This is a genomic window from Cellulomonas sp. zg-ZUI22 (genome assembly GCF_017353535.1).
Lineage (GTDB): Bacteria > Actinomycetota > Actinomycetes > Actinomycetales > Cellulomonadaceae > Cellulomonas > Cellulomonas wangleii.
This window is the reverse complement of record NZ_JAFMUZ010000006.1, coordinates 1-57,671: the sequence shown is the minus strand read 5'-3', so window position 1 is coordinate 57,671 and position 57,671 is coordinate 1. Positions and strand designations below refer to the sequence as shown.

The window sequence follows — 57,671 nt, the reverse complement described above, 5'->3', positions numbered from 1 at the left end:
TCGGCGCCCACGGCCGCGTACGCGTCCACCGAGTACCGCAGCATCGCCAGGCGGGCCCCACGGTCGCCGCAGCGGTCGAGGTGCAGCAGTGCGTCGGGCTCGACCACGACGACGGCGCGCGCACCCGCCAGGCCCGCCGCGACGGCGTCGACCCACGCGCGGTACTCCGCAGGCGTGGCGATGCCCCCGCCCGAGTGGCTGCCGCAGTCGCGGTCGGGGATCGCGTAGGTCACGACGACCGGCGTCGTGCCCGCCGCGACGGCGGCCTGGGCGTACGCACGGACGCGCGCCGTGCCGTCGGCGGGGCCCAGCCAGCGTGCGGTGCTCTGCGCCGCCACCTTCTCGAGGAGCTGTGCGTCGCCCGGGCGCCCCTCCGCCCGGGCCGTGCGGGCCGCCGTCGCGGCGTCGGACGCGGGGTCGACGTAGGCCGGGCGCACCTGCAGGACGGTGTGGTGGGCCTGCGAGCGTTCGACGGTGGCCGGCACCGCGGCGGGGCCGCCGGTCGCGCTCGCGGGCAGGGGCAGCAGGACGCACACGGTCGCCAGGACGGCGCCGGCGGCGGTGACGGCACGCGGGAGCCGGCGGACGGTGGCAGGGGTGGTGGCGGGGGCGGGGGCGGTGGTGGGGGAGGCGGTGGCAGGCACAGGCATGAGGGGCTCCTCGTCGGGGTCCCCTCTCCATCGGTTCGCGCACGGCGGGTCCTCGCGGCCCGGTGCGGGTGACCGATCCCCGGGCGTTCCGTGCCAAGCGTGGCGTTCCCGGCGACGGCGGACGGTGACGGTGCTCACACCGCGGTGCGTCCGCGCGTCCACATCCTGTGTCGTTCGGCCCGGCCGTCGGCACGTGGCTCGTCGCGGCGCTCGTGCTCGGCAGCGGGATCGTGCCGGTGGCCTCTGCGTCCTTCGTGGGCCTCGCGGTCGTCACCGTGCTCGTCGCCCTGGCCGCCGCACGGGCGCTGCGGGGGCACCCCGGCCCCGCCCCCGCGACCGAGGGCAGCGCGTCGGGCGGGGGCCGTCCCCAGGCCCGCCGCGGACGGCGCCGAGGGGCGTCGCACGCCCGGCGACGCACGGGTGAGCGAGGGTCGACGGGCGCCTGACGGTTCGTCGACGTCTGTCCGGTGTGAGCGGTCTCACCGCGGCCGGCGACCGGTTCGCCGCTAACGTCGGACCATGACCGGACTCGATCTCGCCCAGCAGAAGATGCGTGACGCCGGCGTCCCCGCCGCCGCCGTCGACGTGTTCACCCGGTTCTACGGACTCCTGGAGTCGGGGAGCACGGGGATCGTCCGCGAGTCGGACGTCGACCCCCTCGCCGACGTCCCGCACCTCGACGACCTCGAGGTCGACGACGCGGCGGCCGCGGACGCCCTCGCACGCACCGCCGTCATCAAGCTCAACGGCGGGCTCGGCACGTCGATGGGCATGGACCGCGCCAAGTCGCTGCTGCCCGTGCGCGGCAGCCGCACGTTCCTCGACGTGACCGCCGACCAGGTGCTCGCGGCGCGCGAGGCGACGGGTGCGCGGCTCCCGCTGGTGCTGATGAACTCGTTCCGCACCCGGGACGACAGCCTGGCGGCGCTGGCGGCGTACCCGCAGCTCGCCGTCGACGGCGTCCCGCTGGACTTCCTGCAGAACCGTGAGCCCAAGCTGCTGGTCGACGGCCTGACGCCCGTGGCGTGGGACGCCGACCCGACGCTGGAGTGGTGCCCGCCCGGGCACGGCGACCTCTACCCGGCGCTGTACGCGTCCGGCGTGCTGGACGCCCTGCTCGCCGCCGGCTTCCGGTACGCGTCCGTCTCCAACTCCGACAACCTCGGGGCGACGCCCGACGCCCGGGTCGCCGGCTGGTTCGCCGCGTCGGGTGCTCCGTTCGCGGCCGAGGTCGCGCGGCGTACGCCCGCGGACCGCAAGGGGGGTCACCTGGTGGTGCGCCGCTCCGACGGGCGGATCGTGCTGCGGGAGTCCGCGCAGACCGCGCCGGAGGACGCCGACGCCGCGGCCGACATCGCGACGCACGCCTACTTCAACACGAACAACCTGTGGCTCGACCTCGAGGCGCTGTCCGCGGAGCTGGAGCGCACCGGCGGCGTCCTGGACCTGCCGCTGATCCGCAACGAGAAGCACGTCGACCCCACCGACCGCACGTCCCCGAAGGTCGTGCAGGTGGAGTCCGCGATGGGGGCGGCCATCGAGGTCTTCGACGGCGCCGCCGTCCTGGAGGTCGGCCGTGAGCGCTTCCTGCCGGTGAAGACGACGAACGACCTGCTCGTCCTGCGCTCCGACGTCTACGCGGAGGACGACGCCCATCGCCTGGTCGCCGTCGTCGACGCACCGTTCGTCGACCTGGACCCGGCGCACTACGCGCTCGTGGGCGAGTTCGACACCCGCGTGCCGCACGTGCCGTCGCTGCGGGGTGCCACGTCCCTGCGGGTCCGGGGGGACTGGTCCCTGGGCCGCGGCGTGGCGGTCGTCGGTGACGCGGAGCTGACGGGCGAGGGCGGCACGGTCCCCGACGGCGCCACGCTGGTCGCGGGCGTCTCCGCGGACGCGGTCCGCGCCTGACCGGCACGGGGACCCTGCGCGCACACCCTGCACGCACGAGGGCCGGCACCCGGCGTCCTGCGCCGTGGGTGCCGGCCCTCGCGTCCGTGCTGGTCGGCCGCTGGTCAGCGGCGCTTGCCGGCCCAGCTCGCGTAGATGATGACGAAGACCGCCGCGAGCACGACCTGCAGCAGGATCTCGATCCAGTCGATGCCATCGGTGACCTCGACGCCGATGACCTGCGCGAGCCACGTGCCGATGAGCGCGGCCACGATCCCGATGATGATCGTCACCAGGATCGAGATGTTCTGCTTGCCGCGCACCACGAGGCGGCCGAGCGCGCCGATGATGGCGCCGACGACGATGGCGCTGATGATTCCGCTGATGCCCATGTCCACTCCTCGGTGTGTCAGGACCGTTGCCCGGTCTGCGAGGAACCTAGGGCAACCGGGACGAATCCGCCTCCCGAACGGGCGTTCCGTCGCGCCGGGTCCGCCCGGTCCGGTCGCATCCGGCGCGAAACGGGCACCGACGCCGTCGTGACGGGTAGGTTCGAGCGGGGGTCCCGTCCGCCGTCCCGGAGGAGTGCCGTGTCCGACCCGATCACGGTGGTGCCCGCACCGCTCGTCGTCCGGCCCTCTGCCCGCCGGCCGTACGTCATCACGGGTTCCACGACCGTCGTCGTCGACGCCGACGAGCAGCTGGTGCCCGTCGCCGTGCTGACCGCGGACCTGCTGGGCCGCGTCAGCGGCCGGGCCGTGGAGATCCGCCACGCCGGGCCCGACGCGCCGGGGGTCGTGCGCATGCGGCTCGTGACGGACCTGCCGCCGGGGCCGGAGACCTACCGCGTCGTCGTGGGTGACGGGCGGGTGCGGCTGGAGGCGCGGACCACCGACGGCCTCGTGCACGCGGTGGTGACGCTGCGCCAGCTGCTGCGCGAGCGTCCCGACGGGGGTGTCGAGGTCGGGGCCGTCCACATCGAGGACGCGCCGCGCTACCCGTGGCGCGGCCTGTCGTTGGACGTGGCGCGGCACTTCGTGAGCGTGGCGGACCTCAAGGTCGTCATGGGGCTCATGGGCCACTACAAGCTCAACGTGCTGCACCTGCACCTGACCGACGACCAGGCGTGGCGCCTGGACATGCCGTCGCGACCCGAGCTGGTCCGGCGCTCCAGCGCGCACTCGGTGGGCGGCGACCCGGGCGGTCACTACTCGGCGGCGGACTGGGACGAGATCCTGGCGTACGCCCGGGCGCGTGCCATCCGCGTGGTCCCCGAGATCGACGTGCCCGGTCACGTCAACGCCGCGCTGCACGCGTACGGCGAGCTCAACCCGGACGGGCAGCCCGCCGCGGAGTACCTGGGCACCGACGTCGGCTTCTCCCGGCTGCACGACGACCTGCCGGCCACGCACGAGTTCCTCGTCGACGTCTTCGGTGACCTGGCGGAGATGACCCCCGGCAGCCACGTGCACATCGGCGGCGACGAGGTCCTGACGATGGAACCGGACGAGTACGCGCGCCTGGTGCGCGCGGCGTCCGCGGCGGTGACCGCCCACGGCAAGCGCGTGGTCGGGTGGCAGGAGGTGGCGCACGTGCCGGACCTGCCGGCCGGGACGGTCGTGCAGTACTGGGACACCCGGGGTGACGCCGAGCCGTTCGTCGCGGCCGCGCGTGCCGGGGCGCGGATCCTGCTCTCACCGGCGCCGCGGGTCTACCTGGACATGCGGTACGGGCCCGGGTTCCCGCTCGGTCAGGAGTGGGCCGGGTTCGTCGAGCTGCGTGACGCCTACGAGTGGGAGCCCGCGGAGCTGGTGGAAGGGCTGCCGCCCGAGGCGGTGGTCGGCGTCGAGGCCGCGCTCTGGACCGAGACGCTGCGGACCCTGGACGACCTGACGACGATGCTGCTGCCGCGGCTCGCTGCCGTCGCCGAGGTCGCGTGGAGCGCGCCCGAGCACCGCGACCACGACGACCTGGTGCGGCGGCTGCGGGCGCACGGCCGGCACTGGGACCGCACCGGCCTGGCGTGGCACCGCACCCCGCAGGGCACCTGGGACGACTGACGCCCGTCAGATCCAGGTGGGCAGCCACATCCGCATGTGCCACTGCTCCCACGGGATGACCCAGGCCGACCAGACCGGGTAGAAGAAGAGCCCGACGCCCACGACCACCGCGACGAACACCCCGACGGCGGCGATCGTCCAGCGCCGTGCGCGGACCTCCCGCGCGCTGCCGTCGGGCTCGACCTGAGGGCCGACCAGGAGCCCCAGGACGTACACGAGCGTGAGCACCACCCACGGCACGAACGCGACGCTGTAGAACGTGAAGATCGTGCGGTGCATGTAGGCGAACCACGGCAGCCAGCCGGCGACCAGCCCGGACAGCACCGCCCCGGCGCGCCAGTCGCGGTAGCGCACCAGCCAGAACAGCGCGACGAGGACCGCGGCCGCCCCGGCCCACCAGATGACCGGGTTGCCGACGGACACGATCGCCTGCGAGCAGGTCGCCGCACCGCACGCCTGCTCCGCGGCCTCACCGGTCAGGCCGGACACCTCGGTGGGGTACCAGAACGACGTGGGCCGCCACTGCACGATCCAGCCCAGCGGTCCGGCCGCGTAGCCGTGGGGGGTCTCCAGGGTGGTGTGGTACCGCCACATGTCCTGGTGGTAGGCGAGCAGCGAGCGCAGCGCCGGGGGCAGCCACTGCACCCCCTGGCCCGGGTTCGCCTCCGCCCAGTGGCGGTTCCACCCGTTGTCGGTGGCGAACCAGCCCGCCCACGACGCGAGGTACGTCGCGGCGGCCGTGGGGACCATGACGAGGAACGCGACGACGGCGTCCTTGACCAGCGTCGCGCGCACCCAGGGCCGCACCCCCGCGCTGCGGCGTGCCGTGGCGTCCCACAGGACGGTGAGCAGGCCGAACACGGCGAGGAAGTACAGCCCGGACCACTTGGTGCCGATCGCCAGGCCCAGCAGCACGCCGGCCGCCAGGCGCCACCAGCGCCAGCCGAGACCGGGTCCCCAGCGCAGCGGGCCGCCGCCGTCGAGGATCGCGGCCGTGCGCACGGCCAGGCGCCGACGGGCCTGCTCCCGGTCCAGCAGCAGGCAGCCGAACGCGGCGAGCGCGAAGAACATGAGGAACGGGTCCAGCAGGCTGATGCGTGACTGGACGATCGCCTGGCCGTCGAGCGCGAGGAAGAGGCCGGCGACCGTGCCCAGCGCGGTCGACGCGAACAGGCGCCGCGCGATGCGGGCGATCATCAGCACCGCGAGCGTCCCGCAGACCGCCGCCGCCAGCCGCCATGCCACGGAGCTCTCGACGCCGCCGCCCAGCTGGATGCCGAGCGCGATCATCCACTTGCCGACGGGCGGGTGGACGACGTACGCCGGGTCGGCGTTGAGCACGCTCGTGTCGCCGGCCTCGAACTGCGGGTTGGAGTCCGCGACCCACGTGGCCTCGTAGCCGTGGACGAGCAGCGAGTACGCGTCCTTGACGTAGTACGTCTCGTCGAAGACGAGGCGGTGGGGGCGGCCCAGGTCCCACAGCCGCAGGAAGCCGGCGAGGGCGGTGACGCCCAGCGCCCACAGCCAGCCGTGCAGGCGCGCACGGGGAGTCGCGTCCAGGGCGAGCGTGTCCGCCCCGAGCAGGCGACGCAGCAGCCGCGGCTCGTTCGGCTCGACGTCCGCGGGCGCCGCCGTCCCGGGGTCGTCGCCCGTGGGGTCGGTACCGGTCGGGTCGGGGACGGTCGCGGGCTCGGCCGCGGTCGTCGTCCCCGGCTCGTGCCCGGTGGTCGGTGCGGGTGTGCCGTCCGGCGCGTCGGGGTCCGGGTCGGTCACCGACGCGGGGGGCAGCGTGTCCGCGGCGGCGGCGTGCGGGGCCGCTGCCCGGGCCCGGGGCGCGCGTGCGGTGTCGTCGTCGTCGGTCGGCACCGGGCCATCGTAGAGGTACCCGGACCGGGGCGTTCCGGGCGTCCCCCGGCCGTGGTGGCAGGCTGGTCCGGTGACCCCGTCGCCCGCCGCCGCACCCACGCCCCACCCCGCCGCCGCGGACGAGCCGACCGCGGACGAGCCGACCGCGGACGAGCCGACCACCGACGGCCCGCCCGTCGCCCCCGCCCGCTCGCTGCGACCCGGGCAGGGCGCGCTCGTCCTCGCGGCCACGCCCATCGGGGACGCCGAGGACGCGTCGGTGCGGCTGCGGCGCCTGCTGGCCGAGGCCGACGTCGTGGCCGCGGAGGACACGCGCCGCACCCGTGCGCTGGCCGCGCGCCTCGGGGTGAGCATCGGCGGGCGGGTCGTCAGCCACCACGAGCACAACGAGTCGGGGCGGTCCGACGAGCTGCTCGACGTCGTCGCGGCGGGCGGCACCGTCCTGGTCGTCACGGACGCGGGCATGCCGACGGTGTCGGACCCGGGCTTCCGGGCCGTGCAGGCCGCGGTCGCCGCCGGGCTGCCGGTCACGGTGGCCCCCGGGCCCAGCGCCGTCCTCGCGGCGCTCGCGCTGTCCGGCCTGCCGACCGACCGGTTCTGCTTCGAGGGCTTCCTGCCGCGTCGCGCCGGGGACAGGGCGCGCGCCCTGGCGGCCCTGGCCGGCGAGCGCCGCACGATCGTGCTCTTCGAGGCGCCCCACCGGGTCGCCGAGGCGCTCGACGCGCTGGTCGAGGCGTTCGGTCCCGAGCGGCCGGGCGCCGTGTGCCGCGAGCTGACCAAGACGTACGAGGAGGTGCGCCGCGGTCCGCTGGCCGAGCTCGCGGCCTGGGCGCACGCCGGCGACGTGCGCGGCGAGGTCGTGCTGGTCGTCGGGGGCGCGCCGCAGGGGGGTCCGCATGGCGTCGAGGAGCTGGTGCCGGAGGTGCTGGCGCGCGTGGACGGCGGGGAGCGGCTCAAGACCGTCGTCGCGGAGGTCGCCGAGGCGACGGGCGTGCCCAAGCGGGACCTCTACGCGGCGGCACTCGCCTCCCGGACCCCCTGACGCGGGATCCGGGCGCGCGAGCGCGACGCCGGACCCCGGTGCCGCGGCCCGCCGACGTCAGAGGAGGCCGGACTCCACGAGCTCGGCACCCGCGGCCGCCATCGCCGCGCGCGCGGCCGCACCCTGCTCCGGGGTCACCGGGACGGTGAGGTCCGTCAGCACGCGGGTGCGCAGGCCGAGGCCCAGCGCGTCGAGCGCGGTCGCCCGCACGCAGTGCGACTCGGCGATGCCCACCACGTCGACGTCGCCCACCCCCGCCTCCTGCAGCACGGTGGCCAGCAGGCGGCCGTCGGCGTCGACGCCCTCGAACCCGGAGTACGCCGCCGCGTACTCGCCCTTGCGCACGCTGACGTCGGGGCGCAGGTCCGCCAGTGCGGGGTGCAGCTCGGCCTCGGGGGTGCCGGCCACGGCGTGCGGCGGCCAGGTGTCGACGTAGTCGGGCGTCGCCGAGAAGTGCGTGCCCGGGTCGACGTGCCAGTCCTGCGTCGTCACGACCAGGTCGTACCGGTCCCGGTGCGCGGCCGCGTAGTCGGCGATCGCCCGGGCGACGGCGTCGCCACCGGCCACCGCCAGCGCCCCGCCCTCGCAGAAGGTCGGCTGCACGTCGACGACGACCAGTGCGCGTCGCGGGGCCCCTGTCACGTCACTCATGGGCGCCATCCTCACCCCTGACGGGCCCGACGCGCTGCACGACGCGGCGCCGCCCGGCACAGTGGGGCGATGGACGCGGGCGGTGCGGTGCGGCGACGCGGCCCGGGGCGACCCGCTGCGGGCCCGGCCGTCGCCGCGGCGCTGCCCCTCGCCCTCGCGCTCGCGGGCTGCACCGGGGGGCCGCCGCCCGCACCCACCGTCCCGGCCACCGTCCCGTCCGCCGCCGCGTCGCCGTCGTCGCCCGCCTCGCCGTCCGCGGCGTCCCCGGAGGCGTCCGCCCTGGTCCGTGACGTCCCGACGGTCGCGGTCACGTCGGTCCAGGACGTCGCCACGGGCCTGGACGTGCCGTGGGGCCTGGCGTTCCTCCCCGACGGCCGGGGACTGGTGACGCTGCGGGACGCGGCGCGCCTCGTCCTCGTGGGGGCGGACGGGACGGTCACGGACGTGACGGGCCCGGGGGCCGACGCGATCGCGGACGCGACCGTGGCGCAGGGGGAGGGCGGCCTGCTGGGTGTCGCGGTCGTCCCGGGGTCGGCGGGCGGACCCGTCGACGTGGTCGTGTACCTGACGTCCTCGCAGGACAACCGGGTCCTGCGGGCGACGCTCGACGGCACGGTGCTCGGGCCGGCGCGCGTGGTGGTCGAGGGGATCCCCCGCGGGCGCAACCACAACGGTGGGCGGCTGGCCTTCGGGCCGGACGGGCACCTGTACGTCACGACCGGGGACACGTACGAGACCGGGCTCGCCCCGGACCCGGACAGCCTGGGCGGCAAGGTGCTGCGGGTGACCGCCGACGGCGCACCGGCCCCGGGCAACCCGGACCCGTCCTCGCCGGTGTGGACGCGCGGGCACCGCAACGTCCAGGGCATCGCGTGGGCGCCGGACGGGCGCGCGTTCGCCTCCGAGCTCGGTCAGGACACCTGGGACGAGCTCAACGTGCTGCGCGCGGGAGCCGACCACGGCTGGCCGACCGTGGAGGGTCGCGGCGGTGCGGCGCGAGGGTTCGCCGACCCGGTGGCGGTGTGGGCGACGGCGGACGCCTCACCGTCCGGGATCGCGGTGACCGACGAGGGTGTGTACGTCGCCGGCCTGCGCGGACGCACGCTCTGGCGGGTGCCGCTGCGCCCCCTCGACGCCGCGTCCCTCGCCGACCCGGCGGCGGACGCGGCGGGTGTGGGGGACCCGCAGCCGCTGCTGGCCGACGAGCACGGCCGGCTGCGCGCCGTCGAGGTCGCGCCGGACGGCTCGCTGTGGGTGCTGACCGGCAACACGGACGGCCGCGGGGACCCCGCCGCCGGCGACGACCGGGTCCTGCGCGTCACGGTCGGCTGACGTCCGCACATGAGAGACGGCGAAGAGTCCGGCGTGTCCCGGCGTGTGCTGTTCGGGCGGAACGTCCCGATCGGTACTGTGTGCGCCGTCCGGTGGCTGCACCCGCGTCGCCGGCGACCGACCGGACGACGACGGCGGCGGTGACCCCCAGCGACGAGCGACACGGAGGAGCCCACCATGCCGGCGAGGGCCAAGAGCATCCTCATCTGGATCGTCGTGATCTTCCTGCTCTACGCGGTGGTGACGAACCCCGAGCAGGCGGCGGACGTGGTGCGCTCGATCTGGGACTTCGTGTACAGCGCGTTCTCCGGGTTCGCCCGGTTCTTCGACAACCTGTCGTCCTGACGGCCCGGGGGGGTGACGACGTGACGGCCGACCACGCGACGCGCATCGTCATGTCGCACCGCCTGCTGCGGCGCTACGTGCTGCCGGGGGAGCGGGTCGTGCTCGCGACGCGACGGCACTGGGCCAAGCTGCTCGAGCCGGCGGCGACGACGCTGGCGGTGTTCGCGGTGTGCGGCTGGCTGACCGCGGTGCTGCAGCCCTCGTTCGGTGACGGCGCCCTGGTGGTGTGGTGGCTGTGGCTGGCGGCCCTGGTGCGGTTCGGCTGGTACCTGCTGGTGTGGCGCGTGGAGTGGTTCGTCGCCACCGACAAGCGGATGCTGCTGCTGACCGGCCTGGTCACCCACCAGATCGGCATGATGCCGTTGATGAAGGTCACGGACATGCGCTACTCGCGGTCCGTGCTGGGCCAGATGCTGGGGTACGGGCAGTTCCTGCTCGAGTCCGCGGGGCAGGACCAGGCGCTGCGGCAGATCGGGTGGGTGGCGCGCCCGGACGCGACCTACCGCGACCTGTGCGCGCTGATCTTCACCCCCGTGACGGCGCCCGCGTCCGACGGTGAGGACGACGGGGGCCCGGTCCCGCCCGCCCGCCGGCGCCCCGTGGGCAGACCGCCCGCCGTGCCGCCGGCGCGCCGCGTGCCGGCTGCCGAGGGCGGGGTCGCCCTGGCGGACGCCTCCGCGGAGGCACGGCCAGGTCCCGGGCCGCGTCCCGGGGCGCGGCCCGCCGCACCGCACGTCCCGCCGGCGGGCGGCCGGGAGGCGGGAGCGCCGGAGCGCTGGGTCGAGCCGGTCGTCGTGTGGCCGTCGCGGGAGGCCCTGTTCGAGCCCGACGACACCCAGCCGCTGCGCCTGCGCACGCCCGACGAGACGGACGACCCGGACGCCACGTCGCCGGAGGACGCGGAGCCGGCCCGTCGCCTGCCGCCGACGCTCGCGGAGGCCGCCGCGGACGGCACCTCGATCGAGGCCGAGGCGATCGCCGGCGAGGAGGCGCTGCGGCTGGACGAGGAGGAGGCCCAGCAGCGGGCCTGGGACGTGTCCGAGCCCACGGGGACGTTCGTCGACCTCGGCCGGCGCGAGTGGTCCGACGACGCCGGCGCGCACCCCTCACCGACCCCGCAGCCGCCCGCGGCGGGACCCGCACCGGATATCGAGGGCAACCCCGAGGGCGGTCGCACCTAGGATCGTGGCCATGTCCCGCATCCTGTCGGCCGTCGCGTGGCCCTACGCGAACGGCCCCCGCCACATCGGTCACGTCGCCGGCTTCGGCATCCCCTCGGACGTCTTCAGCCGGTACATGCGCATGGCGGGGCACGACGTGCTGATGGTCTCGGGCACCGACGAGCACGGCACGCCGATCCTCGTGCAGGCCGACAAGGAGGGCGTCAGCGCCCAGGAGCTCGCGGACCGCTACAACCGCGTCATCGTCGAGGACCTCACGCAGCTCGGTCTGTCGTACGACCTGTTCACGCGCACCACGACGCGCAACCACTACGCCGTGGTGCAGGAGATGTTCCGCACCGTCCACAAGAACGGCTACATGGTCGAGCGGACCACGATGGGTGCGGTCAGCCCGTCGACGGGCCGCACGCTGCCCGACCGCTACATCGAGGGCACCTGCCCCATCTGCGGGTACGACGGCGCGCGCGGCGACCAGTGCGACAACTGCGGCAACCAGCTCGACGCGATCGAGCTGATCAACCCGACGAGCAAGATCAACGGGGAGACGCCGAGGTTCGTCGAGTCGAACCACTTCTTCCTCGACCTGCCGGCGTTCGTCGACGCGCTGGGCGACTGGCTGCGCACGCGCACCGCGTGGCGTCCCAACGTCCTGAAGTTCTCGCTGAACCTGCTCGACGACGTGCGCCCGCGCGCCATGACGCGTGACATCGACTGGGGCATCCCCGTGCCGCTGGAGGGCTGGGAGGACAACCCGACCAAGCGCCTGTACGTGTGGTTCGACGCCGTCATCGGGTACCTGTCGGCGTCGATCGAGTGGGCGCGCCGCAGCGGCGACCCGGACGCGTGGCGGCAGTGGTGGAACGACCCCGAGGCCCTGTCGTACTACTTCATGGGCAAGGACAACATCACGTTCCACTCCCAGATCTGGCCGGCCGAGCTGCTGGGCTACGACGGCAAGGGCGCGCGCGGCGGTGCGCCCGGCGCCTACGGCTCGCTGAACCTCCCGACCGAGGTCGTGTCGAGCGAGTTCCTCAACGTCGAGGGCAAGCAGTTCTCGACGTCGCGCGGCCGCGTCATCCTGGTCCGCGACATGCTCGCGCGCTACCAGCCGGACGCGCTGCGCTACTACATCTCGGTCGCCGGGCCGGAGACGCAGGACGTCGACTTCACGTGGGCGGAGTTCAAGCGCCGCACCAACGACGAGCTCGTCGCGGGCTGGGGCAACCTGGTCAACCGCACCGCGAGCATGGTCCACAAGAACTTCGGCGAGATCCCGACGCCCGGGCACCGGCAGCCGGTGGACGAGGCCCTCGTCGCCGAGGTCACCACCGCCTTCGGCCGCGTCGGCGAGCTCGTCGGCGCGCACCGCCAGCGGCAGGCGCTGCAGGAGGTCATGCGCGTGGTCGGCGAGGCCAACCGGTACGTCTCGGAGACCGAGCCGTGGAAGCTCAAGACGGACCCGGACCGCCTCGCCACGGTGCTGCACACCACGACCCAGGCGGTCAGCGACCTCAACACGCTGCTCGCACCCTTCCTGCCGCACAGCGCGCAGGCGGTGCACGAGGCGCTGGGCGGCACGGGCACGTTCTCGCCGCAGCCGCGCATCGAGGAGGTCACCGACCTCGACGACGACGCCCGGCACTACCCGGTCATCACGGGCGACTACACGGCGGTCCGCGGGACGTGGCAGCCGAAGGCGATCGTGCCCGGGACCAAGGTCGACAAGCCGACGCCGGTCTTCACCAAGCTCGACGACGCGATCGTCGAGGAGGAGCTCGAGCGCCTGCGGCAGGGCTGAGGCATGGCACGCAGGAAGCGGGAGACGGGCTGGCCCCCGTCGCCGGAGCCGCTGCCGTCACCCGTCGTCGACGACCACACGCACCTGGAGTCGGTCGTCGGGTGGCGGGCCGAGGGCTGGCACCCCGCGGACGCCGTCGCACGTCCCGGCGCCGCGGAGCACCCGGACCTCGCCGCGCACCTCGCGCGCGCGGCGGAGGTCGGGGTCACGCGCATGGTGCAGGTCGGGTGCGACCTGGAGGCCGTCGCCTGGACCGACGCGGTGGTGCGGGAGCACCCGGCGCTGCTGGGCGCCGTCGCGATCCACCCCAACGAGGCGGTCCTGCACGCCGGGGTCCGCGAGGTCGCGCCGGACGGGCTGGACCCCGACCCGCAGCCCCGGCACGACGTGCCGCTGGACGACGCGCTCGCGGCGGTCGCCGCCGTGGCGCGGGACAACCCGCGCGTCCGCGCGATCGGCGAGACGGGCCTGGACTTCTTCCGGGCCGGCGACCGCGGGCGGGCGGTGCAGCGCGACGCGTTCCGGGCGCACGTCGCGCTGGCCAAGGAGCTGGGGCTGGCGCTGCAGATCCACGACCGGGACGCGCACGACGAGGTGGTCGACGTGCTGCGCCGCGACGGCGCCCCGGAGCGCACGGTGTTCCACTGCTTCTCCGGCGGTCCCGACCTGGCGCGGGTGTGCGCGCAGGAGGGCTGGTTCTGCTCGTTCGCGGGTCCGGTGTCGTTCCCAGCGAACGAGGACCTGCGCGCGGCCCTGCGGGTGCTGCCCGCCTCCCTGGTGCTGGTCGAGACGGACGCGCCGTACCTCACCGTTCACCCCTACCGGGGGCGTCCCAACGCGCCGTACCTGCTGCCGGGCACTGTCCGGACGGTCGCGGAGGTGACCGGACGCCCCGTCACGGACGTGTGTGCGCAGGTCAGCGCGGTGGCGACGGCGGTCTACGGGGAGTGGTGACCCGCGCGGGCAGCGCGCCACCGCTGGTCGCGGGGGTCACGGATCGGTTACGGTCTGTGCGGCGCCCCGGGTGCGACCCGTCAAGGTCGCACGGCGAGGTGCCGAAGAACTTCAGGGCAGCGTCCCTCCCGCCGACCCGAAGGACACCGTGACCGGTCACCCGCAGGTGCCGGGCCGCCGCGCCGCCCGTGCGCGCGACCGGGCCGCACGCACCGCCGCGCAGGCCGTCGTGCTCGCGCTCGTCGCGGGCGGCACCAGCGCGTTCGCGGCGATGCACAAGGACGTGACGGTCGACGTGGACGGCACCGAGGTGAACGTGCGGACGTTCGGCCGGACGGTCGCCGACGTGCTGGCCGCGGGCGACATCGAGGTGGCCGACGGCGACCTCGTCGCCCCGGGCCTCGACCAGGCGGTCGGGCGCACCGGCCAGGTCGTGGTGCGGCACGGGCGCGAGATCGACGTCGAGGTCGACGGGCGTCCGCAGAGCGTGTGGACCACCGCCCTGACGGTCGGCGAGGCGGTCGAGGAGCTCGGGCTGCGCGAGGGCGTGCGGCTGTCGGCGTCCCGCTCCGCCACGGTCGGCCGGGACGTGCTGCGGGTCTCCACGCAGAAGACCGTGCACCTGGTGGTCGACGGGCAGGTGATCGACGGGGTGACGAGCGGGTCCACGGTGCGCGACGCGCTCCGCGAGATCGGCCTCGTGCTCGAGGAGGCCGACCAGGTGTCGGTCCCGCTCGACGCGGCCGCCGTCGACGGGCTCGTCGTGCTGGTGACGCGTGCCGTCACCTCGGGGGAGACCGTGACCGAGGCGGTGCCGTTCGAGGTCCAGGAGATCGAGGACCCGACGCTCGTCAAGGGCAACAAGGTCGTCAAGAACGCCGGTCGGGCGGGGCAGCGCACGACGACGTACTCGCTCGACGTGGTCGGCGGCGTGGTCGTGGGGCGCTCCGTGCTCGCGTCGGTCGAGACGGTCGCGCCGGTGCACCAGGTGGTCCGGGTGGGTACCGCCGAGCTGCCCGACCCCGCGACCGTGGCGGTCGAGCCGGGCACGGCCCAGGCGATGGGCAAGGAGATGGCCGCCGCGCGCGGCTGGGGCGACGACCAGTTCGCCTGCCTGCTGTCGCTGTGGAACAAGGAGAGCGGCTGGCGCTGGAACGCCGAGAACCGGTCGTCCGGGGCGTACGGCATCCCGCAGTCGCTGCCGGGGTCCAAGATGGCCTCCGCCGGCGCGGACTGGCGGACCAACCCGGCGACGCAGATCTCGTGGGGTCTGGGGTACATCGCCGGGCGGTACGGCAACCCCTGCGGCGCGTGGGCGCACTCGCAGGCCAAGGGCTGGTACTGACCTTCTGCCGCACGCCGGGCACCCTTGCGCGCACCCCTGCGCGCGGGCGGTGTGACCCGCGTCACCGTCGCTGCGGGTTGGACCCGGGGTCACAATTCCGTTACGGTCGCGTGTCGCTATTGCTCGGACGGGTGACCCCCGTCCGGACGTGACGACGGTGGCCCACCGAGGTCGCCGTGACCGCCGGATCGGGGACCCTCCGTCGTGCGGCCGCTCCCGACGCCCGCCGTCGCCGAGCGCTGCGCCTCTCCCCGTGCCCGGGATCGACGACGCCTGGAGCCTCGTGCAGTTCTTCGCCCGCCCCACCGGTAACACCCCGCCCGCGGCCCACGCCGCGACCCCCGACGCCCCGCAGGACGCCGCACCCGAGAACCACCGCCGCCGCCGTCGCTGGCCCCTCGTGGCCGCCGGCACCGCCGCTCTCGTCGTCGCCGCAGGTGGCACCGCGTACGCGCAGGCGCACAAGACCGTCGCGCTCGACGTCGACGGCGAGGTCACCCGCGTCTCGACGTTCGCCGGCTCGGTGGAAGGGCTGCTCGAGGACCACGGCATCGAGCTCGGTCAGCGTGACACCGTCTCGCACAGCGGCGCCCTGACGGACGGCACGGAGATCGTCGTGCGGACGGCGTCCGCGATCCTCGTCGCCCTCAACGGCACGCCGGAGGTCGTCTGGACCACCGCGCTCACCGCCGACGAGGCGCTCGACACGCTCGCGGCGCGGGCCGACTCGGTGGCGCTGCTCGCCTCCCGGTCCGCCCAGCGCACCGACCTGCCGATGGAGCTGGCGCTCGGGGACGAGGCCGAGGTCCTGGTCGACGGGGCCGTGCACCCCGTGCCGGACGCGGACGCCACGGTCAACGATGCGCTGACGGACCTGGACGTGAGCCTGCAGCCGCTCGACCGCGTCACCGTGCAGCAGGGCGAGCAGGACGTCGTCCAGGTCGTCGTGCAGCGCGTCGCGGAGCAGGACGTCACCACGCAGTCCGAGGTGCCCTTCACCTCGCGCACGGAGGAGGACCCGACGCGCTACACGGGCGAGAAGGTCGTCGCCCAGGCCGGTGTGCCGGGCGTCCGCTCGATCGTCGAGCGCGTCACGACGGTCGACGGCGTGGAGTCGGGGCGCGTCGCGCTGAGCGACGTCACGCAGCCGCCCGTCGAGGAGGTCGTCCGCGTCGGCACCAAGGCGCGCCCGGTCGCGCCCCCGGCCCCGCGTCCGTCCGCCCCGTCGTCGTCGGGCTCGTCCCCGGCGCCCGGCCCCATCACGGCCGGCGGCAGCGCCGACTCGCTCAACTGGGCGGCGCTCGCCCGCTGCGAGTCGGGTGGCCGGGTCGACGCGGTCTCGCCGACCGGCAAGTACCACGGGCTGTACCAGTTCTCGGTCGCCACGTGGCAGGCCGTCGGCGGCTCCGGGCTGCCCTCGCAGGCCTCGGCCGAGGAGCAGACCGCCCGCGCCAAGATGCTCTACAACCGTGCCGGCGCCGGGCAGTGGCCGCACTGCGGCAAGAACCTGTTCAGCTGACGGTCGCCTGACGACGGACCGCCACCCCGTGACCGCGGGTGGCGGTCCGTCGCCGTCTGCACCGCCGGACCGGTCGGCGGTCCGTCGGCAGGGCCGCGCCACGTAGGCTCGGGGGCCATGTCGGCGATCACCCTGCTCGGGCCTGCGGAGATCCGGGCGCTCGCGCAGCGTGCCGGTGTGCGGCCCACCAAGACCCTCGGGCAGAACTTCGTCCTCGACGCGGGCACGGTCCGCAAGATCGTGCGCCAGGCCGACGTGGCCGCGGGCGAGCGCGTCGTGGAGATCGGCCCGGGCCTGGGCTCCCTCACGCTCGGGCTGCTCGAGGCCGGCGCCGACGTCGTGGCCGTCGAGATCGACCCCGTGCTCGCGGCGCTGCTGCCGCAGACGGTGGCCGCCCACGTCCCCGGCCTCGCCGTCGACCCGGCGGCGGCCGACGAGACGCCCGACGCCCGGACGGTCGTGCTCCGCGACCCCGACGGGCGGGCGCGCCTGACCGTCGTCACGCAGGACGCGCTGACCGTGACCGCGCTGCCCGGGCCGCCGCCCACCGCGCTGGTCGCCAACCTGCCGTACAACGTGTCGGTGCCCGTGCTGCTGACGTTCCTCGAGCGGTTCGACTCGCTGCAGCGGGGTCTGGTCATGGTGCAGGCCGAGGTCGCCGACCGGCTCGCCGCCCCGCCGGGCAGCCGCACCTACGGCGTGCCGTCGGCCAAGGTCGCCTGGTACGCGTCCGCACGACGCACCGCGACCGTGGGGCGTGCCGTCTTCTGGCCGGCGCCGCACGTGGACTCGGCGCTGGTGCGCCTCGACCGGCGCGAGCCGCCGCCCGCCACCGTCGCGCGCCAGGACGTGTTCGCGGTCGTCGACGCGGCCTTCGCGCAGCGGCGCAAGATGCTGCGCTCCGCGCTCGCGGGGCTCGCGGGGTCGTCGGCCGCGGCGGAGGCGGCCGTGCGGGCCGCGGGTCTGGACCCGCAGGCGCGCGGCGAGCAGGTGGACGTCGTGGGCTTCGCCCGGATCGCCGAGGCGCTGGCATCCGCGCAGCCCGCGCAGCCCCGACCTGGCACAGTGGCACCGTGATGCCGACCCCCCGGGACGACCTGCCCGAGCGTGCCGTGCGCGTGCGCGCCCCCGGCAAGGTCAACCTCTCGCTGCGCGTGGGCCCCCTCGCCGCCGACGGCTACCACCCCGTGTCCACGGTGTTCCAGGCGGTCTCCCTGTACGAGGAGGTCGTCGCGACGCCCGCCGACGCCTTCGGGCTGAGCGTCAGCGGGGCGCAGGCCGAGGCCGTGCCCACCGACGCGTCCAACCTGGCCCTGCGCGCGGCCCGTGCGGTGGCCGAGCGCGCCGGCATCGACGAGGCCGTCCACCTGCACCTGGTCAAGGGCGTGCCCGTGGCCGGCGGCATGGCGGGCGGCTCCGCCGACGCGGCGGCCGCGCTCGTGGCGTGCGACGCGCTGTGGAACGCGGGGCTGTCCCGTGACGACCTGCTCGAGCTCGCGGCCGGGCTGGGGTCCGACGTGCCCTTCTCGCTGCTGGGCCACACCGCGGTCGGCCAGGGGCGGGGGCACCTGCTGACGCCCGCGCTGAGCCGCGGGGAGTTCCACTGGGCGTTCGCGGTGCAGGACCGTGGCCTGTCGACCGCCGCCGTCTACGACGCCTTCGACGACCTGCACGGCGAGACCGCCGTCCCCCCGGACGACGAGCAGGACGTGCCGCTCATGCAGGCGCTGCGCGCGGGCGACGCGGCGGCGCTCGGTGCTGCGCTGCACAACGACCTGGAGAGTGCCGCGATCGAGCTCGACCCGGGCCTCACCGAGCCGCTGGCGGTCGCGACCGACGCCGGTGCCCTCGGTGTGGTGGTCTCCGGGTCCGGGCCCACGGTGGCGGCGCTGGCCCGCAACCGGCAGCACGCGCTGGCGGTCGCGGCCGCGTTCACCGCGTCGGGCGTGGCCGACCGTGTGCTCACCGCGACCGGCCCCGTGGCCGGCGCCCGGGTGGTGCCGGGGGAGTGACCGTGGCGCACGACCTGCCGACGCGCGCGACCACCGAGCCGGCGCGCGTGCCGACGGACCCGTCGACGGGTCTGGCGGCGCGGCCGGCGGTCGACCCCGACGAGCGCGGGTGGGTGCGCCCGGCGCCGGACGCCGACGCGCTGCGCTGGGACGTGATGCTCGCCGGCGGCCTCTACCTCGGGGCGCTGCTCGCCATGGTGCTCGTGCAGGTCTCCGGCATGTTCACCGAGCCCGCGCCCGGCTGGGTGTCGGCGCTGCTGCTCGCGGCCACCACGGTGCCGCTCGCCGTGCGCCGCCGGTGGCCCGCGGCGGTGCTGCTGGTGGTCGCCACCGCGTTCATCACGGCGCAGTCGCTGTCGGTGCCCGAGACGCTGATCTCGAACATCGCGCTGTTCTGCGCCATGTACACCGTGGGTGCGTGGGAGGCGGACCGCCGACGCGCCGCCCTGGTCCGCGCCGTCGTCGTGGTCGCGATGATCGTCTGGCTGCTCGTGGCCCTGTTCATGGCGGCCACGGACCCGTCGATGGCCGACGACCTGCCGGACCAGGCCGGGGCGTTCTCGCCGTTCGTGGCCTTCACCCTGCTGCAGCTGCTGACCAACGTCCTGTACTTCGCGGGGGCCTGGTTCTTCGGTGAGCACGCCTGGCGCTCGGCGCGCGAACGGGCGCGCACCGCGTGGCGCACGCACCTGCTGGTGCTCGAGCGCCGCCGTGCCGAGGAGCAGGCGGTCACGCTGGAGCGGTTGCGGCTGGCGCGCGAGCTGCACGACGCCGTCGCCCACCACGTGTCCCTCATGGGCGTGCAGGCCGCCGCTGCCCGCATGCTGCTCGGTGGCGACCCCGACCGGGCGGCGGTGGCCCTGGGGCACGTCGAGGAGTCCGCGCGGGACGCGGTGCGCGAGCTGCACGGCATCCTCGGCATGCTGCGCGACGGCGGGGTGGCGTCGGCGGCGGTGACGCGCGCGCCCGCGACCCCGGCGCCCGACGAGCCCACCGGGTCGCTGGACGTCGACGCCCTGCCCGACCTGGTGGAGCGCGTGCGGGCCGCCGGCACGCACGTCGGCTACCAGGTGGTCGGGGAGCCGCGACGCCTCACACCGCTGGCCTCGCTCAACCTCTACCGCATCGCGCAGGAGGCCCTGACCAACGTGCGCAAGCACGCCGGACCGGACGTCCGGGCGGAGGTCCGTCTGCGGTGGCTGGCCGAGGAGGTCGAGCTGGAGGTGTCCGACGACGGCGGGGGTGGCCGTGCTGCGTCCGCGCCGTCGACGGGGCTGGGCCTGATCGGGATGCGGGAGCGCGCGGTCGCCGACGGCGGGACGTTCGAGGCGAGCCGGCGACGGTCCGGCGGGTTCGTGGTGCGGGTGCGCCTGCCGCTGGCGGCGGTCGCCGTGGCGCGGGCCCGGGACGATGACTGAGGACCGCGGCGCGCGTCGCGGCACGGACGACGGAGGACAGCGATGACGACGCCCGTGCGTGTGGTGCTCGTGGACGACCAGGCCCTGCTGCGTGCCGGGATCGGCACGATCCTGTCGGCGCACCCCGCCATCGAGGTCGTCGGCGAGGCGAGCACCGGTGCGCAGGCCCTGGACGTCGTGCGCGCGACGCGGCCGGACGTCGTGTGCATGGACGTGCAGATGCCGGACATGGACGGGCTGGAGGCCACGCGGCGCATCGTCGCGGACGAGGCGCTGACGGCGGCGGTGGTGGTCCTCACGACCTTCAACCGTGACGACTACCTGGTCGAGGCGCTGCACGCCGGTGCGGTGGGCTACCTGCTCAAGACGTCCCGCCCGGAGCAGCTCACGGAGGCCGTGCTCAGCGCGGCCGCCGGTGAGGGTCTGCTGTCGCCCGAGGTCACGCGCGCGGTCATCGCCCGCGCGGTGAGCGAGCGTGCTCCGACGCGCCCCGCCGCGCAGCCCGTCGTGCCCCTCACGGAACGGGAGCAGGAGGTCCTCGCGCTCGTCGCCCGAGGGCTCAACAACGACGAGATCGCCGCCGACCTCGTGGTCAGCCGCGCCACGGTCAAGACCCACGTGTCCAACCTGCTGGCCAAGCTGGGCCTGCGCGACCGCGTCCAGGCGGTCGTCTACGCCCACGAGCACGGCCTGACCGGCTGAGCCGTCTCCGTCCCGGGACGGAGACGCAGGATCGGCCCAGCGCCCGATCCGCCGGGGGCGGTGCCCTGCCTACCGTGGTGGCAGACGTCCGGGAGGCCCGGACGCGGCAACGGCAGGGAGGGACGATGCTCGAGCTGCGCGGGATCAGCCGGTCGTTCGGTGACCGGCTCGTGCTCGACGACGTGAGCTTCACGGTCGGGCAGGGGCGGCTCACCGGGTTCGTCGGCGGCAACGGTGCGGGCAAGACGACGACGATGCGCATCATCCTCGGGGTCCTGGCGCCGCACGCGGGGACCGTGACGATCGACGGGACGCCGGTGGCCGGTGCGCAGCGCGCCCGGTTCGGCTACATGCCCGAGGAGCGCGGCCTGTACCCGAAGATGCAGCTCGTCGAGCACCTCACCTACCTGGCGCGGCTGCACGGGTTCGACAGGTCGGGTGCCACCCAGCGTGCCGAGGCCCTCGTCGAGCGGCTGGGCCTGTCGGCCCGGGCCAAGGACCCGGTCGAGAGCCTGTCGCTGGGCAACCAGCAGCGGGCGCAGGTCGCCGCGGCGCTCGTGCACGACCCCGACGTGCTGGTGCTGGACGAGCCGTTCTCCGGCCTGGACCCCATGGCCGTGGAGGTCGTGCAGGGCGTCCTCGCCGAGCGGGCCGCGCAGGGCGTGCCCGTGCTGTTCTCCTCGCACCAGCTCGACGTGGTCGAGCGGCTGTGCGACGACCTCGTCATCATCGCCGGCGGCCGGGTGCGTGCCGCCGGCACGCGCGACGACCTGCGGCGGCGGTTCGGCACGGCGCGTCATGAGATCGTCGCCGAGGGCGACATGGGCTGGCTGCGCGACGTGCCGCAGGTGCGCGTCGACGAGCTCGCGGGCGGCTCGGCCGTCTTCGAGGCCCCGGAGGACGTCGCCCAGCAGGTGCTGACGTCCGCCCTGGCGCGCGGTCCGGTGCGCGCGTTCACCCCCCTGCGGCCGACGCTCTCGGAGATCTTCCGCGACGTCGTGGCCGACGAGCCCGAGCTGGAAGAGGTGGCCCGATGAGCACCCGTCCCCCCGCGCCGACCCCGCCGTCCCTGGGTCGGGCCACGCTGCTGGTCGCCGAGCGGGAGATCACGTCGCAGGTCCGGACCAAGTCGTTCCTCATCTCCACGGCGATCCTGCTGGTGGGGGTGCTCGCGGCGATCATCCTGAGCTCGGTGTTCTCGGGGCGGACGGGGGACGACGTGCCGGTGGCCGTCGTCTCGTCCGTCGCGGGGCAGGTGCCGACGACGGAGGGCCTGGAGGTGCGCGACGTCGCGGACCGCGCCGCCGCCGTCGAGGCGGTGCGCGCCGGTGACGTGGACGCCGCCGTGGTCCCGGGCGACGGCCCGCTGGGCGTCGACGTGGTCGCGATGAGCTCGGCGCCACAGGTGCTCCTGGGCGCCCTGACGGTCGAGCCGGACGTCGAGCTGCTCGACCCGGCCGCGGCCGAGGGCGGCGTCCGGTACATCGTGACCTTCGCGTTCGGTCTGGTGTTCATGATGTCGGCGATCGGCTTCGGCTCGACGATCGCGCAGAACACCGTGACGGAGAAGCAGACGCGCACGGTCGAGCTCCTGCTGTCGGCGGTCCCGGCCCGCGCGCTGCTGGCCGGGAAGATCCTCGGCAACTCGGTGCTCGCGCTGGGGCAGACGGCGGCGATCGCGGCGGTCTCGGTCCTCGCCCTCGTCGTGACCGGCCAGGACGACCTGCTCACCATGCTCGGCACGCCGCTGGTGTGGTTCGTGGTGTTCTTCGCGATCGGGTTCGTGCTGCTGGCGGCGGTCTACGCGGCGAGCGCGTCGCTGGTGTCGCGCGTCGAGGACACGGGTGTGGTGCTGCAGCCGGCCATGTGGCTGACGATGCTGCCGTACTTCCTCGTGGTGTTCTTCAACGACAACGCCACGGTGATGACCGTGATGTCGTACGTCCCGTTCAGCGCGCCGGTGGGGATGCCGGTGCGGCTGTTCCTCGGCGAGGCGGCGTGGTGGGAGCCGCTGCTGTCGCTGGCGGTGCTGGTGGTGTCGTGCCTCGCCGTGATCGCGGTCGCCGCGCGGATCTACGAGCGGTCGGTGCTGCGGATGGGCGGGCGCGTGCGGGTCCGCGAGGTGCTGGCCGGGTCGGGCTCGGACTGACGGTCGTGACGGCGCGGCGCGGCCTCGACCTCCCGGAGGGACGCGAGGGGGGCACCCGCGGTCTCTTCGACAGGTCGGCGGGGTACCTGGCACGCTGAGATCCTCATGCCCCACCTTCTCGGCGCCGATCGCGTCCACCTCACCCTCGGTACCCGCACCCTCCTCGACGGCGTCAGCCTCGGGGTCGACGACGGCCAGCGCATCGGCGTCGTCGGACCCAACGGCGCCGGCAAGTCCACGCTCCTGCGCGTGCTCGCCGGTCGTCAGGAGCCCGACACCGGCCGCGTCACCCGCGCCGGCGGCACCCGGGTCGCCCTGCTCGACCAGCGCGACGACCTGGGCCCCGGCACGGTGCTCGACGCCGTCCACGGCTCCGCCGACGCGCACGAGTGGGCGTCCGACGCCCGCGTCCGCGCCGTCCACAGCGGCCTGCTCGCGGACGTCGACCTCGACGCCCCGCTGGCGAAGCTGTCCGGCGGCCAGCGGCGCCGCGTCGCGCTCGCGGCGCTGCTGGTCCGCGACGACGAGGTGCTCGTGCTCGACGAGCCCACCAACCACCTCGACGTCGAGGGCGTCGCGTGGCTGGCGGGGTACCTCGTGGACCGGTACGCGCGCGGCGGCGGTGCCCTGGTCGTCGTGACCCACGACCGGTGGTTCCTCGATGCGGTCTGCACCCGGACCTGGGAGGTGCACGACGGGGTCGTCGACCAGTACGAGGGCGGGTACGCCGCCTACGTGCTGGCGCGCGCCGAGCGCGCGCAGCAGGCCGCGACGGTCGAGTCGAAGCGGCAGAACCTGCTGCGCAAGGAGCTGGCGTGGCTGCGCCGCGGCGCCCCCGCGCGGACGTCCAAGCCGAAGTTCCGGATCGACGCCGCCACCGCGCTCATCGCCGACGAGCCGCCGCCGCGCGACTCCCTCGCGCTGGCGCGCACCGCCACCGCCCGGCTCGGCAAGGACGTGCTCGACCTCGAGGACGTCACCTACACGCTGCCCGACGGGCGCGTGCTGCTCGACGACGTCACGTGGCGGCTCGGCCCGGGGGACCGGTACGGGGTCGTCGGCGTCAACGGGGCCGGCAAGACGACCATGCTGCGGCTGCTCACGGGGCAGGTCGTCCCCACCGCGGGACGGGTGCGCCGGGGCAAGACCGTGCGCGTGGCCGAGCTGCGCCAGGACGTCGAGGACCTCGACGAGGTCGCGGACCTGACCGTCGTCGAGGCCGTCGAGCGCGAGAAGCGCACCGTCGTCGTCGGTGGCAAGGAGCTGACCGCGGCCCAGCTGGTCGAGAAGCTCGGGTTCACGCGCGAGCGCGCCCGCACCCTCGTGCGGGAGCTGTCGGGCGGGGAGCGCCGCCGGCTGCAGCTGCTGCGGCTGCTGGTGGCCGAGCCCAACGTGCTGCTGCTCGACGAGCCCACCAACGACCTCGACACCGACACGCTGGCCGCGGTCGAGGACCTGCTCGACGGCTGGCCCGGCACGCTGGTCGTCGTCTCGCACGACCGCTACCTGCTCGAGCGGGTCTGCGACCGGCAGGTGGCGCTGCTCGGTGACGGGCACCTGCGGGACCTGCCCGGCGGCGTCGAGGAGTACCTGCAGCTGCGCGGGGTGGCGCTCGCCGCCGGCGCCGCTGACGCCCGGGCGACCGGTGGCGTCGGCGGGGCGATGGCGCGCGCGGCGGCCGGGGTCGCCCCCGGCGCGTCCGGCGCCGGTGGTGCCGCGGCCCCGTCGGGCGGCGCCGTCGACGGGCCGCCGGCCCCGTCCGCGGCGGAGGTGCGGGCCGCCCGCAAGGAGGTGCAGCGCATCGAGCGCCGGCTGGAGCGCATCTCCGCGCTGGAGGCGGACCTGCACCGCCGCATGGCCGAGCAGGCGACCGACCACACGGCCGTGCTGGCGCTCGACGCGGAGCTGCGGACGCTGGCCGCGGAGCGCGACGAGCTCGAGGCCGCATGGCTCGACGCCGCCGAGACTGCGGGCTAGCCGTGGCGCGGCGCGGCGTTCCTCCGCAGGATGGAGACGACCGGGCCGGAGCGAGGACGGGTGGTGACATGTCGACGAACGGTGAGCTGACGAACGGGACGGCGACGGAGCGCTCCTACATGCGGCCGATCGAGATGCCGCAGCCCTCGCCCGACGCCGAGCTGGACAGGCTGTTCCACGCGTTGTCCGACGCGACCCGCCGGGCCATCGTCGAGCGGCTCGCGCGGGAGGCGGCGTCGGTGTCCGCGCTCGCCGAGCCGTTCGCGATGTCGATGCCGGCCGTGGTCCAGCACCTCGCGGTCCTGGAGCGGGCGGGCGTGGTGGTGTCCCGGAAGGTCGGCCGCGTGCGCACGTACCGGCTGACCCCGGACGGCACGCTCACGGCGCGCACCTGGCTCGACCGGCACCGGCTGCACGCCGAGCGTGCCCTCGACCGCCTGTCCCAGCGCGGGCACCGCGACTGACCGCGCGGAGGCCGTCGGTGCGCGGCGCGCTCAGGACGCGTCGAACAGGGTGAGGACGTCGCGCAGCAGCGCGGCGAGGCGCTCGCGGTCCTCCTCCGGGAGCTCCCCGATGAGGCCCCGCTCGACGTCCAGCAGGTCCGCGAACGCCTCGTCGACGCGCTGCAGGCCCGCCGGGGTGAGGGTGACCAGGACCCCGCGCCGGTCGTCGGGGGACGGCTGGCGCTCCACCAGACCCTGCTCCGCGAGCCGGTCGATGCGGTTGGTCATGGTCCCGCTGGTCACGAGGGTCTGCGTCAGCAGCGCGCCGGGGGACAGCCGGTACGGCTCGCCGGCGCGGCGCAGCGCCGCGAGCACGTCGAACTCCCACGTCTCCAGGCCGTGCCGCGCGAACGCGCCGCGTCGCGCGAGGTCGAGGTGCCGCGCGAGGCGGCTCACCCGGGACAGCACGGTCAGGGGCCGGACGTCCAGGTCGGGTCGCTCGCGCTGCCACGCGAGGACGATGCGGTCGACCTCGTCGCGGGGCGGCCCTGCGGTGTCGCTGTCGGCCATGGTCCGAGATTAGTCGACGTCAAGACACCGGGCGTGCGGACGGGCTACGGGGCGGGCGGCTTGTCGAGCTGCGGGTGCCGCTCGAGCGCCTCCAGGCCGTTCCACGCCAGGTTGACCAGGTGCGCCGCGACCTCGGCCTTGCGCGGGCTGCGCGCGTCGAGCCACCACTGGCCGGTGAGCGCGACCATCCCCACCAGCATCTGCGCGTAGATGGGCGCGGTGCGCGCGTCGAGCCCGCGCTTGCGGAACTCGTTGGCCAGCAGGTGCTCCACCTGCGTGGCGACGTCGCCGATGAGCGAGGAGAACGTGCCGGTGGCCTGCGCGACGGGGGAGTCGCGGACGAGGATGCGGAACCCCGCCTCCGACGTCTCGATGTACGACAGCAGGGCCAGGGTCGTCCGCTCGAGCAGGGCACGCGGGTGGCCGCCGCCCTCGAGCGCCCCGGTGAGCGCACCGGTCAGGGCCTGGATCTCGCGGTCGACGACGACCGCGTACACGCCTTCCTTGCCCCCGAAGTGCTCGTAGACGACCGGCTTGGACACCCCGGCGCGGGCCGCGATCTCCTCCACCGACGTGTTGTCGAAGCCCTTCTCCGCGAACAGGGTGCGCGACACGTCCAGCAGCTGCGCGCGCCGTTCGACGCCGGTCATGCGCGCGCGGGACCGCTTGGGGTCGGAGGCCATGGGCCCCATTGTGCCGTGCGGGGCGCCGGGACGGCCGAGGTGCCCGCCGCCTGCGCGGCGCCGCTCCCGCGGGCTGGCAGACTGGGACGCCGGTCCGCCCTGGTGTAACGGCAGCATGCAGGCCTTTGGAGCCTTGCGGTCCAGGTTCGAATCCTGGGGGCGGAGCACGCTCGTCGGCGGCTGCGGCTGCCGGCCCCGGCGACCTCGGCCGGCCCCGACCCTCCCGGATCCCCCCGTGAGGGTGATCGCCAGGGCATTACTCCAATGGTTATATTTACCGCCACAGTTTCGCGACGGTGCTCGGACGACGGGGTCCGCACCGGGCGACCGCAGAGAGGCGGACAGTCATGGGCACCACGGGATCACGCGTGAGGCGCACCGGGACGGCGGCCATCGCCGCACTGAGCACTCTCGCGCTGGCGGCGTGCGGCAGCGGCGGGGGCGACGCGGCGGCGGACGGGCCTGTGACCCTCACGATGACGGTGTGGGGCGGCGACGTCGACAAGAAGTCGTACCAGGAGCGCATCGACCTGTTCGAGGCCTCGCAGGACGAGATCTCCATCAAGCTCCAGCTGATCCCCGGCGAGCAGTACGAGCAGAAGGTCCAGACGATGATCGCCGGCGGCGACGGACCCGACATCATGCAGGTCGCCGAGGGCGTGAACGTCTACTCCTCGAAGAAGCAGATCCTCCCGCTCGACGACCTGGCGGCGGACGCGGGGCTCGACCTCGAGGAGCGGTTCGGCCCCGTCGGCACGCTGTACTCCTACGACGGCAGCGTCTACGCCGTGCCCGACCGTTCCGGCGCCATGATCGTCTACTACAACAAGGACATGTTCGACGCCGCGGGCGTCGAGTACCCCAGCGCCGAGTGGACGTGGGAGGACGCGCAGGCGGCGATGGAGCAGCTCACGATCCCCGGCGAGCAGTGGGGCTACGCCGGGGCGGGCTGGTGGGCGCAGTGGTGGTCCTTCGCCTACCAGAACGGCGGCCGGATCATCGACGAGGACGGCCTGCCCGCCGCCAACTCGCCCGAGGTCGTCGAGGCCCTGCAGTGGGCCAACGACCTCACGCACGTGCACCACGTCGTGCCCACCGCCGCCGAGTACGCGGACATGGGCCCCGACATGGGCGGCGACCCGGCGTTCGCGGCCCAGAAGGTCGCGATGAACACGACCGGCTTCTGGGCGATCAACTCCCTGCTCGAGGCCGACTTCGAGTGGGACATCGCGCCCCTGTGGCAGGGCGACGAGCAGGCGGTGTCCGCGTTCGGCTCCGGCCTGGCGATCTCCCGCGACAGCAAGCACGCCGAGCAGGCGTTCGCGGCCATCGACTTCCTCACGGACGCCGAGGCGCAGCAGGTCATCATCAAGAACGCCCAGGACGTGCCCGCCAACCTCGAGGTGCAGGGCTCGGAGGAGTTCCTCAAGCCGGAGTGGGCCACCCGCGAGGTCGACATGTCCGCGTTCGGCGCGTCCTCCGCCTTCGTCTTCACCTCCCCGCTCATCCCCGAGTGGAACCAGATGCAGGCCGCCTTCGACGACAACCTCGGGACGTTCTGGAACGAGGGTGGCGACGCCAAGGCCCAGCTCGACGTGATCCAGAAGAAGCTCGAGACCGTCATCAAGCCGGCGCGCTGATGGCCGTCGACCTCGGCGAGGCCCTCGGCACGGTGCGGGCGACCCGCCCGCACCGTGCCGGGGGGCGCAGGGCGCCTCGCCAGAAGCTCACCCGGCGGCGCAAGGTCGAGGCGCGCTGGTTCTGGCTGTTCATCTCCCCGTGGCTCATCGGGTTCGTCGGGTTCCTGCTGGGCCCGATGGTCGCCTCGATCGCCATCTCGCTCACCGAGTGGGACTCCTTCACCCCGCCGACGTTCGTCGGGTTCGAGAACTACACGACGGCGCTGACCGGTGACCCGGTCTTCTGGAAGGCCCTGGGCAACACGTTCTTCTACGCGCTCGTCTCGGTGCCGCTGGGCCTGGCGATCGGGGTGTGGCTGGCCAACCTGCTCAACAAGCGGATCCGCGGTCGCAAGCTCTTCCGCACGCTCATCTACCTGCCCACGCTGGTGCCGCTGGTCGCCACCGCGATGGTCTTCAAGATGGTGCTCGCGCCGTCCGGGCCGCTGAACGACCTGCTCGGGGTGCTCGGGCTGACCGGCCCGAGCTGGCTGCTGGACCCGACCTGGGTGAAGCCGGCGCTCGTCGTGCTCTCCGCGTGGGGTGCGGGCGGGGCCACCGTCCTGCTGCTGTCGGCGATGAACGGGGTCCCGCGGGAGTTCTACGAGGCCGCGGAGATCGACGGCGCCGGGTCGGTGCGCCAGTTCTGGTCGATCACCTTCCCGCAGATCACGCCGATCATCTTCTTCAACCTGGTCATGGGCCTGATCGGGGCGTTCCAGATCTTCGGGCAGGTGTACATCCTGACCTCGGGGGGGCCGGACAACGCCAGCATGATGATGGTGCCGCTGCTCTTCCGCGAGGCCTTCGGGTTCTACCGGTTCGGCTACGCGTCGGCCATCGCCTGGCTGCTGTTCCTCGTCATCATCGCGTTCACGGTCGTCGCGTTCCGCACGTCCCGACGATGGGTCTTCTACGAGACGGAGGTGCGGTGATGGCTGTCGCCACGCCGATCACGCAGGCACCGCCGCTGGCCGCCGGACCGCGCAGCGAGCAGACGAACGCGCGCACCCTCAAGGCGTTCCGGGCCTCACCCGCGACGTACGCGGTGCTGCTCGTCGTCTCCGCCATGTTCTTCGTGCCGTTCGTGCTCATGGTCTCGATCGCGCTGGCCAGCGACGCGACGAGCGCGACGAACATGTTCACGATCATCCCGACGGAGTTCGAGTGGTCGAACTTCGCGTCGGTGTTCACCGCGACGGGCCTGCCCGTGGGCCGGTTCGTGCTCAACTCCGTCATCATCGCGACGCTGGCCGCCGTGGGGCAGGTGCTGTCGTCCTCGCTCGTGGGCTACGCCTTCGCGCGGCTGCGTGCCCCGGGCAAGAACGTCATGTTCATGGTCGTGCTCGCCACGATGATGATCCCCGCGCAGATCACGATGATCCCGCAGTTCCTGCTGTTCAAGGAGCTCGGCTGGGTCAACACGTTCCTGCCGCTCATCGTGCCGAACTTCTTCTCCAACGCGTTCAACGTGTTCCTGGTGCGGCAGTTCGTCTCCCGGGTGTCGGGCGAGCTCGACGAGGCCGCGCAGGTCGACGGTCTGGGCTACTTCGGCATCTACCGCCGGATCGTCCTGCCGATGATGTGGCCGATCCTCACCGCGATCGCGATCTTCACGCTGACCGCGGCCTGGGGCGACTTCATGGGCCCGCTCATCTACCTCAACCAGGAGGACATGATGCCGCTGGCCCTCGGCCTGCAGTTCATGACCTCGACGAGCAACGCGATGCAGCTGCCGCCGTGGAACCTGGTGATGGTCGGCTCGATCCTGCTGACCGTGCCGATGATCGCCGTCTACTACGCCGGCCAGAAGTACCTGTACGAGATGAACCTCTCCGGCGGAAGCGCGGGTGTGAAGTGACGACGACCCTCCAGGACGGCACGGTGCGGCTCGGGCCCGGCGGGCTGGTGCTCGACGGCCGGGAGCAGGTGCTCGCGTGCGCGTCGCTGTTCTACTTCCGCATCCCGCGGGAGGAGTGGGCGGCACGCCTGGCCGCGGTGCGCGCGACCGGCTACACGCTCGTCGACGTGTACGTGCCGTGGAACTTCCACGAGCTCGCGCCGGGCGAGTGGGACTTCACCGGGCGTCGCGACGTCGGGGAGTTCCTCGACCTCGCGCACGCCGCGGGCCTCGGCGTGCTGGCCCGGCCGGGGCCGTACATCTGCTCGGAGTGGGACGGCGGTGCGCTGCCCGCGTGGCTGCCGCTCGAGGACGGCCTGGCGCTGCGCCAGGCCGAGCCCCGGTACCTGGCGCACGTCGAGCGCTGGTTCGACCGCGTGCTGCCGCTGCTGGTGCAGCGGCAGCACGGCCGGGGTGGACCCGTCGTGGCGGTCCAGCTCGAGAACGAGCTCGACTTCTTCGACACCGCGGACCGCGCGGCCTACGTCGGCGCGCTGCGGGACATGGCGGTGCGGCACGGCGTCGAGGTCCCGCTCGTGGCGTGCGCGGGCCAGGGCGACCTCGTCGGGGCCACCGGCGGGGTGCCCGGGGTGACCCCGGCGTTCAACTTCTACCCGGACGACCGCTCGCCGTTCGTCGAGCCGGAGGTGCGGCGCTACGCCGACCTCCTCGCCGCCCGGGACGAGCCGCTGCTGGTCACGGAGACCAACCGCGCGCACGTGACGCTGCGCCGGCTGCTGGTCAGCGGCGCCAAGGTGCTGGCCCCGTACCTGCAGGCCTCGGGGTACGACTTCGGGTTCACGCCGTCGGCGGGCAACTGGGGCGACCCCGGCGGGTTCATGACCCACGACTACGACTTCGGCGGGTACCTGTCGCCGACCGGGGAGCCCCGCCCGCAGACCGTCGAGGCGCGTGTCCTCACCGCGGTGACCCGCACCCTCGGCCCGCGCCTGGCGCGCGGGGTGCCGGGTGCGGCCGACGGCGCGTACACCGGCACGGCGCCGACCGCTGCGTCGCCGTCGCGCGTCGTGCTCGACGGCGGCGGCACGCTGCTGGGCGTGCCCAACCTCGGTGACGAGGACGCGACGTTCGAGCTCGCGGCGACGGACTACCTGCCCGCCGTGCCGCTCACGGTGCCGGGGCACGCCTGCGCACTGGTCCTGCGTGACCTGCCGCTCGAGGGCTTCGGCGGGCACGGCACGCTCGTGCTGGCCACCGGCGACCTGGTCGGTGCCGGCCCCGACGGCGTGGAGCTGGCCGCCGCCGTGCCCGGGACCGTGGCGCTGGCGGCACCCGGCGGCGCCCCCACGCTCGTCGACCTGCCCGCACCGCGCCCGGGGTCGCCCGTGCGCGTCGTCGTCGACGCACCGCCGTCCGATGACGGCGTCCCGCCCGGCGAGCACCTGCGGTGGCAGGTGGTCGTGCACCACCCCGTCGACGTCCCGGGCCCGGACGGCCCGGTCACGGCCCCCGCCGACACCCCCGCGGCGGAGCCCGTCCGGCTGACCGCGGCGCGGCGGCTCGCGCTGCCGACGCGGGACGGGACGACCCGGGAGCACCGCACGGCACCGGCCTCCGAGGAGGTCGGCGTGCACCGCGGTCGCACGCACTACGCGGCCGACGTGACGGGCACCGACGAGCTGCTCCTCGAGGGTGCCGGCGACCTCGTCGACCTCGCCGTGGACGGCCGCGCGCTGCCCACGATCGCCGGGTTCGGCGCCACCGTCGTCGTCCCCGTGGCCGGGGCGAGCGCCCTGACCGCGACCGCGGAGACGTGGGGCCACCCCAACTTCGACGACGCCCGGCTGCCGGGCCTGGCCATGGGCTCGCTGCGCGGGCTGGGCCGGGTGTGGTCCGTCACGGGGCGGTCCGACGTGCACGCGCTGTGGACCGTCGAGCCCGGTGCCCAGTGGGCCGGCACCCCCGCGCCGCTGCGCCCGCTCGGCGGGTGGAGCAGCACGCGGGTGGGCGCGCCCGTCACGTACCGGCGCGGGCTGGACGTCGACGGCACGCACCACCACGCGCTGCACCTGCCCGGGCTCGGCACGCCGGTCACGGTCACCGTGGACGGCACCGACCACCTGGTGACGCCGCACGACCCGTGGCTGCACCTGGCACCCGGGGCGGGCCGCGACGTGGCGGTCACCGTGCCCCACGTGCCCGGCGTCCTGGGCGGTGCGACCCTGCTGCGGCTGGCCCCGGTCGAGGGGTGGCAGGTCGAGCCGCAGCCGGACCGCGACCTGGTCGCGCTCGCGGGCCGGACGGCGCCCGCGGAGCCTGTGGACCTGCCGCTGCGCCCGGCGCCCGGCCAGGAGCTGTGGCTCGACGTGGACGTGCCGCCCGGTGGCTGCTCGCTGCGGTTCGCCGGCACGCACGTGCGCGTCGCGGCGTACGCGCACGGTGAGCTGCTGGGCCGCGTGTGGCTCGGGGACCCGGCGAGCCCGCGGTTCACCGGGGGTGATCCTGGTCGGCTCTGGCTGCCCGGTGCCTGGAACTCTGGGATCATCCGGCTGATGGTCCGCGGGACCGTCGGAGCCGAGGCGCCCGAGCTGGGTGCGGTGCTCGTGCAGCCGACCGGGGGGACCGCATGGCCGTGAGGAAGCGCTCGTCGCGCGACATCCGCAGCGAGTCGCGCCTCGACGTGCTGCACGCGCTGCTGGCCGAGGGCGGCGCGACCCGCAACGGGCTGGCGCGGACCACCGGGCTGAGCCTCGCCACGGTCGCCACGGTCGTGTCCGAGCTGCTGGCGGAGGGGCTGGTCGCGGAGACCGGGGTCTCGGCGAGCGGTGTGGGCCGGCCCACCACCACGCTGGCGATCCGCGGCGCGCGGGGCATCCTCGCGGGCGTCGACGTCGCCGAGACGTACGTCTCGACGCACGTGTTCGATGCCGCCCTCACCGAGCTCGCGCGCGCCGACGTCCCGCTCGACGAGCGTGTGGAGTCGCCCGAGCACGTCGTGGGCGGCGTGCTCCGCTCGCTCGACGCGGCGCTGCGCGAGGCCGGCCGCGACAGGTCCGACCTGCTGGGTGTGGGCGTCGCGCTGCCGGGGCTGGTGCAGGGGCGCGACGGGGCGATGTCCGTGGTCGTGCCCGCGTGGCACTGGCGCGGCGTCGGCGTCCTGGACCTGCTGCGCGGACGTCTCGACGCCCCGATCGTCGTGGAGAACCCCCTCAAGGCGATCGCGACCGCCGAGCTGTGGCTCGGCGCCGGGCGCGGCGTCGACAGCCTGGTGACCGTCAACCTCGGGACCGGCGTGGGTGCCGGCATCGTGCTCGACGGTGCCGTGCTGCGGGGCGCCACCAACTCCGCCGGGGAGTGGGGTCACACCCTGCTGGTGCACGAGGGGCGCGGCTGCCGGTGCGGACGCCGCGGGTGCGTCGAGGCGTACGTGGGGGCGCCGGGGATCCAGCAGACGCTGCGCGAGACCGCCCCGGACCACCCGCTGACCGGGACGCAGCAGCAGAGCGACTTCATCGCCGGCCTGGCCGCGGCGCTCGACGCCGCCGACCCGGACCCGGCGGCCGTGCGCACGGTGGAACGGACGGCCGACTACCTGGGCTCCGCGATCGCGGACCTGGTGGCGGTCATCAACCCCGAGCTCGTCATGCTCACGGGGTGGACCGCGTGGGCGCTGGGTGAGCACCTGCTGCCGGGCACCGTGGCGCAGGTGCGTGCGCAGGCGCCGCGCGGCACCACGACCGACCACACCGTCGGCATCTCCACCGTCCGCGGCAACTCGGCGGCCATCGGCATGGCGACCCTCGCGCTGGAGCGGTTCCTCGGGGACGTCGGTCTGCTCACCACCCGCGTGCCGATCGCCCTCTGACGGCGGACGACCCGACCGCGCGGGCGCACCGGCGCGTGTGCGCCGGTGCGCCCGCAGCGTCGACCCGCGGCCGTACCGGGCCTCAGACCTGCAGGCGCACCTGCAGCGTCGCGGTCGTGGGCCGGGCCGCCGCGTCCGGCTCCACGCCGGGACCGCACGCCGCCGAGCCGAGGCCGTGCTGCACCGCGTCCAGGTGCAGCCACAGCGCACCGTCGGGCACCAGCTCGTGCGGGTGGCGGGCGTCGGCCAGGGCCCGGTCCGACCAGGGGCGTGCGGTGAGCTCGAGCCCGGGCACCGCGCGGTCGGCGACGCGCACCTCGCCGGCGGTGAGCGTGAGCGGACCGCCGGCCAGGTGCAGCACCGCGCGCGTGACGCCGCGGCGTGCACCGTTCTCCTGCGGGTGCGTGTAGCGCGTCTGCAGCGCGTCGACCGTGTGCTGCCACCGGCCGGCGAGCGCCGCCAGCCGCGAGTCGGCGTACGACTCGTCCGGGCCGAGCCCGGTCCAGTCGACCCGGACGTCGCCGGCGTCCGGCTGCTCCAGGGCCAGCAGCCACCCCAGCCGCGCCACCGTGCCGGGCCAGCGGCCCTCGGGCGTCAGCTCGACCACCAGGTCCGCGGTGCGCTCGTCCACCGTGCGCCACGTCGTGCGCACGCGCAGCCCGCAGTCGGTCGCGGCACCCGCGACCCGCGACGTCACGACGACGGCACCGGCCACGTCGGCCACGTCGTCGACACGCTCGTGCAGGCGGGACAGGCCCGCCCGCTCCCAGGCCTCCGCGTCGCCGACCGGGTCGTACCAGGAGCGGATGCGGTCGTTGTCGGTCGGGGCGCGCCACGCGTCGACGCGTGCGAGCCGCACCGCGGCCCCGCCGATGCGCACCGGCCGGCCCGTCGCGTCGAGCTCGACCGGGCCCACGCGGCGGACGCCGCCCACGGTCACCACGGACCCCGTCGCGCGCGGCGGTGCGGCAGGCGGCCGCACCAGCACCTGGCCCGCGCCGAGGCCCAGGTGGGCGGGGACGTCCGCGCCGGCGTCCCGCGGGACGGCGCGCAGGACCCACCACACGGCGGTGGTCGGGTCGGTCGCGGCCAGCAGGTCGTCGAGGCGGTCGCCGAGCACGTCGGCGAGGCGGACCTCGACCCGCTCGTCGGGGGCCAGGATGCGGTCGACCTCACCCTCGGCGACGACGTCGCCGTCCGCGACGAGCGTCCACACCAGGCGTGCGTGCGCGGTCGACGTGAACGCGTACCGGTTGCGCAGCTCGAGCGTCCCGGGCTGCGCACCCGCGCGGACCCGCACGGGTGCGTACGCGGCGGCCAGCTCGAGCAGCCCGGGCGACGGCGTGCGGTCGGGCAGCAGCAGCCCGTCGGCGATGAACGTGCCGTCGTGCAGCTCCTCACCGAAGTCGCCGCCGTAGCCGTAGTAGGGCTCGCCGTCGGGGGTGCGCGTGGCGATGCCGTGGTCGAACCACTCCCACACGAACCCGCCGGCCAGGCGCGGGTGGTCGTCGACGAGGTCGAGGTACCCGGTCAGGCCGCCGGGGCCGTTGCCCATCGCGTGCGCGTACTCGCACAGCACGAACGGCATGGCCCGGCGCCGGGTGTCGAGCGCGGCGTCGGGCAGGGGGTCCTCCAGGCCCCGGGCGATGAGGGCGACCTCCTGGCTGGTCGGGTACATCCGCGAGTACACGTCGGCGTGCTCGCAGGTCCGGTCGCCCTCGTAGTGCACGGGGCGCGTCGGGTCGAGGGTGCGCACGGCCGCGGCCATGGCGGCGACGTTGCACCCGACCCCCGCCTCGTTGCCCAGCGACCACATGACGACGGCGGGGTGGTGGGCGTCGCGGCGCACCATCCGCGTCACGCGGTCCACCAGCAGCGGCTCCCAGCGCGGGTCGTCCGTGGGGTTGTCGCGCCAGCCGAGCAGCTCGAACCCGTGCGTCTCGAGGTCGTTCTCGTCGACGACGTACAGGCCGTGCTCGTCGCACAGGTCGAGGAAGTGCGGGTGCGGCGGGTAGTGGCTGGTCCGCACGGCGTTGACGTGGTGCCGCTTCATGGCCAGCACGTCGGCGAGCATGGTCTCCCGCGTCACGGCGCGACCGTCGGTGGGCGCGAACTCGTGCCGGTTGACCCCGCGCAGCACGAGCGGGGCGCCGTTGAGCGTGAGCACCCCGTCGACGACGGCGACCGTCCGGAAGCCGGCGCGCAGGGTCACCGTCTCGCCCGGCGTGCGGACGACGACGTCGTACAGGCGCGGCGACTCGGCGCTCCAGGGCTCGACGGGGGCGCGGGTCTCCTCGCCGGGACGCGCGCGCAGCCCCAGGGCGGGCACCTCGACGAGCGCGTCGGGACGCGCCGGCTCGACGTCGACCCGCAGCACGCCCTCGCCGGTCGTGTGGTCGTACGCGGCGTGCAGGGTCACGTGCTCGATGCCGTCGTCCGGGCGGTGCAGCAGCGCGACGTCGCGGAAGATCCCCGAGAGCCACCACTGGTCCTGGTCCTCGACGTAGGTCTGCGCCGACCACTGGGTCACCCGCACGGCGAGCAGGTTCTCGCCCGCGTGCACCGCGTCGGTCACGTCCACCTCGGTGGGCAGGCGCGAGCCGTGCGACTGCGCCAGCACCCGTCCGTTCACGGCGACCTCGAACCAGGAGTCGACGCCCTCGAAGCGCAGCACGACCCGCCCGCCGTCGCGCCAGGCGTCCGGCACGGTCACCGTGCGCCGGTACTCACCGGTGGGGTTGTCGCGCGGGACCCGCGGGGGGTCGACCGGGATGGGGTACAGGACGTTGGTGTAGGCGGGCCGGCCGTGCGGCCAGGCGTCGGGGGCGCCGGCCAGCTGCCAGTGGCCGGGCACGGGCACGGTGCCCCAGTCCTCGCCGGGGTCGCCGGGGTCGACCCCGGTGTCCGCCGTGGGGAACAGGCGGAAGCGCCAGTCGCCGCCGAGGGGGACGTGCGGGGCGTCGGTGGTCGGTGCCGCGAACCGTGGGGCGCGCACGCCGGTGGGGGGCAGCAGGGACTCGTGCGTGGGATGGGTCGTCATGCCTGTCCTCGTCGACGTGCGGACCTCCCGTGCCGGACGGGAGGTCGACGGTAGTTCCATCGACGGTCAGATTAAAGGACGGGCACTGCGGACCGGCTGTGGCGACCCCGGAACGGCGCGTGTCGCCGCCGGGTGACGTGCCGCCGCACCGCGAGGGCACCGCCCTGCGGCGGCGGCGCGGTGGCGACCCCGCCCGGGGCCGCCACCGCGGACCTCACCGGCAGGTCAGCGCGTCGTGCGCCACGGTGCGGGTGTCCGTGACGCCCACCCCGTCCACCACGGTCTCCACCGTCACCGTCACGGTCCCGGCCGGCAGCTGCGCGGCGCGGTGCGTGAACCGGTGGAACCGGTCCTTGCCCGCGGGGACCGTCAGCGTGTGGCGCGAGTCCCCGGCGCTCACGACGGCGCGCAGCCGCTGGTCACCGTCGTTGGTGACGGTGACCGTGGGCACCGCGCGGTGGGCGTGGCACTGCGTGGCCACCTCGAGGCGGAACGCCGCCCGCGGCCGCTTCTCCTGCGCCAGCAGCCACTGCAGGATCGTGGCGTCCTCGTACGTGGGCGCCGACGCCAGGTGGTGGTCCGGCAGCGTGAACGCCTCGTCGCCGTACTCCGTCCAGCGCACCAGCTCGGTGATCCGGGTCTCGGTGCGGCCCAGCGCACGGTGGGCGGCCACCAGCCCGTCGTACGACGCCCGCGCGTTCGCCACCGGCAGCAGGTGGTCGTTCGTGCCGTGGGTGATCCACAGCGGGACCTCGGCCTGCGCGATGCGGGGCAGCTCGTCCGAGTCCGCGGGGAACCCGCCCGTCAGCAGCCCGCCGGCGAAGAGGTCGGGACGCTCGGAGAACATCTCCCACAGCAGCTGCGAGCCGTAGGAGACCGACGTGGCGTACACGCGGTCCCGGTCCACGGCGTGCTCCGCCAGGAACGCCTCGACCAGCTCGACCGCCTGGGCGCCCTCGGTCACCTTGCCGACCCGGCGGTTCTGCGGCGCCAGCACGATGACGTCCTCGTCGGTGCCCGTCCACGACTCCTGGAACCACGCGGTCGTGAGCATGTCGGAGGCGAGCTGCACGCCCAGGTTCTGCCCGTCGAAGCCCATGCCGTGACCGGGCAGCGCGACGACCAGCGGGTAGGCGCGTGCCGGGTCGTAGCCGTCGGGCAGGCGGTAGGCGTACTCGACGTCACCGGTGCTCGACGCGAACGTCCGCAGCACGAACTGGTCCACCTCACGGTCGATCGGCTCCGCCGTGGTCCGGTGGGCCGTCGCGGGGTCCCCGCCGGCCAGCAGCGTGCCGTCGGTGGCGTGCACGTCGCCGAGCTGGGTCACCTGGGTGAGCTGGTCGGGGTTGACGCGCACGGAGCACAGGAACGTCGGGCACAGCGAGACGACGACCGTCCAGCCGCCGTCGGGGGAGTCCACGAGCTCCAGCACGACGAACCGGCCCGGCGCCGCCGGCCGGTCCTCGTCGAGCAGGCGCGCCGGGTCGTCCGTCGTCCACACGTCGGCGACCGGCCGGTCCACGAGCTCCGGCAGGCGCTCGACGCCGTGGAACCGGAAGTTGTACACCGAGTCCGCGACCGCGAAGTCCCCGGGGGTCAGGCGCGCGGCGTCGACCGCGTCGCCGTACTCGACCACCACGTGCGTGACCTGCTGCCCGTAGGACCCGACCTCGGTGACGGGTGTGACGGACAGGACGCCGGCCCCGGGCGCGGCGGGGGTGGCGGGGGCGGCGCTCGCGGGCGCCGCCACGGCGACGGTGGCCGCGACGAGCGCCGCCACGGCGGCCGCAGCCGCGGCCCGGGTCCTGGCGCGCGCCGTGCCCGTGCGCAGAGGTCTCCTCATACCGGTGTCTCCTTCGACCTGGTCGAGGCGACCGCCCCCGGCGGCAGCCCTCGTCGGCTGCGCGGCCCCCCGTGCACCGGTTCAGCGTGCTGAACCGATTTAGCACGACCGTAACCAGGCGCTTCGCCCAGGGTCAAGCATTCCGGACGAGCCGGTCGGGATCAGGCCGCGGTGCGCTCGCGCCCCGAGGCGAGGACGGTCAGGGCGAACACCGCCGGCACCGCCGCGCTCAGCAGCATGCCGACCCGCAGGCCCGTGCCCGTGTCCGGCGGCAGCGCCGCGGCGATCCCCGCCAGGGGCCCGGCGGCGAGGTCCGCGAACAGCCCGACGCCCAGCGGGCCGAACGTGCCGCCGGCGTCCCCGGCGAGCGCGAGCACCGCGAACATCGCGGCGCCCCCCAGCGGGAACCGGGCGGACGTCAGCGAGAACGTGCCCGGCCACAGCAGGGCCGTGGTCAGCCCGCACAGGGCGCACGCCACCAGGCTCACGACCGGCACGGAGGCGGTGGCCGCGACCACGTAGCAGACCGCCGTCGCGACGCCCGACGCCGCCAGCAGCGGACGCAGCGGCACGCCCTGCCCCCACAGCCCGTACGCGACGCGCCCCAGACCCATGAGCAGCGCGAACAGGCCGGGCCCCAGCAGGTCCCCGACCTCCTTGGGCACCCCGGTGCCCTGCTCGGCGAAGAACGACGACCACTGCGCCATGGTCAGCTCGGCGGCGCCGCCCGTGGCCATGAGCACGAGGGCCGCGAGGAACAGCGGCGTGCCGAACAGCGAGCGCAGGCTCGTGCGGTGCTCGTCGGGCACGGTCGGCGGCATGGGCACCCGCAGCAGCACGACCAGGTTGGCGAGCGGCACCACGGCCCACAGCACGGGCAGCAGCGGCCACAGGTCCGAGCCGACGACGGCGAGCAGCGCCGTGCTCAGCACGACGACGGCGAGCTGCCCCCAGCAGTAGAAGGAGTGCGCGAACGCCATGCCCGCGGCCTTGGCCTCCTCCGGCTGCGGCAGGTGCTCGACCACCGGCGACACCAGCACCTCGAGCAGTCCGCCGCCGATCCCGTAGACGACGACCGCGACGCACAGCCCCACGAACGGCGCGGGCAGCACGAACGGCAGCACCGCGAGCAGGACGAGCCCGAGCGCCGCCAGCGCGTGCGCGGCGACCATCGGACGGCGGTACCCGATGCGGTCGACGACCCGCACCGCGACGAGGTCCGTCAGCAGCTGCACACCGAAGTTCAGGGCCGCGAGCGCCCCGAGCTGCGCGACCGGCACGTCGAGCGCGGTGTGGAAGACGACGAACAGCAGCGGCGCGAGGTTGTTGACGACGGCCTGCACCACGTACGCGACGTGCGCGGAGTGGCGGGTGGTCGCGTAGCTGGGCGTCGTCGTCGACAAGGGGCGTCCTCGGTGGCGCGGGGCGGGCGGGGCGCGGTCACTGTGGCACGCGCCCCGGGGCCGGGCCCCGCGCCGTGCGGGGTCAGTGTGCGGGGCGCGTCGTGCCCTGCGACATCCGGTCGATCCACGCGAGCGCGAGCGCGGAGGCGACGAACGCGAGGTGGATGAGGGTCTGCCACATCATCGTCTCGCCCGTCACGTGCCCCACCGACGACTCGATGAACGTGCGCAGCAGGTGGATCGAGGAGATGCCGATGATCGACATGGCGAGCTTCGTCTTCAGCACGTTGGCGTTGACGTGGCTGAGCCACTCCGGCTGGTCCGGGTGCCCGTCGAGGCGCATGCGGGACACGAACGTCTCGTACCCGCCGATGATCACCATGATCAGCAGGTTCGAGATCATCACGACGTCGACCAGCCCCAGGACGATGAGCATCGTCGTGGCCTCGGTGCCGAAGTCCGCCATCGCCTCGATCTTGTGACCGAAGACCGCGAAGTCGACGAGGTGCCACAGCTCCTTGAGGAACTGCCACACGTACACGACCTGCGCCGCGATCAGCCCGAGGTACAGCGGCAGCTGCAGCCAGCGCGAGAAGAAGATCAACGACGAGACCGACCGCGCGTACGGCCGGGTCGGCTCGACCACCTCGACGGGCTGGGTGGGGTCGGTGGGCGGGACGGTCTCGACGGCCGGCTGCGACGACGTCACGGTGCTCCTTGTCGGTACGGGGGCCGGGATCCCGGCGCGCACTGAACGCGTGGGCGTGGCACCCCGTTCCCGCGCGACCGGGTGACCTCTCCCACACGGGGTGGCCGGACGTCGCAGGTGGTGGGCCCGCGACGGCCCCGGGGGGGACCCCGGACCGTGCCGGGCGCCGGTGGGTCGGCGGTAGAGTCCTGTCACGGCAGACGTTCCCGCCCACCCGGGCAGACCCGCGAGGAGCACCCACTGGTGACCGTCCCCCGTCCAGCCGCCGTCGTCGTCCTCGCAGCGGGTGAGGGCACCCGCATGCGCTCCTCGACGCCGAAGGTGCTGCACCCCATCGCAGGTCGGAGCATGGTCGGCCACGCGCTCGCCGCGGCGCGGGCCCTCGAGCCCGACCGGGTGGCCGTCGTCGTCCGGCACGAGCGCGAGCGCGTCGCCGCGCACGTCCTCGACGTGGACCCCGACGCGCTGCTCGTCGACCAGGACGACATCCCCGGCACCGGCCGCGCCGTCCAGGTCGCCATGACCGCGCTCGACGCCGCCGCGCAGGCCGCCGCGGCCGCCGCTGCCGCGGCGGGTCACGACATCGGTGGCGCCGCCGCCGACACCGTGCTCACCGGCGCCGTCGTCGTGATCGCCGGGGACGTGCCGCTGCTGGACGCCGGCACGCTGCGCGAGCTGCTCGCCGCGCACGCCGCCGACGACAACGCGGTGACCGTGCTCACCACCGAGGTCCCGGACCCGACGGGCTACGGACGGATCCTGCGCGAGCCGGGCACGGGCGACGTGCTGGGGATCGTCGAGGAGAAGGACGCGGACGACGCCCAGCGGGCGATCACCGAGATCAACACGTCGGTCTACGTGTTCGACGCCGCGGTGCTGCGCTCCGCGCTGGCCCGCCTGGGACGGGACAACGCCCAGGGCGAGGTGTACCTGACGGACGTGCTCGCGATCGCGCGGGCCGCCGGCGGCCACGTGCGCGCGCTGCGCACCGACGACCCGCTGAGCGTCGAGGGCGTCAACGACCGCGTGCAGCTCGCCGCGCTGCGGGCCGAGCTCAACCGCCGCATCCTCGAGGACTGGATGCGCGAGGGCGTCACGGTCGTCGACCCGATGACGACGTGGGTCGACGTCGACGTCGACCTCGCGCGGGACGTCACGCTGCTGCCGGGCACCCAGCTGCACGGCGCGACGACGGTCGGCGAGGGCGCCACCGTCGGGCCCGACACCACGCTGACCGACTGCGAGGTCGGACCCCGCGCGACGGTGGTGCGCACGCACGGGTCCCTGTCCGTGATCGGCGAGGGTGCGACCGTCGGCCCGTTCGCCTACCTGCGCCCGGGCACCGAGCTGGGCGCCGAGGGCAAGATCGGCACGTTCGTCGAGACGAAGAACGCGCAGATCGGCACGGGGTCCAAGATCCCGCACCTGTCCTACGTGGGCGACGCGACGATCGGTGAGCACTCGAACATCGGCGCCGCGTCCGTCACCGTCAACTACGACGGCGTCAACAAGCACCGGACCGTCATCGGCTCGTTCGCGCGCACCGGCTCGGACAACATGTTCGTCGCGCCCGTCGTCGTCGGCGACGGCGCGTACACCGGCGCCGGCACCGTGGTCCGCCGCGACGTGCCGCCCGGCGCGCTGGCCGTCAGCGCCGGCTCCCAGCGCAACATCGAGGGCTGGGTCGCCCGCTCGCGCGCCGGCACGCCCGCCGCCGAGGCCGCCGCGCGGGCCCGCGGCACGCGCGACGTCGCCGGGCTCTCGCCCCAGGCGCGCGCGGAGCTGGAGCGCGCGGCCACCGCGTCGATCCCCGTGACGCCGCCGCCTCATCTGCCCGGCCAGCCGGCGCAGCTCGACGACCCCGCGGACACCCCCGCGGGCAGCACCACGACCGAGGACGGGCAGCAGCGATGACCGGCATCATCAGCCACGACGGGGAGAAGCGACTGGTCCTGGCCTCCGGCCGGGCCCACCCCGAGCTCGCGCAGGACGTGGCGGACGCGCTGGGGATCGAGCTGCTGCCGACCACCGCGTACGACTTCGCCAACGGTGAGATCTACGTGCGGTTCGGCGAGTCCGTGCGCGGCGCGGACGCGTTCATCCTGCAGTCGCACTGCTCGCCCATCAACCAGTGGGTCATGGAGCAGCTGCTCATGATCGACGCGATGAAGCGCGCGTCGGCCAAGACCATCACCGTCATCGCGCCGTTCTACCCGTACGCCCGCCAGGACAAGAAGCACCGAGGGCGCGAGCCGATCTCGGCCCGCCTCATGGCCGACCTGTTCCGCACCGCCGGGGCCGACCGCATCATGAGCGTCGACCTGCACGCGGCGCAGACGCAGGGCTTCTTCGACGGCCCGGTCGACCACCTGTGGGCCCAGCCGATCCTCGTCGAGTACGTGCGCACGCGCGTCGACACGTCGAACGTCACGGTCGTGTCGCCCGACGCCGGCCGCATCCGCGTCGCCGAGCAGTGGGCGGCGAAGCTCGGTGGGGGACCGCTGGCCTTCGTCCACAAGACGCGCGACATCCGCAGCCCCAACAAGGCCGTCGCCAACCGTGTCGTCGGTGACGTCGAGGGCAAGAGCTGCGTCATCGTCGACGACCTCATCGACACCGCCGGCACGATCACCGGCGCCGTGCGGGTCGTCCTCGAGGCGGGCGCCAAGGACGTCATCGTCGCGGCGACGCACGGCGTGCTGTCCGACCCCGCGGTCGAGCGGCTCCAGCGGTGCGGTGCCCGTGAGGTCATCATCACGGACACGCTGCCCGTCGCCGAGGAGCGCCGGTTCCCGCAGCTCACCGTGCTGTCGATCGCCCCGCTGCTCGCCCGCGCGATCCGTGAGGTGTTCGACGACGGCTCGGTGACGTCGCTGTTCGACGGCAACGCCTGAGACGTCCGGCACCGACGGTCGACCGGCACGCACGGTCGTCCGGTAGGATCGTCAGGTTGCCTCGGCGAGGGACGACGGACGGTCGAGCGGGAAGCACCATCCCCGCGGGCCCATCCGGCTCCGTGATCGACTGGGTGGTCGCCTCCGCGTGCCCGTCCTGCGTCCCGCGTCGAGGCCACCGGGCCCCGCGCCCGAACCACCCGAGGGGCTTTCCCCCGGGGCCGAACCACGAAGACCCGCGCCCGCGCACCACCGCGGCGCCACCCCACGCTGAGGAGCACACGTGTCCGAGATCAAGCTCGCCGCCACCCCCCGCACCGAGTTCGGCAAGGGCGCCGCGCGCCGTCTGCGCCGCGCGAACCAGGTCCCCGCCGTGCTCTACGGCCACGGCACGCAGCCGATGCACGTCGCCCTGCCGGGCCACGACACGATGCTCGCGCTCAAGCACTCGAACGCCCTGTACTCGATCGAGCTCGACGGCAAGACCACGCTCGCGATCGTCAAGGACGTCCAGCGGGACGTCGTGCGCCAGGTCATCGAGCACGTCGACCTGCTCATCGTGAAGAAGGGCGAGAAGGTCGCCGTCGACGTCCCGGTCCACGTGGTCGGCGAGTCGGCCCCCGGCACCATCCACGTCGTCGAGACGCAGAACCTGTCGCTCGAGGCCGAGGCCACGCACCTGCCGCAGGGCATCGAGGTCTCCATCGAGGGCCTCGCCGACGGCGCCACGGTCACCGCGGGCGACGTCGTCCTGCCCGAGGGCGCCACGCTCGTCACCGACCCCGAGATCACGGTCGTCACCATCAGCACCCCGCAGGCGTCCGCCGCCGACGTCGCCGCCGACGCGGCCGTCGCCGACCTCGCCGCGCAGCAGTCGGCCGCCTCGGCCGCCGACAACGAGGGCTGAGCGACCACGCTCCCCGCGACGCCCGGTACCGTCCACGGTGCCGGGCGTCGTCGTGCCCCCGCACCCCCGAACCCGGAGGAGACCTCCCCGTGAGCGACGGACCCTGGCTCGTCGTCGGCCTCGGCAACCCCGGCCCGCAGTACGCCGGCAACCGGCACAACGTCGGCCAGATGGTGCTGGACGAGCTCGCGCGGCGCACGGGTGCGTCGTTCGGGTCCCGCAGCACCGGTCTGCTCGGCCGCCGGCCGCAGGCCGTGACGGCGGACGTCCGCCTGGGCACGCTGCCGGGTGGGGCCCCGGGGCCCCGGGTGGTGCTGGCCAAGCCCACGACGTACATGAACGTCTCCGGCGGCCCGGTGGCGGCGCTCGCGCGGTACCACGACGTACCCGTCGAGCGGGTGGTCATGGTGCACGACGAGCTCGACATCCCGTTCGCGGACGTGCGTCTCAAGCGCGGCGGGGGCGAGGGCGGCCACAACGGGCTCCGCGACACCACCAAGGCGCTGGGCTCCAAGGAGTACGTGCGGGTGCGGGTCGGCGTCGGCCGCCCGCCCGGCCGGCAGGACCCCGCCGACTTCGTGCTCAAGGACTTCTCGGGGGCCGAGAAGAAGGACCTGCCGTGGCTGGTCGACCGCGCCGCGGACGCCGTGGAGGCTGTCGTCCTCGACGGTCTGGAGGCCGCCCAGCTGCGGTTCCACACCCGCTCCTGAGGGTGTCGCCGGGTGCGGGCGCGTTCACCGGATGTTCACCGGACCGTCGTCCGCCGGTGGGTGACAACCGCATGTGAAACGGGTGAAATCGGACGCATCACCCGTAACAGCGCGAACCCGGCATATAACCTCCTGGGTACTGCAGACACGCGCTGAGCCCGGGGGACGCCATGACACTGACGGCTGACGAGCACGCGTGGCGGACCACCGACGAACGTGACCGGCGCGGGACGGCCCGCGAGCCCCGCCGGTCCTGGGCCTCCGCGCAGCCGTTCGAGCGGCGGGTGACGCCGGTCAACTCCGACGGCGGCCTGCTGGCCGAGAGCTGGCGCGCGGTGGGTGCCCACTACGTGCGGTTCATGTGCGCGCTCGACGCCATCGTCGCCGCGGGGGTGGCCTACGCCCTGCTGGCGCGGTCGGCCGACGGGCCGCGGGCCGTGCTGGCCAGCCTGCTCGGGGCGCTGCTGTTCGTCGCCCTCGTGGGCGCGTTCCGCGGGTACGACCGGGACCGTGTCGGGGACGGACCCACCGAGTTCCAGGCCGTGCTGCGTGCGGGTGCCGGTGTCGCGGCCACCCTCGTGGCGCTGTCGTGGCTGCTGGACCTCCCCGTGCCGCGCGAGACAGTCCTGCTGGGTGTCCCGCTGACCGTCGGCGTGGTCGCGGTCGTGAGGCACGCGGGCCGGCGGCGGGTGCACCGGTGGCGGTTCGCGGGTCAGGCGATGATGCGCACGGTCGTCATCGGGGACGTCGCGACGGCGCGGCGCGTCGCGGCCGACCTGCACGCCGCCCCGCACCACGGCTACGAGGTGATCGGGGTCTGCGTGTCCGACCTCGACTCCGCCCCGGCCGCCGACGTCCCGGTGCTCGGCGCCACGGCCGACGTCGTGCAGGTCGTGGTGGACCACGCCGCGGACGTCGTCGTGGTGGGCGCCGGTCACCTGCGGGGCGAGGCGCTGCGTCGGCTGAGCTGGGCGCTCGGTCGTGCCGGGGCCCACCTCGTCGTGGTGCCGGACCTCGTCGAGGTCGCCGGCCCGCGGCTCGCGGTCCGTGCGACGGCGGGGCTCTCGCTGCTCGAGGTGGAGGTCGGGGCGCCGCGCCGGCGGACGGTCGCCAAGACCGTGCTGGACGTCACGCTGGCGCTGCTCGCAGGCCTGGTCGCGCTCCCGGTCGTCCTGGTGGCGGCGGCGGTCGTGCGGCTCACCTCCCCGGGGCCCGCGTTCTTCCACCAGACACGCGTGGGGATCGACGGGCGCCACTTCACCATGTGGAAGCTGCGGACGATGTACGTCGACGCCGACGCCCGCCTGGGTGAGCTGCGCTCGCGCAACGAGGGCGCGGGCGTGCTCTTCAAGATGCGGCACGACCCGCGGGTGACACCGGTGGGCCGCTGGCTGCGCCGGTACTCCCTGGACGAGCTGCCCCAGCTCTGGAACGTCGTGCGCGGCGACATGTCGATGGTCGGCCCGCGCCCGCCGCTCGAGCACGAGGTGCAGGCCTACCAGGACCAGGTCCATCGCCGGCTGCACGTCAAGCCCGGGCTGACCGGGCTCTGGCAGGTGAGCGGGCGCTCCGACCTGGACTGGGACGAGTCCGTGCGGCTGGACCTGCGCTACGTCGACAACTGGTCGGTCGCCATGGACCTCATGATCCTGTGGAAGACCGCCCGGGCGGTCCTGCGCAGCTCCGGCGCGTACTGACGGCGCCCCACCGCACCGGCACTCGGGGACGAGGGTGCCGGTGCGGTCGTCTGTCCAGATGCCGGACGGCGGGCCGACGGGCGACCCCCGGAGATCGGTGCCGGTCAGCGCGCGGAAAGCGGTCGAACGTTCATCGTGACGTACGTCACACTTCACCCGCGAGGGGGAGCGACCGGGTGAATTGGACCATCATGTCGTCGTATGGGTGAAACGAGTTCACGGGCAGGGCGGCACGCCGCCCCCGTCGCCGGCTCCCCGCTCCGCCGCTGGGCGGCCATGCTGCTGGCGGCGATGGTGGTCCTGGTCTCGTTCTCGCGGGCGGACGACGCGTCCGCTGCCGACTCCGGTTCCGTCACCCTGGCGCCGACCCAGGCGACGTTCACGTCGTCGGCGTCCCCCCGCACCAGCTACGCGGCGTACGACCTCCTCGTCTCGACGTCGTCGGTCTACCGGACGTACCTCACGTTCGACACGTCGGCGGTGCCGGCCGGGGCCACCGTGACGAACGCCGAGCTGCGGCTGTCGGTCCGCACCAGCGCCACCCGGACCCCCGGTCTCGCCGTGCGCAGCGTGCCGTCCGGCTGGCGGGCCTCGGCCGTGACGTCCGCCAACCGGCCCACGGCCCGCGGCGCAGCGCTCAACACCCCTGTCACGGCCGTCCCCGGGGCGACGATGTCGGCACGCCTGGACCCCTCCGGCATCGTCGCCGGGGGCGCGACGTCGTTCGAGGTGCTGTACGAGGTGCGGGCCTCGGGCGTCCGGCTCGACAAGCTGGGGAGCAAGGGGCCCCGGCTCGTCCTCACGTGGACGACGGGCGGCTCCACGGCCACCCCCGTACCCACGCCGACGCGCACCTCCGCGACGCCCCGCCCGTCCGCGAGCGCGACGCCCCGGCCCAGCAGCACGCCCCGCCCCACGACCACCCCGACCGTGCGCCCGACGCCGTCGGCGTCCGCGGCGCCGTCGCCCACGGCCGCCCCGGTCACACCGCCGCAGAGCACCCGGCTGCCGTACGAGGTGGCCGGCACCGGGCAGGCGAAGGTGTTCGCCCACTACTTCACGCCGTACCCGATCTCGCTGGACAACGACGACCCGTCCCGCGACTACTACGCCCGTAACTACCTCGCGCCCGACGGCGAGGGCGGCGCGCACCGCGAGTACGGCGGCCTGCTGCGCGACCGGCCCGTCGAGCGGTCACCGCTGTCCGGTGACTGGAAGATGAAGGACGCCCGCACCGAGATCGACCAGGCGGCCGACGCCGGCATCGACGGGTTCATCGTCGACCTGCTCAACCTGGAGAACTTCCACTGGGAGCGGGCCGTGCGCATGGCCGACGCCGCCCACGCCGACGGTCGCGGGTTCGTGGTCATCCCGCAGCTCGACATGACGACGTCCGCCGGCAAGGCCGACATCGACCTCATCACCGCCAAGTTCGCCGAGTACGTCGCCAAGCCGGCGGCGTACCGCCTGCCCGACGGTCGTCCCGTGATCTCCGCGTTCAAGGCGGAGGCGAAGTCGGCCGACTGGTGGCGCGAGGTGCTCACGAAGCTGCGCACCGACCACGGGGTGGACGCGGCGTTCATGCCGACGTTCCTCAACGCCGTGGACAACATGGAGGCGTTCGCGCCGATCACCTACGCGCAGGGCGTCTGGGGCACCCGCAACCCCGGCAACATCCTGGCCGGGCGCAACTTCGCCGCGCAGGCCCATGCGCTGGGCGACCAGTGGCTCGCGCCGATCTCCGTGCAGGACTCGCGGCCCATGCAGGGGGTGTTCCAGGAGGCGGCGAACCTCGAGACGCTGCGTGCCAGCTGGCAGCGGGCCATCGAGGACGGCGCGGACATGGTGCAGCTCGTCGCGTGGAACGACTACAGCGAGAACACGGTGTTCGCGCCCTCGGTGCACCACGGCAACGTCTTCCTGGACGTGAGCGGGTACTACGGAACCCAGTTCAAGCAGGGTCGTGCTCCGGCGGTCACGGGGGACGCGGTGTATCTCACCCACCGCATGCAGCCCGTCGACGCGAAGCCGCAGCTGAGCCACGACCTCATGGAGCTCATGTCCGGCGGCACCACGTCGACCAAGCCGCGCGACACCGTGGAGGTCCAGACGTTCCTCACGGCGCCGGCGGCCGTGACCGTGCGGATCGGCAGCGCGACGCACACGTACACCGCACCCGCCGGGGTCGACGCCCGCACCTTCCCGCTCGCGCTCGGGTCCGTGTCGGCCTCCGCGACGCGCAGCGGAGCCACCATCGCGCGGGTCACGTCGCCGTTCACGGTGGTCTCGTCACCGCTCGTGCAGGATCTGCAGTACGTCGCGGCCTCGAGCCGTGGCTGACGCGCCGGCGCGGCCCGGGGGCCGGGGCGGGGGGGCCCGCCGGGGGGCCGGCGCCCCCGGGGCCGCGCGGACCGCCGCGTCAGAACTCCTCGACCGTCTCGTCGCCCCGCTCGTCCACCCGCACGATCCGCCGGGTGTGCGTGCCGGTGCGCTCGAACCAGCGGCCGGTCACGTCGGCGCGGCGCCGCGCCGGGACGCCGGCGAAGAGGCCGCCCGGCTTGTCGTCCGGCAGACCGGGCAGCAGCAGGCCGCCCGCGCCGAGCACCGAGCGCGCGGGCAGGGACGCACCGCCCAGCACCACCGCGTGCGTCCCGACGAACGACCGCTCGCCGATCGTGATCGGCAGCGCGCGCTGCGCGTCGATCGCGAGGTCCACGGAGTGGGTCATGAGCGTGGAGGACCGTCCCGCGATCGAGGAGTAGGCCCCGATGGTCACCGCGGCGGAGCAGTCGATGCTGTGGCGGCTGGTGATCTTGCCGTGGGGGGCCACGTGCAGCCGCCCGCTGCCCGGGTTCCGCGCGAACGCCGGGTGCGCCGTGATGACGTTCATCCGGCCGATCGACGCGCCCTCCTCGACCACGACCTCGCGCAGGTCGCGCAGCAGGTTGTGGCGACCCAGGCGGGCACCGGCGCCGAGCGTCAGCGCGTCGACCTTCCACACCAGGCTCGCGCGGGCGACGGCGTCCGGGTGGACCCGGTGCCCCAGGGTGCGCAGCAGGCCGTTCTTGGCACGGCCCGCGGGCGCCAGCCACACGACAGCCCGGGCGAGGTGCAGGAGCCGGCTCATGTGGTGACCTCCTGGTGGACGGCGACCGGCGCGGGCCGGTCCGAGGGTGCGGCGCCCGCGCGGGCCCCGTGCAGGCAGAGGGCGAGGCGCAGGACGAGCCCCAGGCAGATGCCGACGAGCGCACCGACCGCACCCCAGACGAGGGCCAGGACCGCGACGGCCGTGAGCCCGACGGCCGTCCCGATCGCGGTGGCCCGCGCGACGAGGTCGATGCGCCCGAGCGGGACGAGGGCCACCCGTGCGGCGACGGACTCCTGCAGGTTGAGCAGGAGCCACAGGGCGCCGAGCGCCACCACCTCGACCGGGACCTCGACCTCGCCCGCGCCGAACCAGCCGAACACCTGCTCGTGCAGCAGGGTCACCAGTGCGCCGCCGGTCGTCGTGGCCGCCAGCACGAGCACGTGGGAGCGTCGGATCCGCGTGCGCACCGCGCGGCCGGACGCGCGGGCCACCCACCCCTGCAGCACGACGATCACGGGCGTCGCGGCGACGTACACCTGGCGCTGCAGCTTGTCGACGAGCGCGTAGACCGGCAGCGCCGCCGGGCTGACGAGGCTGACCAGCAGCACCGGGGCCGCGCCGTACGCCGCGCTGAGGACGGTGGTCGCGACGCCGTGCCGCTGACCGGCGACCACCCGGCGGACCGGGCGCCGCGGCGGCGTCGGCCCGGCGGACCGTGTGCGCACGGTGACGTAGAGCGTCGAGGTGAGCACGCCGGCGAGGATCCCGCCGGCCTGCGCGCCGATGCCGACCGCGGGCGGTGCCCCGCCGTGCAGCAGGACCACGCCGACCAGCGAGCCCGCCGCGCGCGGCACGGTCTCGGTCAGCAGCAGCGCCCACGGTGCGGCGGTCCCGACGAAGTACCAGTTGGCGGACAGCCCGACCAGCGACAGCGCCACGGCCGCGAGGGCGGCGAGGGGGCGGTGCGCGGGCGCGAGGACCGCCGCCAGCCCGGCCGCCACGACGACGACGGGCACCGCGACGAGGCTGCGGGCGAGCACCGCGTCGAGGAACTCCCGCCGGCGCGCGGCGGTGCCGGCACGCGCCACGGCAGCGGGGCCCGACACGCCCCACCCCAGCCCGATCAGCACGGCGGCGACGGTGCCGACCGACTGGCCCACGGCCACGGCGCCCCAGGCGCGGGGTCCGCCCGCGGCGATCAGGGCCGGCACCAGCAGCAGGGACGCCACGGCGAGGACCACCATGCCGAGCGCGAACCCGGCGGTCTGGCGCACGCCGCGGCCCAGGGTCCCGCCCCGTCGGCCCGCCCCCCCGGCCGCCGTCACGACAGCACGGCCTGCGGGGTCCGGAGCCCGGTGTACCAGCGCACGACGAGTGCGGCGCCGATGACGGTGGTCGCCACGGCGAGCAGGGCGTAGAGCGACCGGAACACCTCCGGCGCACCCCAGGTGACGAACGTCAGGGCGAGGACGCCGAAGTCCGCGGGGAGCAGCGCCACGGCCCGCGCGGTCGAGGGGGCGGCGGGCGGCGCGGGGGAGCGCCGGAGCAGCGAGGCCAGGGTGCCGCCCGCGAAGACGACGACCGCGACCAGCTGGTAGGCCAGCGGCAGCAGCAGCCACGCGTCGCCCGGCAGGTCACCGAACCGGTACCAGCCGATGAGCACGCACGTGTGGACCGCGACCATCTTGGCGGCGTCGACGACGTGGTCGAACCACTCGCCGGCCGCCGACCCCGTCCCGGTGTACCGGGCGACCTGGCCGTCGGCCGAGTCCAGGGCGAAGCCCAGCACCAGCAGGGCAGCCGCGAGCAGGCCGGACCACAGGGCGGGCGGCACCAGCGCCACCAGCGCGAGACCCGCGGCCGTGACCAGCGCGCTGAGGACGGTCACGGCGTCGGCCGACAGCCCCAGGACGATCGCGGTCGCCGCGAGGCGCCGCCCCAGCGGGCGGTTCACGTACCGGGACCACAGCGAGACCCCCCGGGCCGCCTTCTGGGCCGCGGCGAGCTCGCCGACCGTCCTGCGCCACCTCTGCATGTGCCAACTGTGGCGACAACCCGTCAATCGGGGCAAATCGCCTCCGGCGATTCACCCGTGCGGCCCCGCCCGCGACCGGGGCGGGAGGTGCGTGGGTGAAGATGTCCGAGATGTCTCCCTTGACACCGTTTGGTCGGCCTAGTCTTCCCCCACGTCGTGGGACCGAAGTCCGGGAGAGGTCGGCAATGAAGAGGATCGTCGCTCGCGGGGCTTCGGTGGCAGCCGCCGCCGCGCTCGTCGCGGCAACACTGGTGTCCGGACCGGCAGCGCAGGCGCTGTCGGACGGGCTGGGGTTCACGGCCGACGACCTGCCGACCTGGCAGACGAACGGCACCGTCTGGGCCGTCGCGGCCGTCGGTGACACCGTCTTCGCCGGCGGCACCTTCAGCAGGCTCGACCCCCCGGTCGGCGGCAGCGGGTCGCCGATCACGGTCTCCGCGCTCGCGAGCTTCGACGCGACGACGGGTGCGCCGCGGTCCTGCCGCCCGTCCGTCACGCTGTCGGGCGGGACGGCGACCATCCGCGCGCTGACGCTCGCGCCGGACGGCCGCACCCTGTACATCGGCGGCAACTTCTCCAACGTGGGCGGCACCAACGTCGCCCGCCTGGCCGCCCTCGACGTCCCCACGTGCACCGTGCGCGCGGCGTTCCGGCCGACCGGCATCTCCTCGGTCGTGCGCGCCGTCTCGGTGACGCAGGACGCCGTCTACCTGGGCGGCGACTTCACCAGCGTGGCCGGGCAGCCGCGCGGCTCGTTCGCCGCGGTCTCCCCGACCAACGGCGCGCTGCTCCCGTGGGTCGCCGACGCCGAGCTGCGCGGCTTCGCGGTCGCGGCCGGCAAGGACGGCAGCACGGTCGCCGTCGGCGGCGACTTCTTCACCGTCAACGGCCAGGACAGCCACGGGTTCGCGGTGGTCGACGCCACCACGGGCGAGAACGTGCGGAACTTCCCGCGCGGCTTCATCCCCGACACGTCCGTCATCCACGCGATCACCGCGGACGACACGGGGTACTACGCGGGCGCGGAGGGGACCGGCGGCGGTGTCTTCGACGGGTCGTTCGCCGTCGACTACGGGTCGTTCGCGCAGCGCTGGCGGGACCGCTGCCTCGGCGCGACGCAGGCCATCCTCGTCGACCGCTCGATCGTCTACGAGGCGCACCACCACCACGACTGCGCGCCGAACAACCGGGGCGAGTTCACCGACGGTGTGCGCGTCTACCTCACGGCCAACCGCGCCGACGCGAGCAACGAGATGCTCGCGTGGCGCCCGCGGCTCAACGACGGCATCGGCGAGGGCATCGGCCCGCGCGCGCTGACCGTCGCCGAGACCGGTGCGCGGCGCTACCTGTGGGTGGGCGGGGAGTTCACGCGCGTCAACGGCAACACCCAGCAGTCGCTCACGCGGTTCGCCGACGGGCCGGACACCGGTGCGCCGACCACCCCGGTGGTGCGCGCGGAGTCGCTGCGCACCGGGGAGATCCGGCTGGCGTGGCGGGCGTCGTACGACGACGACGACGGGGCGCTGACGTACCGCGTCTTCCGTGGGTCCTCGAGCGAGCCGATCGCGACGGTCACGGGGGACTCGCGCTGGTGGGTCCGCCCCCAGGTCTCGTTCGTGGACACCACGGCGACGCCCGGCGTCCAGTACACCTACCGCGTCACCGCGAGCGACGGCACCAGCACCAGCCCCCAGTCCGGCGGGGTGAACGCCCGCGCGGCGACCACGACCCAGGCCTACGCCTCCGCGGTCATCGACGACGGCGCCGAGCTCTACTGGCGCGGCGAGCTCGCGTCGAGCCGGTACGGGGTGGACTCCGCGGCGGGTGCCTCGCAGGTCAACTACATGGAGGGCGTCACCCACCGGGGCGGCGAGGACGCCGCCATCGGGTCCGCCGGCTGGTCGGCCACGTTCGACGGTGCGACGGGGTACGCGTACGACGAGCGCACCGTGCCCGGGCCGTCGGTGTACTCGGTCGAGACCTGGATCCGCACCACCACGACCCAGGGCGGCAAGATCATCGGCTTCGGCAACGGCAAGCCGAACACCGGCACCGGCGCCACGCGCCTGTCCGGCAGCTACGACCGGCACGTCTACATGGCCAACGACGGCCGGCTCGTGTTCGGCACGTACACGGGCAGCGCCGTCGCGGTGACGTCCGCCCAGTCGTTCAACGACGGCGAGTGGCACCACGTGGTCGCGACGCAGGGTCCGGGCGGGATGGCGCTGTACGTCGACGGCAAGCGGGTCGCCCGCAACGCGAACTCGGTGGCGCAGGCCTACGAGGGCTCGTGGCGGATCGGCGGCGACCAGCTGAACGGGTGGCCGTCGCGGCCCACGAGCAACTTCTTCGCGGGGCAGATCGACGAGACCGCCGTGTACCCGACGGCGCTGACGGGTGCGCAGGTCGAGGCCCACTACCGGGCGACCGGGCGTGAGCCCGCGGTCCCGCCGGCCCCGGCCGACGAGTACGGCGCCGCGGTCTACGGGCTCGACCCGGACCTGTACTGGCGTCTGGACGAGCCGCCGGCCACCGGCACCGTCGCGGACTCCGGCCGTTACGGCGTCACCGGCACCGTGACGGGCCGGGTCGCCCTGGGCACCCCGGGCGTGGTCGAGCCGGGCACGGCCGCGACCTTCACGCCCGTGGGCACGGGCGCGGCGGACGGCGGCACCATCGCCTCCGACGTGTCGTTCACCGACCCGCGCGGCTACTCGCTCGAGCTGTGGTTCCAGTCGTCGTCGGCCGTGGGCGGCAAGCTCATCGGCTTCGGCAACGAGCGGTCCGCGCTGTCGGGCAACTACGACCGGCACGTGTACCAGCGTGACGACGGCCGGCTCGTGTTCGGGGTCTGGACGGGCACCGAGAACACGGTCGTCAGCCCCGCGGCGTACACCGACGGTGCGTGGCACCACGTGGTCGCGACGCACTCGCCGCTGACCGGCATGAGCCTGTACGTCGACGGTCAGCTGGTCGGCACGAACGCCGCCACGGGGGCGCAGTCCTACACCGGGTACTGGCGGGTCGGCGGCGACACGTCCTGGAGCGGCACCTCGAGCCCCTGGTTCACGGGGTCGATCGACGAGGTCGCCGTCTACGGGAGCGTGCTGACGGGCCAGGACGTGGCCCTGCACCACGCGCTCGGCGCGCAGCTCCCGCTGCCCGACACGACCGCGCCGAGCACGCCGGCCGACCTGACGGCCACGGCCGCCGGGGACGACGCCGTCGCGCTGGCCTGGGAGGCGGCGACGGACGACGTCGCCGTCACCGGGTACACGGTGCGCCGGTCCGGCTCGCCGGACTTCCCGGCCGGGTCGACGACCCAGCTCGAGGACGTCACCGGCACGTCGGTGACGGACGTCGGGCTGGCGGCCGGCACGTACTACTACCAGGTGCTGGCCCACGACGCCGCAGGCAACGTGAGCGCACCCGGTGCAGCGGTCGAGATCACGGTCGCGGGGCCCGACACCACGGCGCCCGGCGCACCGGCCGGTCTGACCGCCGCGGTGACCGGTGAGGACACCGTGGGCCTCGCGTGGCAGGCGGCGCAGGACGACCGCGCCGTCACCCGCTACGTGCTGCAGCGCTCGACGTCGCCGGACTTCCCGGCCGCGGGCACGACGCAGGTCGCCGAGGTGACGGGCACGTCGCACACCGACACGGGGCTCGACGTCGGGACGTACCACTACCGCGTCGTCGCGTACGACGCGGCCAGCAACGCGAGCGAGCCGAGCACCGCCGCCGAGGTGACGCTGCTCGGGCCGGATGTGTCGGCTCCGGGTGCTCCGGGTGGGGTGTCGGGGTCGGTGGACGGTGCCGGTGCGGTGTCGGTGTCGTGGTCGGCGTCGTCGGACGATCGTGGGGTGGCCGGGTACCGGGTGTTCCGGGGTGCGTCGGCGGACTTCGTGGCCGCTGAGGGGGTGCTGGTCGGTGAGGTGACGGGTCTGTCGGTGGTGGATGCCGGTGCCGTGCCGGGGGAGCACTTCTACAAGGTGGTGGCGTTCGACGCGGCGGGCAACGTGTCCGCGGCGTCGTCGGCGGCGTCGGTGACGGTGCCGGAGCCGGTGGGTGAGCCGGTGACGGTGGTGGTGCCGGCGTCGGGCGATGCGATGGTGCTGGCCTCGGCGGCGTCGACGAACTACGGGTCGAACACGCAGCTGGCGGTGCGTTCGGAGGGGTCGGCGCAGGAGTCGTTCCTGTCGTTCGACCTGCCGGCGGCGCCGGCGGGTGCGGGGTTGACGTCGGTGGTGCTGGGGGTGCGTTCCTCGACGGACCCGGCGGCGGCCTCGGAGGGTGCGGTGACGGCCTCGGTGGTCGGGGGGTCGTGGACCGAGTCGGGTGTGACCTGGGTGAACCGGCCCACCGGTGCCGGGGTGGTGCTGGGCTCGTTGCCGCAGGTGCCGGTGCGCAACACGGCGTACGAGCTGGTCGGTGACCCGGCGGTGCTGGCCTCGTCGTTGGGTGGCCGTGTCACCCTGCGGCTGGCCGGTGGCGGGTCGGACAACGCGCGGTTCTGGTCGCGTGAGGCCACCAACGCCACGTACGCACCCGCCCTGACGCTGACGTTCACACCGGGCACGGTCGGTCCGCAGCCGGATGTGTCGGCTCCGGGTGCTCCGGGTGGGGTGTCGGGGTCGGTGGACGGTGCCGGTGCGGTGTCGGTGTCGTGGTCGGCGTCGTCGGACGATCGTGGGGTGGCCGGGTACCGGGTGTTCCGGGGTGCGTCGGCGGACTTCGTGGCCGCTGAGGGGGTGCTGGTCGGTGAGGTGACGGGTCTGTCGGTGGTGGATGCCGGTGCCGTGCCGGGGGAGCACTTCTACAAGGTGGTGGCGTTCGACGCGGCGGGCAACGTGTCCGCGGCGTCGTCGGCGGCGTCGGTGACGGTGCCGGAGCCGGTGGGTGAGCCGGTGACGGTGGTGGTGCCGGCGTCGGGCGATGCGATGGTGCTGGCCTCGGCGGCGTCGACGAACTACGGGTCGAACACGCAGCTGGCGGTGCGTTCGGAGGGGTCGGCGCAGGAGTCGTTCCTGTCGTTCGACCTGCCGGCGGCGCCGGCGGGTGCGGGGTTGACGTCGGTGGTGCTGGGGGTGCGTTCCTCGACGGACCCGGCGGCGGCCTCGGAGGGTGCGGTGACGGCCTCGGTGGTCGGGGGGTCGTGGACCGAGTCGGGTGTGACCTGGGTGAACCGGCCCACCGGTGCCGGGGTGGTGCTGGGCTCGTTGCCGCAGGTGCCGGTGCGCAACACGGCGTACGAGCTGGTCGGTGACCCGGCGGTGCTGGCCTCGTCGTTGGGTGGCCGTGTCACCCTGCGGCTGGCCGGTGGCGGGTCGGACAACGCGCGGTTCTGGTCGCG

At 74.6% G+C, this 57,671-nt stretch carries 44 protein-coding genes, 1 tRNA gene and 1 pseudogene (1 of these 46 running past the window's edge); 33 read left to right on the top strand and 13 right to left on the bottom strand.

Annotation, left to right across the window (positions count from 1 at the left end; genetic code table 11):
- A protein-coding gene (locus J1G43_RS14240; RefSeq protein ID WP_207378693.1) for a glycoside hydrolase family 6 protein crosses the window boundary here: on the bottom strand, positions 1-650 show its 5' portion. It extends 436 nt beyond the left edge of the window; 650 of the gene's 1,086 nt are visible here — the first part of the coding sequence; its start codon is at positions 648-650; the stop codon falls past the left edge of the window.
- 167 nt (positions 651-817) lie between these two features.
- Between J1G43_RS14240 and J1G43_RS14235 the strand changes: the two genes are divergently transcribed.
- Both J1G43_RS14235 and J1G43_RS14230 read left to right on the top strand, forming a co-directional pair.
- Positions 818-1,096, top strand: a complete 279-nt coding sequence (locus tag J1G43_RS14235; protein ID WP_207342337.1) for a hypothetical protein — start codon at positions 818-820, stop codon at positions 1,094-1,096.
- A gap of 73 nt (positions 1,097-1,169) precedes the next feature.
- Complete coding sequence (locus tag J1G43_RS14230; RefSeq protein WP_207378692.1) at positions 1,170-2,561, top strand: UTP--glucose-1-phosphate uridylyltransferase; 1,392 nt, start codon at positions 1,170-1,172, stop codon at positions 2,559-2,561.
- 104 nt (positions 2,562-2,665) lie between these two features.
- Here the strand turns inward: J1G43_RS14230 and J1G43_RS14225 are convergent, their stop codons facing one another.
- Positions 2,666-2,932, bottom strand: coding sequence for a GlsB/YeaQ/YmgE family stress response membrane protein (locus J1G43_RS14225; protein ID WP_207342335.1), 267 nt, complete (start codon positions 2,930-2,932; stop codon positions 2,666-2,668).
- A 198-nt stretch (positions 2,933-3,130) separates the two neighbouring features.
- Here J1G43_RS14225 and J1G43_RS14220 point away from each other — a divergent pair, with 198 nt between their 5' ends.
- Positions 3,131-4,600, top strand: coding sequence for a family 20 glycosylhydrolase (locus tag J1G43_RS14220; protein WP_207342334.1), 1,470 nt, complete (start codon positions 3,131-3,133; stop codon positions 4,598-4,600).
- Positions 4,601-4,606: 6 nt separating this feature from the next.
- Here the strand turns inward: J1G43_RS14220 and J1G43_RS14215 are convergent, their stop codons facing one another.
- Positions 4,607-6,466 (bottom strand): phospholipid carrier-dependent glycosyltransferase, encoded by a 1,860-nt coding sequence (locus J1G43_RS14215; RefSeq protein WP_207342333.1) that lies wholly within the window; start codon positions 6,464-6,466, stop codon positions 4,607-4,609.
- 193 nt (positions 6,467-6,659) lie between these two features.
- Here J1G43_RS14215 and rsmI point away from each other — a divergent pair, with 193 nt between their 5' ends.
- Positions 6,660-7,508, top strand: coding sequence for a 16S rRNA (cytidine(1402)-2'-O)-methyltransferase (rsmI, locus tag J1G43_RS14210; RefSeq protein ID WP_242635805.1), 849 nt, complete (start codon positions 6,660-6,662; stop codon positions 7,506-7,508).
- A 57-nt stretch (positions 7,509-7,565) separates the two neighbouring features.
- On the opposite strand, the gene J1G43_RS14205 is transcribed toward rsmI, so the two are convergent.
- A complete protein-coding gene (locus tag J1G43_RS14205) occupies positions 7,566-8,159 on the bottom strand; it encodes an isochorismatase family protein (RefSeq protein WP_207342331.1) in 594 nt (197 codons plus the stop codon).
- A 69-nt stretch (positions 8,160-8,228) separates the two neighbouring features.
- Between J1G43_RS14205 and J1G43_RS14200 the strand changes: the two genes are divergently transcribed.
- The 16 genes and pseudogenes from J1G43_RS14200 to J1G43_RS14130 all read left to right on the top strand — a co-directional run bounded on the left by J1G43_RS14200 (position 8,229) and on the right by J1G43_RS14130 (position 25,355).
- Entirely contained in the window at positions 8,229-9,491 is a 1,263-nt protein-coding gene (locus J1G43_RS14200) for a sorbosone dehydrogenase family protein (protein WP_207378690.1), read from the top strand.
- A 177-nt stretch (positions 9,492-9,668) separates the two neighbouring features.
- Positions 9,669-9,836, top strand: coding sequence for a hypothetical protein (locus J1G43_RS14195; RefSeq protein ID WP_207342329.1), 168 nt, complete (start codon positions 9,669-9,671; stop codon positions 9,834-9,836).
- A gap of 20 nt (positions 9,837-9,856) precedes the next feature.
- Complete coding sequence (locus tag J1G43_RS14190; protein WP_207371382.1) at positions 9,857-11,017, top strand: PH domain-containing protein; 1,161 nt, start codon at positions 9,857-9,859, stop codon at positions 11,015-11,017.
- A gap of 10 nt (positions 11,018-11,027) precedes the next feature.
- Positions 11,028-12,815 carry a methionine--tRNA ligase gene (gene metG / locus J1G43_RS14185; protein ID WP_207342327.1) on the top strand — a complete coding sequence of 596 codons (1,788 nt, stop codon included), beginning with the start codon at positions 11,028-11,030 and terminating at the stop codon, positions 12,813-12,815.
- A gap of 3 nt (positions 12,816-12,818) precedes the next feature.
- Positions 12,819-13,769: a TatD family hydrolase gene (locus J1G43_RS14180; RefSeq protein WP_207371383.1), complete on the top strand. Its 951-nt coding sequence runs from the start codon at positions 12,819-12,821 to the stop codon at positions 13,767-13,769.
- A 148-nt stretch (positions 13,770-13,917) separates the two neighbouring features.
- The gene (locus tag J1G43_RS14175) at positions 13,918-15,114 is read left to right on the top strand and encodes a ubiquitin-like domain-containing protein (RefSeq protein WP_207342325.1); all 1,197 of its coding nucleotides are present in this window, start codon (positions 13,918-13,920) and stop codon (positions 15,112-15,114) included.
- A gap of 253 nt (positions 15,115-15,367) precedes the next feature.
- The gene (locus J1G43_RS19415; protein ID WP_249670802.1) at positions 15,368-16,633 is read left to right on the top strand and encodes a resuscitation-promoting factor; all 1,266 of its coding nucleotides are present in this window, start codon (positions 15,368-15,370) and stop codon (positions 16,631-16,633) included.
- Between the two features lie 117 nt (positions 16,634-16,750).
- Positions 16,751-17,710, top strand: coding sequence for a 16S rRNA (adenine(1518)-N(6)/adenine(1519)-N(6))-dimethyltransferase RsmA (gene rsmA, locus J1G43_RS14165; RefSeq protein WP_207342324.1), 960 nt, complete (start codon positions 16,751-16,753; stop codon positions 17,708-17,710).
- The gene (locus tag J1G43_RS14160; protein WP_207342383.1) at positions 17,710-18,645 is read left to right on the top strand and encodes a 4-(cytidine 5'-diphospho)-2-C-methyl-D-erythritol kinase; all 936 of its coding nucleotides are present in this window, start codon (positions 17,710-17,712) and stop codon (positions 18,643-18,645) included. The genes rsmA and J1G43_RS14160 overlap by 1 nt, the downstream gene beginning before the upstream one ends.
- A gap of 2 nt (positions 18,646-18,647) precedes the next feature.
- Positions 18,648-20,063, top strand: a complete 1,416-nt coding sequence (locus tag J1G43_RS14155) for a sensor histidine kinase (RefSeq protein ID WP_307859608.1) — start codon at positions 18,648-18,650, stop codon at positions 20,061-20,063.
- Between the two features lie 42 nt (positions 20,064-20,105).
- Positions 20,106-20,765 (top strand): response regulator transcription factor, encoded by a 660-nt coding sequence (locus J1G43_RS14150; RefSeq protein ID WP_207342323.1) that lies wholly within the window; start codon positions 20,106-20,108, stop codon positions 20,763-20,765.
- Positions 20,766-20,890: 125 nt separating this feature from the next.
- A complete protein-coding gene (locus tag J1G43_RS14145; protein WP_207342322.1) occupies positions 20,891-21,802 on the top strand; it encodes an ABC transporter ATP-binding protein in 912 nt (303 codons plus the stop codon).
- Complete coding sequence (locus J1G43_RS14140) at positions 21,799-22,914, top strand: ABC transporter permease (RefSeq protein ID WP_207371385.1); 1,116 nt, start codon at positions 21,799-21,801, stop codon at positions 22,912-22,914. Before J1G43_RS14145 ends, J1G43_RS14140 begins: the two co-directional genes overlap by 4 nt.
- Before the next feature lie 105 nt (positions 22,915-23,019).
- Positions 23,020-23,502 (top strand): annotated as a pseudogene (locus J1G43_RS19790) (ATP-binding cassette domain-containing protein); the annotation flags it as partial.
- 9 nt (positions 23,503-23,511) lie between these two features.
- A complete protein-coding gene (locus J1G43_RS14135) occupies positions 23,512-24,891 on the top strand; it encodes an ABC-F family ATP-binding cassette domain-containing protein (RefSeq protein WP_374191806.1) in 1,380 nt (459 codons plus the stop codon).
- 68 nt (positions 24,892-24,959) lie between these two features.
- Positions 24,960-25,355 carry a helix-turn-helix transcriptional regulator gene (locus J1G43_RS14130; RefSeq protein WP_242635791.1) on the top strand — a complete coding sequence of 132 codons (396 nt, stop codon included), beginning with the start codon at positions 24,960-24,962 and terminating at the stop codon, positions 25,353-25,355.
- A 30-nt stretch (positions 25,356-25,385) separates the two neighbouring features.
- Here the strand turns inward: J1G43_RS14130 and J1G43_RS14125 are convergent, their stop codons facing one another.
- Positions 25,386-25,904, bottom strand: coding sequence for a MarR family winged helix-turn-helix transcriptional regulator (locus J1G43_RS14125; protein WP_207342319.1), 519 nt, complete (start codon positions 25,902-25,904; stop codon positions 25,386-25,388).
- A gap of 44 nt (positions 25,905-25,948) precedes the next feature.
- Positions 25,949-26,587 (bottom strand): TetR/AcrR family transcriptional regulator, encoded by a 639-nt coding sequence (locus J1G43_RS14120; RefSeq protein ID WP_372434923.1) that lies wholly within the window; start codon positions 26,585-26,587, stop codon positions 25,949-25,951.
- A gap of 93 nt (positions 26,588-26,680) precedes the next feature.
- On the opposite strand from J1G43_RS14120, the gene J1G43_RS14115 reads away from it, so the two are divergent.
- From J1G43_RS14115 to J1G43_RS14090, 6 genes are all read left to right on the top strand, one after another.
- Positions 26,681-26,752, top strand: a tRNA-Gln gene (locus tag J1G43_RS14115).
- 203 nt (positions 26,753-26,955) lie between these two features.
- A complete protein-coding gene (locus J1G43_RS14110) occupies positions 26,956-28,227 on the top strand; it encodes a sugar ABC transporter substrate-binding protein (protein ID WP_249670804.1) in 1,272 nt (423 codons plus the stop codon).
- Positions 28,227-29,201, top strand: coding sequence for a carbohydrate ABC transporter permease (locus J1G43_RS14105; protein ID WP_207371387.1), 975 nt, complete (start codon positions 28,227-28,229; stop codon positions 29,199-29,201). The genes J1G43_RS14110 and J1G43_RS14105 overlap by 1 nt, the downstream gene beginning before the upstream one ends.
- Positions 29,201-30,127: a carbohydrate ABC transporter permease gene (locus tag J1G43_RS14100; RefSeq protein WP_207342316.1), complete on the top strand. Its 927-nt coding sequence runs from the start codon at positions 29,201-29,203 to the stop codon at positions 30,125-30,127. Before J1G43_RS14105 ends, J1G43_RS14100 begins: the two co-directional genes overlap by 1 nt.
- Positions 30,124-32,763: a beta-galactosidase gene (locus tag J1G43_RS14095; protein ID WP_207378688.1), complete on the top strand. Its 2,640-nt coding sequence runs from the start codon at positions 30,124-30,126 to the stop codon at positions 32,761-32,763. Before J1G43_RS14100 ends, J1G43_RS14095 begins: the two co-directional genes overlap by 4 nt.
- Complete coding sequence (locus tag J1G43_RS14090; RefSeq protein ID WP_207342314.1) at positions 32,754-33,992, top strand: ROK family transcriptional regulator; 1,239 nt, start codon at positions 32,754-32,756, stop codon at positions 33,990-33,992. Before J1G43_RS14095 ends, J1G43_RS14090 begins: the two co-directional genes overlap by 10 nt.
- An 82-nt stretch (positions 33,993-34,074) precedes the next feature.
- Here J1G43_RS14090 and J1G43_RS14085 read toward each other — a convergent pair whose 3' ends face one another.
- From J1G43_RS14085 to J1G43_RS14070, 4 genes are all read right to left on the bottom strand, one after another.
- Positions 34,075-37,032 (bottom strand): glycoside hydrolase family 2 TIM barrel-domain containing protein, encoded by a 2,958-nt coding sequence (locus J1G43_RS14085; protein WP_207378687.1) that lies wholly within the window; start codon positions 37,030-37,032, stop codon positions 34,075-34,077.
- A gap of 214 nt (positions 37,033-37,246) precedes the next feature.
- Positions 37,247-38,875 (bottom strand): hypothetical protein, encoded by a 1,629-nt coding sequence (locus tag J1G43_RS14080; RefSeq protein WP_207378686.1) that lies wholly within the window; start codon positions 38,873-38,875, stop codon positions 37,247-37,249.
- Positions 38,876-39,036: 161 nt separating this feature from the next.
- Positions 39,037-40,278 carry a sugar MFS transporter gene (locus J1G43_RS14075; RefSeq protein WP_207378685.1) on the bottom strand — a complete coding sequence of 414 codons (1,242 nt, stop codon included), beginning with the start codon at positions 40,276-40,278 and terminating at the stop codon, positions 39,037-39,039.
- A gap of 82 nt (positions 40,279-40,360) precedes the next feature.
- The gene (locus J1G43_RS14070) at positions 40,361-40,987 is read right to left on the bottom strand and encodes a TIGR00645 family protein (protein WP_207342310.1); all 627 of its coding nucleotides are present in this window, start codon (positions 40,985-40,987) and stop codon (positions 40,361-40,363) included.
- A gap of 243 nt (positions 40,988-41,230) precedes the next feature.
- Here J1G43_RS14070 and glmU point away from each other — a divergent pair, with 243 nt between their 5' ends.
- The 6 genes from glmU to J1G43_RS14040 all read left to right on the top strand — a co-directional run bounded on the left by glmU (position 41,231) and on the right by J1G43_RS14040 (position 49,535).
- Entirely contained in the window at positions 41,231-42,901 is a 1,671-nt protein-coding gene (gene glmU / locus J1G43_RS14065; RefSeq protein ID WP_207342309.1) for a bifunctional UDP-N-acetylglucosamine diphosphorylase/glucosamine-1-phosphate N-acetyltransferase GlmU, read from the top strand.
- Positions 42,898-43,881, top strand: a complete 984-nt coding sequence (locus J1G43_RS14060; protein WP_207378684.1) for a ribose-phosphate diphosphokinase — start codon at positions 42,898-42,900, stop codon at positions 43,879-43,881. The genes glmU and J1G43_RS14060 overlap by 4 nt, the downstream gene beginning before the upstream one ends.
- 283 nt (positions 43,882-44,164) lie before the next feature.
- Entirely contained in the window at positions 44,165-44,788 is a 624-nt protein-coding gene (locus J1G43_RS14055) for a 50S ribosomal protein L25/general stress protein Ctc (RefSeq protein WP_207342307.1), read from the top strand.
- Positions 44,789-44,877: 89 nt separating this feature from the next.
- Complete coding sequence (pth, locus tag J1G43_RS14050) at positions 44,878-45,498, top strand: aminoacyl-tRNA hydrolase (RefSeq protein ID WP_207378683.1); 621 nt, start codon at positions 44,878-44,880, stop codon at positions 45,496-45,498.
- 170 nt (positions 45,499-45,668) lie between these two features.
- Positions 45,669-47,195: a sugar transferase gene (locus tag J1G43_RS14045; protein ID WP_207371394.1), complete on the top strand. Its 1,527-nt coding sequence runs from the start codon at positions 45,669-45,671 to the stop codon at positions 47,193-47,195.
- A gap of 201 nt (positions 47,196-47,396) precedes the next feature.
- On the top strand, positions 47,397-49,535 hold the full coding sequence (locus J1G43_RS14040) for an endo-1,3-alpha-glucanase family glycosylhydrolase (RefSeq protein ID WP_207378682.1): 2,139 nt from the start codon (positions 47,397-47,399) through the stop codon (positions 49,533-49,535).
- A gap of 79 nt (positions 49,536-49,614) precedes the next feature.
- Here J1G43_RS14040 and J1G43_RS14035 read toward each other — a convergent pair whose 3' ends face one another.
- Genes J1G43_RS14035 through J1G43_RS14025 form a run of 3 tightly spaced genes read right to left on the bottom strand, consistent with a single transcriptional unit; the run spans position 49,615 to position 52,318 of the window.
- Complete coding sequence (locus J1G43_RS14035) at positions 49,615-50,322, bottom strand: hypothetical protein (protein ID WP_207342303.1); 708 nt, start codon at positions 50,320-50,322, stop codon at positions 49,615-49,617.
- The gene (locus J1G43_RS14030) at positions 50,319-51,557 is read right to left on the bottom strand and encodes a hypothetical protein (protein WP_207378681.1); all 1,239 of its coding nucleotides are present in this window, start codon (positions 51,555-51,557) and stop codon (positions 50,319-50,321) included. Before J1G43_RS14030 ends, J1G43_RS14035 begins: the two co-directional genes overlap by 4 nt.
- Before the next feature lie 47 nt (positions 51,558-51,604).
- Positions 51,605-52,318, bottom strand: a complete 714-nt coding sequence (locus J1G43_RS14025; protein ID WP_207342301.1) for a CDP-alcohol phosphatidyltransferase family protein — start codon at positions 52,316-52,318, stop codon at positions 51,605-51,607.
- A 185-nt stretch (positions 52,319-52,503) separates the two neighbouring features.
- Here J1G43_RS14025 and J1G43_RS14020 point away from each other — a divergent pair.
- Positions 52,504-57,671: LamG-like jellyroll fold domain-containing protein (locus J1G43_RS14020; protein ID WP_207378680.1), on the top strand; the 5,168-nt coding region annotated here is incomplete at its 3' end.

Excerpts from the sequence above, each read along its gene's own strand:
- J1G43_RS14230 (WP_207378692.1), top strand. The coding sequence starts at position 1,170 with ATGACCGGACTCGATCTCGCCCAGCAGAAGATGCGTGACGCCGGCGTC.
- J1G43_RS14225 (WP_207342335.1), bottom strand. The coding sequence starts at position 2,932 with ATGGGCATCAGCGGAATCATCAGCGCCATCGTCGTCGGCGCCATCATC.
- J1G43_RS14205 (WP_207342331.1), bottom strand. The coding sequence starts at position 8,159 with ATGAGTGACGTGACAGGGGCCCCGCGACGCGCACTGGTCGTCGTCGAC.
- J1G43_RS14200 (WP_207378690.1), top strand. The coding sequence starts at position 8,229 with ATGGACGCGGGCGGTGCGGTGCGGCGACGCGGCCCGGGGCGACCCGCT.
- J1G43_RS14195 (WP_207342329.1), top strand. The coding sequence starts at position 9,669 with ATGCCGGCGAGGGCCAAGAGCATCCTCATCTGGATCGTCGTGATCTTC.
- metG (WP_207342327.1), top strand. The coding sequence starts at position 11,028 with ATGTCCCGCATCCTGTCGGCCGTCGCGTGGCCCTACGCGAACGGCCCC.
- J1G43_RS14180 (WP_207371383.1), top strand. The coding sequence starts at position 12,819 with ATGGCACGCAGGAAGCGGGAGACGGGCTGGCCCCCGTCGCCGGAGCCG.
- rsmA (WP_207342324.1), top strand. The coding sequence starts at position 16,751 with ATGTCGGCGATCACCCTGCTCGGGCCTGCGGAGATCCGGGCGCTCGCG.
- J1G43_RS14160 (WP_207342383.1), top strand. The coding sequence starts at position 17,710 with ATGCCGACCCCCCGGGACGACCTGCCCGAGCGTGCCGTGCGCGTGCGC.
- J1G43_RS14150 (WP_207342323.1), top strand. The coding sequence starts at position 20,106 with ATGACGACGCCCGTGCGTGTGGTGCTCGTGGACGACCAGGCCCTGCTG.
- J1G43_RS14145 (WP_207342322.1), top strand. The coding sequence starts at position 20,891 with ATGCTCGAGCTGCGCGGGATCAGCCGGTCGTTCGGTGACCGGCTCGTG.
- J1G43_RS14140 (WP_207371385.1), top strand. The coding sequence starts at position 21,799 with ATGAGCACCCGTCCCCCCGCGCCGACCCCGCCGTCCCTGGGTCGGGCC.
- J1G43_RS14130 (WP_242635791.1), top strand. The coding sequence starts at position 24,960 with ATGTCGACGAACGGTGAGCTGACGAACGGGACGGCGACGGAGCGCTCC.
- J1G43_RS14125 (WP_207342319.1), bottom strand. The coding sequence starts at position 25,904 with ATGGCCGACAGCGACACCGCAGGGCCGCCCCGCGACGAGGTCGACCGC.
- J1G43_RS14120 (WP_372434923.1), bottom strand. The coding sequence starts at position 26,587 with ATGGCCTCCGACCCCAAGCGGTCCCGCGCGCGCATGACCGGCGTCGAA.
- J1G43_RS14105 (WP_207371387.1), top strand. The coding sequence starts at position 28,227 with ATGGCCGTCGACCTCGGCGAGGCCCTCGGCACGGTGCGGGCGACCCGC.
- J1G43_RS14100 (WP_207342316.1), top strand. The coding sequence starts at position 29,201 with ATGGCTGTCGCCACGCCGATCACGCAGGCACCGCCGCTGGCCGCCGGA.
- J1G43_RS14090 (WP_207342314.1), top strand. The coding sequence starts at position 32,754 with ATGGCCGTGAGGAAGCGCTCGTCGCGCGACATCCGCAGCGAGTCGCGC.
- J1G43_RS14085 (WP_207378687.1), bottom strand. The coding sequence starts at position 37,032 with ATGACGACCCATCCCACGCACGAGTCCCTGCTGCCCCCCACCGGCGTG.
- J1G43_RS14080 (WP_207378686.1), bottom strand. The coding sequence starts at position 38,875 with ATGAGGAGACCTCTGCGCACGGGCACGGCGCGCGCCAGGACCCGGGCC.
- J1G43_RS14060 (WP_207378684.1), top strand. The coding sequence starts at position 42,898 with ATGACCGGCATCATCAGCCACGACGGGGAGAAGCGACTGGTCCTGGCC.
- J1G43_RS14045 (WP_207371394.1), top strand. The coding sequence starts at position 45,669 with ATGACACTGACGGCTGACGAGCACGCGTGGCGGACCACCGACGAACGT.
- J1G43_RS14040 (WP_207378682.1), top strand. The coding sequence starts at position 47,397 with ATGGGTGAAACGAGTTCACGGGCAGGGCGGCACGCCGCCCCCGTCGCC.
- J1G43_RS14035 (WP_207342303.1), bottom strand. The coding sequence starts at position 50,322 with ATGAGCCGGCTCCTGCACCTCGCCCGGGCTGTCGTGTGGCTGGCGCCC.
- J1G43_RS14025 (WP_207342301.1), bottom strand. The coding sequence starts at position 52,318 with ATGCAGAGGTGGCGCAGGACGGTCGGCGAGCTCGCCGCGGCCCAGAAG.